At 65.4% G+C, this 44,336-nt stretch carries 45 protein-coding genes; 31 read left to right on the top strand and 14 right to left on the bottom strand.

All coding sequences use genetic code 11. The features are described 5' to 3' along the window. Nucleotides 1-160: 160 nt before the first annotated feature. Entirely contained in the window at nt 161-382 is a 222-nt protein-coding gene (locus GM910_RS20545; protein ID WP_159590691.1) for a hypothetical protein, read from the bottom strand. Between the two features lie 179 nt (nt 383-561). Here GM910_RS20545 and GM910_RS20540 point away from each other — a divergent pair, with 179 nt between their 5' ends. Further along, complete coding sequence (locus tag GM910_RS20540) at nt 562-2,337, top strand: acyl-CoA dehydrogenase family protein (RefSeq protein WP_159590689.1); 1,776 nt, start codon at nt 562-564, stop codon at nt 2,335-2,337. 2 nt (nt 2,338-2,339) lie between these two features. Next, a complete protein-coding gene (locus GM910_RS20535) occupies nt 2,340-3,098 on the top strand; it encodes a crotonase/enoyl-CoA hydratase family protein (protein WP_159590687.1) in 759 nt (252 codons plus the stop codon). 27 nt (nt 3,099-3,125) lie between these two features. Here the strand turns inward: GM910_RS20535 and pdxH are convergent, their stop codons facing one another. Further along, nucleotides 3,126-3,773, bottom strand: coding sequence for a pyridoxamine 5'-phosphate oxidase (pdxH, locus tag GM910_RS20530; protein WP_281354914.1), 648 nt, complete (start codon nt 3,771-3,773; stop codon nt 3,126-3,128). Nucleotides 3,774-3,820: 47 nt separating this feature from the next. Between pdxH and GM910_RS20525 the strand changes: the two genes are divergently transcribed. The 4 genes from GM910_RS20525 (at nt 3,821) to GM910_RS20510 (ending at nt 6,834) form a co-directional block, all read left to right on the top strand. Beyond that, the gene (locus tag GM910_RS20525) at nt 3,821-4,222 is read left to right on the top strand and encodes an RT0821/Lpp0805 family surface protein (RefSeq protein ID WP_159590683.1); all 402 of its coding nucleotides are present in this window, start codon (nt 3,821-3,823) and stop codon (nt 4,220-4,222) included. 118 nt (nt 4,223-4,340) lie between these two features. Beyond that, on the top strand, nt 4,341-5,276 hold the full coding sequence (locus GM910_RS20520) for a DnaJ C-terminal domain-containing protein (RefSeq protein ID WP_159590681.1): 936 nt from the start codon (nt 4,341-4,343) through the stop codon (nt 5,274-5,276). A 113-nt stretch (nt 5,277-5,389) separates the two neighbouring features. Further along, nucleotides 5,390-6,208 carry an enoyl-ACP reductase FabI gene (gene fabI, locus GM910_RS20515; protein ID WP_159590679.1) on the top strand — a complete coding sequence of 273 codons (819 nt, stop codon included), beginning with the start codon at nt 5,390-5,392 and terminating at the stop codon, nt 6,206-6,208. Between the two features lie 38 nt (nt 6,209-6,246). After that, a complete protein-coding gene (locus GM910_RS20510) occupies nt 6,247-6,834 on the top strand; it encodes a histidine phosphatase family protein (protein WP_159590677.1) in 588 nt (195 codons plus the stop codon). Nucleotide 6,835: 1 nt separating this feature from the next. Here the strand turns inward: GM910_RS20510 and GM910_RS20505 are convergent, their stop codons facing one another. Beyond that, nucleotides 6,836-7,084 carry a DUF1344 domain-containing protein gene (locus GM910_RS20505; protein WP_159590675.1) on the bottom strand — a complete coding sequence of 83 codons (249 nt, stop codon included), beginning with the start codon at nt 7,082-7,084 and terminating at the stop codon, nt 6,836-6,838. A gap of 168 nt (nt 7,085-7,252) precedes the next feature. On the opposite strand from GM910_RS20505, the gene aroC reads away from it, so the two are divergent. Both aroC and ribB read left to right on the top strand, forming a co-directional pair. Next, the gene (gene aroC / locus GM910_RS20500) at nt 7,253-8,353 is read left to right on the top strand and encodes a chorismate synthase (protein ID WP_159590673.1); all 1,101 of its coding nucleotides are present in this window, start codon (nt 7,253-7,255) and stop codon (nt 8,351-8,353) included. Nucleotides 8,354-8,384: 31 nt separating this feature from the next. Further along, a complete protein-coding gene (gene ribB, locus GM910_RS20495) occupies nt 8,385-9,482 on the top strand; it encodes a 3,4-dihydroxy-2-butanone-4-phosphate synthase (protein WP_159590671.1) in 1,098 nt (365 codons plus the stop codon). 48 nt (nt 9,483-9,530) lie between these two features. Here the strand turns inward: ribB and GM910_RS20490 are convergent, their stop codons facing one another. Continuing rightward, the gene (locus GM910_RS20490; RefSeq protein WP_159590669.1) at nt 9,531-10,742 is read right to left on the bottom strand and encodes an MFS transporter; all 1,212 of its coding nucleotides are present in this window, start codon (nt 10,740-10,742) and stop codon (nt 9,531-9,533) included. A 120-nt stretch (nt 10,743-10,862) separates the two neighbouring features. Here GM910_RS20490 and GM910_RS20485 point away from each other — a divergent pair, with 120 nt between their 5' ends. The 7 genes from GM910_RS20485 (at nt 10,863) to chrA (ending at nt 18,111) form a co-directional block, all read left to right on the top strand. Continuing rightward, nucleotides 10,863-11,462, top strand: coding sequence for a TetR/AcrR family transcriptional regulator (locus GM910_RS20485; protein ID WP_159590668.1), 600 nt, complete (start codon nt 10,863-10,865; stop codon nt 11,460-11,462). A gap of 86 nt (nt 11,463-11,548) precedes the next feature. Then, nucleotides 11,549-12,475 carry a histone deacetylase family protein gene (locus GM910_RS20480; RefSeq protein WP_159590667.1) on the top strand — a complete coding sequence of 309 codons (927 nt, stop codon included), beginning with the start codon at nt 11,549-11,551 and terminating at the stop codon, nt 12,473-12,475. A 3-nt stretch (nt 12,476-12,478) separates the two neighbouring features. Further along, nucleotides 12,479-12,745 (top strand): exodeoxyribonuclease VII small subunit, encoded by a 267-nt coding sequence (locus GM910_RS20475; RefSeq protein ID WP_159590666.1) that lies wholly within the window; start codon nt 12,479-12,481, stop codon nt 12,743-12,745. Between the two features lie 78 nt (nt 12,746-12,823). After that, nucleotides 12,824-14,737 carry a 1-deoxy-D-xylulose-5-phosphate synthase gene (gene dxs / locus GM910_RS20470; RefSeq protein WP_159590665.1) on the top strand — a complete coding sequence of 638 codons (1,914 nt, stop codon included), beginning with the start codon at nt 12,824-12,826 and terminating at the stop codon, nt 14,735-14,737. Between the two features lie 56 nt (nt 14,738-14,793). Continuing rightward, nucleotides 14,794-15,546, top strand: a complete 753-nt coding sequence (locus GM910_RS20465; protein ID WP_159590664.1) for a TlyA family RNA methyltransferase — start codon at nt 14,794-14,796, stop codon at nt 15,544-15,546. Continuing rightward, complete coding sequence (locus GM910_RS20460) at nt 15,546-16,787, top strand: class I SAM-dependent RNA methyltransferase (protein WP_159590663.1); 1,242 nt, start codon at nt 15,546-15,548, stop codon at nt 16,785-16,787. The genes GM910_RS20465 and GM910_RS20460 overlap by 1 nt, the downstream gene beginning before the upstream one ends. A gap of 106 nt (nt 16,788-16,893) precedes the next feature. After that, nucleotides 16,894-18,111: a chromate efflux transporter gene (gene chrA / locus GM910_RS20455; protein ID WP_159590662.1), complete on the top strand. Its 1,218-nt coding sequence runs from the start codon at nt 16,894-16,896 to the stop codon at nt 18,109-18,111. Nucleotides 18,112-18,139: 28 nt separating this feature from the next. Here the strand turns inward: chrA and GM910_RS20450 are convergent, their stop codons facing one another. Both GM910_RS20450 and tldD read right to left on the bottom strand, forming a co-directional pair. Continuing rightward, nucleotides 18,140-18,841, bottom strand: coding sequence for an NAD-dependent deacylase (locus tag GM910_RS20450; RefSeq protein ID WP_159590695.1), 702 nt, complete (start codon nt 18,839-18,841; stop codon nt 18,140-18,142). After that, on the bottom strand, nt 18,841-20,256 hold the full coding sequence (tldD, locus tag GM910_RS20445; RefSeq protein ID WP_159590661.1) for a metalloprotease TldD: 1,416 nt from the start codon (nt 20,254-20,256) through the stop codon (nt 18,841-18,843). The genes GM910_RS20450 and tldD overlap by 1 nt, the downstream gene beginning before the upstream one ends. Nucleotides 20,257-20,371: 115 nt before the next feature. Here tldD and GM910_RS20440 point away from each other — a divergent pair, with 115 nt between their 5' ends. After that, nucleotides 20,372-20,518 carry a hypothetical protein gene (locus GM910_RS20440; protein WP_159590660.1) on the top strand — a complete coding sequence of 49 codons (147 nt, stop codon included), beginning with the start codon at nt 20,372-20,374 and terminating at the stop codon, nt 20,516-20,518. Between the two features lie 11 nt (nt 20,519-20,529). On the opposite strand, the gene GM910_RS20435 is transcribed toward GM910_RS20440, so the two are convergent. Further along, the gene (locus tag GM910_RS20435) at nt 20,530-21,045 is read right to left on the bottom strand and encodes an invasion associated locus B family protein (RefSeq protein WP_159590659.1); all 516 of its coding nucleotides are present in this window, start codon (nt 21,043-21,045) and stop codon (nt 20,530-20,532) included. Nucleotides 21,046-21,378: 333 nt separating this feature from the next. On the opposite strand from GM910_RS20435, the gene coxB reads away from it, so the two are divergent. The 11 genes from coxB (at nt 21,379) to rnhA (ending at nt 30,331) form a co-directional block, all read left to right on the top strand. Then, nucleotides 21,379-22,254, top strand: coding sequence for a cytochrome c oxidase subunit II (coxB, locus tag GM910_RS20430; protein WP_159590658.1), 876 nt, complete (start codon nt 21,379-21,381; stop codon nt 22,252-22,254). Nucleotides 22,255-22,292: 38 nt separating this feature from the next. Beyond that, a complete protein-coding gene (ctaD, locus tag GM910_RS20425) occupies nt 22,293-23,945 on the top strand; it encodes a cytochrome c oxidase subunit I (protein WP_159590657.1) in 1,653 nt (550 codons plus the stop codon). 66 nt (nt 23,946-24,011) lie between these two features. Further along, nucleotides 24,012-24,944 carry a heme o synthase gene (locus GM910_RS20420; RefSeq protein ID WP_159590693.1) on the top strand — a complete coding sequence of 311 codons (933 nt, stop codon included), beginning with the start codon at nt 24,012-24,014 and terminating at the stop codon, nt 24,942-24,944. A 4-nt stretch (nt 24,945-24,948) separates the two neighbouring features. Then, nucleotides 24,949-25,107, top strand: coding sequence for a hypothetical protein (locus GM910_RS27010; RefSeq protein ID WP_201285559.1), 159 nt, complete (start codon nt 24,949-24,951; stop codon nt 25,105-25,107). An 8-nt stretch (nt 25,108-25,115) separates the two neighbouring features. After that, nucleotides 25,116-25,721: a cytochrome c oxidase assembly protein gene (locus GM910_RS20415; protein WP_159590655.1), complete on the top strand. Its 606-nt coding sequence runs from the start codon at nt 25,116-25,118 to the stop codon at nt 25,719-25,721. Between the two features lies 1 nt (nt 25,722). Next, the gene (locus tag GM910_RS20410) at nt 25,723-26,604 is read left to right on the top strand and encodes a cytochrome c oxidase subunit 3 (protein ID WP_159590653.1); all 882 of its coding nucleotides are present in this window, start codon (nt 25,723-25,725) and stop codon (nt 26,602-26,604) included. A gap of 82 nt (nt 26,605-26,686) precedes the next feature. Then, nucleotides 26,687-27,073: a DUF983 domain-containing protein gene (locus GM910_RS20405; protein WP_159590651.1), complete on the top strand. Its 387-nt coding sequence runs from the start codon at nt 26,687-26,689 to the stop codon at nt 27,071-27,073. Beyond that, on the top strand, nt 27,070-27,819 hold the full coding sequence (locus tag GM910_RS20400) for an SURF1 family protein (RefSeq protein ID WP_159590649.1): 750 nt from the start codon (nt 27,070-27,072) through the stop codon (nt 27,817-27,819). The genes GM910_RS20405 and GM910_RS20400 overlap by 4 nt, the downstream gene beginning before the upstream one ends. 64 nt (nt 27,820-27,883) lie before the next feature. Further along, the gene (gene ispH, locus GM910_RS20395) at nt 27,884-28,888 is read left to right on the top strand and encodes a 4-hydroxy-3-methylbut-2-enyl diphosphate reductase (protein ID WP_201285558.1); all 1,005 of its coding nucleotides are present in this window, start codon (nt 27,884-27,886) and stop codon (nt 28,886-28,888) included. Nucleotide 28,889: 1 nt separating this feature from the next. Further along, nucleotides 28,890-29,858: a homoserine kinase gene (locus tag GM910_RS20390; protein WP_159590645.1), complete on the top strand. Its 969-nt coding sequence runs from the start codon at nt 28,890-28,892 to the stop codon at nt 29,856-29,858. Beyond that, nucleotides 29,855-30,331, top strand: a complete 477-nt coding sequence (gene rnhA, locus GM910_RS20385) for a ribonuclease HI (protein WP_159590643.1) — start codon at nt 29,855-29,857, stop codon at nt 30,329-30,331. Before GM910_RS20390 ends, rnhA begins: the two co-directional genes overlap by 4 nt. A 3-nt stretch (nt 30,332-30,334) precedes the next feature. Here rnhA and GM910_RS20380 read toward each other — a convergent pair whose 3' ends face one another. Then, nucleotides 30,335-30,820, bottom strand: a complete 486-nt coding sequence (locus tag GM910_RS20380; protein ID WP_159590641.1) for a peroxiredoxin — start codon at nt 30,818-30,820, stop codon at nt 30,335-30,337. A gap of 120 nt (nt 30,821-30,940) precedes the next feature. Next, nucleotides 30,941-31,732, bottom strand: a complete 792-nt coding sequence (locus GM910_RS20375; RefSeq protein WP_159590639.1) for a protein-disulfide reductase DsbD domain-containing protein — start codon at nt 31,730-31,732, stop codon at nt 30,941-30,943. A 126-nt stretch (nt 31,733-31,858) separates the two neighbouring features. Here GM910_RS20375 and GM910_RS20370 point away from each other — a divergent pair, with 126 nt between their 5' ends. Beyond that, the gene (locus tag GM910_RS20370) at nt 31,859-32,467 is read left to right on the top strand and encodes a YqgE/AlgH family protein (protein ID WP_159590637.1); all 609 of its coding nucleotides are present in this window, start codon (nt 31,859-31,861) and stop codon (nt 32,465-32,467) included. Nucleotides 32,468-33,909: 1,442 nt separating this feature from the next. Continuing rightward, nucleotides 33,910-34,527 carry a hypothetical protein gene (locus GM910_RS20365; RefSeq protein ID WP_159590635.1) on the top strand — a complete coding sequence of 206 codons (618 nt, stop codon included), beginning with the start codon at nt 33,910-33,912 and terminating at the stop codon, nt 34,525-34,527. Nucleotides 34,528-34,761: 234 nt separating this feature from the next. Here the strand turns inward: GM910_RS20365 and GM910_RS20360 are convergent, their stop codons facing one another. The 4 genes from GM910_RS20360 to thrC form a co-directional block, all read right to left on the bottom strand. After that, nucleotides 34,762-37,590, bottom strand: a complete 2,829-nt coding sequence (locus GM910_RS20360) for an EAL domain-containing protein (RefSeq protein WP_281354913.1) — start codon at nt 37,588-37,590, stop codon at nt 34,762-34,764. 66 nt (nt 37,591-37,656) lie between these two features. Further along, nucleotides 37,657-38,253, bottom strand: a complete 597-nt coding sequence (locus GM910_RS20355; protein WP_159590631.1) for a GNAT family N-acetyltransferase — start codon at nt 38,251-38,253, stop codon at nt 37,657-37,659. 13 nt (nt 38,254-38,266) lie between these two features. Then, the gene (locus GM910_RS20350) at nt 38,267-39,559 is read right to left on the bottom strand and encodes a M16 family metallopeptidase (RefSeq protein ID WP_159590629.1); all 1,293 of its coding nucleotides are present in this window, start codon (nt 39,557-39,559) and stop codon (nt 38,267-38,269) included. Between the two features lie 14 nt (nt 39,560-39,573). After that, nucleotides 39,574-40,971, bottom strand: coding sequence for a threonine synthase (thrC, locus tag GM910_RS20345; protein ID WP_159590627.1), 1,398 nt, complete (start codon nt 40,969-40,971; stop codon nt 39,574-39,576). A 123-nt stretch (nt 40,972-41,094) separates the two neighbouring features. On the opposite strand from thrC, the gene GM910_RS20340 reads away from it, so the two are divergent. After that, the gene (locus tag GM910_RS20340; protein ID WP_159590625.1) at nt 41,095-41,658 is read left to right on the top strand and encodes a hypothetical protein; all 564 of its coding nucleotides are present in this window, start codon (nt 41,095-41,097) and stop codon (nt 41,656-41,658) included. 241 nt (nt 41,659-41,899) lie between these two features. Here the strand turns inward: GM910_RS20340 and GM910_RS20335 are convergent, their stop codons facing one another. Further along, the gene (locus GM910_RS20335; protein WP_159590623.1) at nt 41,900-42,589 is read right to left on the bottom strand and encodes an HAD family hydrolase; all 690 of its coding nucleotides are present in this window, start codon (nt 42,587-42,589) and stop codon (nt 41,900-41,902) included. A gap of 362 nt (nt 42,590-42,951) precedes the next feature. Here GM910_RS20335 and GM910_RS20330 point away from each other — a divergent pair, with 362 nt between their 5' ends. Continuing rightward, the gene (locus GM910_RS20330) at nt 42,952-44,085 is read left to right on the top strand and encodes a site-specific DNA-methyltransferase (RefSeq protein ID WP_159590621.1); all 1,134 of its coding nucleotides are present in this window, start codon (nt 42,952-42,954) and stop codon (nt 44,083-44,085) included. Nucleotides 44,086-44,336: the final 251 nt, after the last annotated feature.

Genomic DNA, 44,336 nt, shown 5'->3' with positions numbered 1-44,336 from the left:
TCCACCTCCGTCAAAATGGAGGTTGAATCAGAACAAAATGTCGCCGTCACATCACAATCGATTCATCGATCACAGGACATGCTCTAGCCGTTCCGCCACATTGCGGGAAGGGAGATTGGAAACCGATGTGGTCGCGGGCGCCGACGCCTTCGAGCCGTGCTCAATCGTCCTCGAAGGGATCCGGTGCCGGTTGCTGCGGCTGCGTGCCTTCTGCCTGGCGCTTTTGGTGGTGGGCCAGAGAGCACTGGATGGAGCAGAGGATACCGCGGTCGCACCAGTAGGCGGGACCGTATTCGATGCGCCCGTGGTGGTAGGCGAAGTCGGGCGTGCCCATGGCCTTGCCGCACTCGATGCATTGGTACTTTTCCGGCCGCGCGAGCATGGGCGCCTCCTCGGGAATAGCGGTTGGATGTGTCCTACCGCCTGCTTGTCGGCAGCTCAAGGCGGTTGTATTTGACGTTTACGTAAAAAGAAATTATCGATCATGTGGGGCAGGGCTGGTCGTGCGGGATGGGCGCGGCTAGGCTCCTTCCCAAGCGCCGGGTATCGAGGAGGCAAGCCATGTATCGCGCACCCGTGGAGGAGATCAGCCACACGCTCACCCATGTCGCCGGGCTGAAGAAGATGCTGGACGAGGGGCTCGCCGGCGACCTTTCGCCCGATCTCGTCGAGGCCATACTGACCGAGGCCGGCCGCTTCGCCGGCGAGGAGATCGCGCCGCTGGCCCGCATCGGGGATGAGAAGGGTGCGCAGCTGAAGGATGGTGAAGTGACCACGCCGCCCGCCTGGCCGGAGCTCTACCGCAAATGGTGCGAGGGCGGGTGGAACGCGTTGGCCGCGCCCGAGCACTGGGGCGGGCAGGGCCTGCCAATGATGCTTGCCGTGGCCGCGCTCGAGATGTGGAATTCCGGCTCCATGGCCTTCGCCATCGGCCCGACGCTCACCATGGGCGCCATCGAGGCGCTGGAAAAGCACGCCGGCGAGGACCTGAAGAAAACCTATCTGGAAAAGCTTGTCACCGGCGAATGGATGGGCACCATGAACCTGACGGAGCCGCAGGCTGGGTCCGACCTCGGCGCGCTCAAGGCGCGCGCCGAACGCGCTGCCGACGGCATCTACCGCATCTTCGGCCAAAAGATCTTCATCACCTATGGCGAGCAGGACTTCACCGACAACATCGTGCACCTCGTGCTGGCACGCCTGCCGGATGCTCCGGCCGGCACCAAGGGTATCTCGCTCTTCCTGGTGCCGAAGTTCCTGGTCAACGGTGACGGCTCGCTCGGCCCGCGCAACGACGTCTTCTGCGCCTCGATCGAGCACAAGATGGGCATCCACGGCTCGCCCACCTGCACCATGATCTACGGCGACGGAAAGTTCGGCGCCACGCCCGGCGCGGTCGGCTGGCTGGTCGGCGAGGAGAACCGCGGGCTCGCCTGCATGTTCACCATGATGAACAACGCCCGCCTCGCAGTCGGCATGCAGGGCGTAGCGGTGGCCGAGGCCGCCTATCAGAAGGCGCTCGCCTACGCGCGCGAGCGCCGCCAGGGCCGGGCCGAGGGCGCCAGGGGCGGCGAGATGAGCCCGATCGTCGAGCACCCGGACGTCAAGCGCACGCTTTTGACTATGAAGGCCATGACGCAGGCTGCGCGCGCCATCGCCTATTCCTGCGCCCATGCGATGGACATGGCCCGCTTCACCGGCGGAGAGGAGGTCGCCCATTGGCAGCATCGGGCGAACCTGCTCACGCCGCTCGCCAAGGCTTTCCCGACCGACGTCGGCGTCGAGGTCGCCTCGCTCGGCCTACAGGTGCACGGCGGCATGGGCTATATCGAGGAGACCGGCGCGGCCGCGCTTTTGCGCGATGCGCGAATCGCCCCGATCTACGAGGGCACCAACGGCATCCAGGCCATCGATCTCGTCATGCGCAAGCTGCCGCAGGCTGACGGCGCGCATGTGCGCGGCTTCATCGCCGAGCTCCGGCAGGACGCCGAGACCGTGCGTGGCGCCAACATGCCGGAACTGGGCGAGACCGGGGAGCGCCTAAGCGCGGCGCTGGACGATCTGGAGGAAGCGACGGAGCATCTTCTGCGCCTTCAGGGTGAGAGGCAGGCGGAGGCCGCCCTGTGCGGCGCCACGCCCTATCTGCGTCTTTTCGCCCTAGCCGCCGGTGCTGCCATGGTGGCGCGCGGCGCGGTTTCGGCGGGAAATGCCGCGCAGGCCTGCCTCGGCCGCTATCTCGCGGAAAACCATTTGGCCGAGACGGCGGCATTGAAACGCACGGTGATCGAGGGCGCGGAAAGCCTGATCGCGGCTGCCAGTGCGTTGGCGGAGGGCTGAGCATGACCGACCACATCCTCGTCGAGTGCCGCGATGCGGTGCAGATCATCCGCCTCAACCGGCCGGAGAAGAAGAACGCTATCACCCGCGCCATGTATGCCGCCATGGCCACCGCTCTCGCCGAGGGCGACTGCGACGAGGCGGTGCGTTGCCACGCGATCTTCGGTGCACCGGAGGCCTTCTCCGCGGGCAACGACCTTGCCGACTTCCTCGCCGTCGCTACCGGCGGGGAGGGCGGCGAAGAGGTGTTCGATTTCCTGCTGGCGCTCGCCGGCTGCAGGAAGCCGGTCGTGTCGGGCGTCGACGGCATTGCTGTCGGTATCGGCACCACCATCAACCTGCATTGCGACCTGACCTTCGCCACGCCGGAGACCGTCTTCCGGACACCGTTCGTCGACCTCGGCCTTGTGCCGGAGGCGGGCTCCAGTCTGCTTGCGCCGCGCGTCCTCGGCCCCCAGCGCGCCTTCGCGCTCTTGGCGCTGGGTGAGGCGCTGGACGCCGAGGCGGCGCTCGCGGCGGGCCTTATCCACCGCATCGTCGACGCTTCCTCGCTGGAGAAAACGGCCCTTTCCGCCGCCCGTGCCCTTGCGGCAAAACCGCCGGAGGCGCTGCAGATCACGCGTGATCTTTTGCGCGGACCGCGTGATGAGGTTTTTGCGCGTATACGGGAGGAGGGCGAACACTTTCGCGCGCGGCTGAAATCGGACGAAGCCCGCGCCGCCTTCACGGCCTTCATGAACCGGAAGCGGGACGGCGCCTGAGCGTCCGCCTTACAAGCAAGGGTCCGCTTAGGGATAAAGCCGCGTCTTCTCCCAGCCGCCCTCCACGCGCCTGAAGATCACCCGGTCGTGCAGCCGGAAGGGGCGGTCGTGCCAGAATTCGATGCTGTCGGGCACAATCCGCAGGCCCGACCAGTAGTCCGGCCGAGGAATCGCGCCAACGGCGAACTTGGCCGTATATTCCGCCACCGCCTTTTCCAGTGCAAAGCGGCTCTCCAGCGGCCGCGACTGTTTCGAAGCCCAGGCGCCGATGCGGCTGCCGCGTGGGCGCGAGGCGAAATAGGCGTCCGCCTCCTCCTCGCTCACCTGTTCCACAGGCCCGCGCACACGCACCTGCCGGCGCAGGCTCTTCCAATGGAAGCACATGGCGGCCCTCATCGAGGAGAGGATTTCCTGCCCCTTGGTGCTTTCGAAGTTCGTGTAGAAGACGAAGCCGCGCTCGTCGAAGCCCTTGAGCAGCACCATGCGCACATTGGGCATGCCGTCCGCGTCGACGGTCGCCAGCGCCGTGGCGTTGGGATCGTTCGGTTCCGAACCCTCGGCATCGGTCAGCCATTCACCGAACAGGCGGTAGGGGTCGCCGCTTTCGGTGAAATCGCTCTCGTTTAAGCCAATCGTAACCATCGTCCTGCTCACTGATGCTGTTTTGCGGAGCATGCCGATTGCGGGGGCCGATGCAAGGGGCAGATAACGGAGCCCGTTTGGTGCTGCGCCTTCTCAGAAAGGCGGCACTTCTTTTTGTTTTTGCGGCGCTGGCGCACGGCTGCGCGGCCAGCGCGCAAGACGCCGTCGGCCAACGGTCGGACGGGACCATCACCACCGCTTCCGTGCCGGCTGTCACCGCGGCTGGCGAGGAGACGGATGCCGAGATCGTCCTCGCCGTCCTGGCGCGCGAGGTTTTGGACGCTGTCGGCCACGAATGGGAGAACCCGGTAAGCGGCGCGCGCGGCAGGATTACCGCCGTGACAAGGCAGGAGGCGGACGGGCAAGACTGCCTTGCCTTCACCACGACGCGCCAAAGCTTCGATGGCATCCACCTCTACCGGGGGCTTGCCTGTGAGGACGCGACGGGTTTTTTGCACACACGCGCCTTTGCAATGCTGTAGCCCTACCGCTGGATACTGGAATTCTGCCCCGCCAATGCGCATATAACGGGCGCGACCGAAAACCTATGCGAAACACCCGGTTGACGGCTTTCCCGCCGTTCTTTGGGCAAGGCTGACGATGAAGAACCCCTACGAGGTGCTGGGCGTGCAGAAGGGCGCACCGGCGAAGGACATAAAGGCGGCCTATCGCCGCCTGGCCAAGAAATACCATCCCGACCAGCGGCCGGACGATCCGCGGGCGAAGGAGCGTTTTGCCGAAGTCGGCCAGGCCTACGAAATCCTCGGCAACGAAAAGACACGGCAAGCCTTCGACAACGGCGAGATCGACGCCAGCGGCAAGCCACGCTTTCACGGCTTCGAGGGCGGCGCCCACGGCGACCCCTTTGCGGGCTTCCGGCGTGCCGGTGCCGGGCCGGGCCGTACCCACTTCGAGTTCCGCACGAGTGGCATGGACGGCGAGCCTTTCAGCGGCGCCGACATCTTCAGCGAAATCTTCGGCCAGGCTTTTTCGCATGGCGGCCCGCAGGGCGCGCGCCGCACCACGCGTCCGGAAGGACTGGGCGACCTGAATGTCACGCTCCTAGTCACCATTGAGGAAGTGGCGACCGCGGCCAAGGTGACGGCTGCTTTCCCAGACGACCGGCGCATTGCCGTGAAGCTGCCGCGCTATGTCGAGGACGGCCAGACGATCCGCCTCAAGGGCCAGGGGGCGGAGACACCCTTCGGCGAACGCGGCGATGCGCTGGTGAAGCTGAAGCTGCGTCCGCACAAGCGCTACCGCGTGGAGGGACGTGACCTGCATGCCGACCTCCCTGTGAGCCTGCGCGACGCCGTGCTCGGCGCCAAGGTGGCGGTAGAGACGCCGACCGGCAAGGTGGCCGTCGCCGTGCCGGCCTGGTCGAGTTCCGACCGCACGCTCAGGCTCAAGGGGCGCGGCCTGCCTTTGAAGAGCGGCGGCAACGGCGATCTTTATGCCCATGTGCGCATCATGCTACCGGAAGGGGGTGATGCGGCGCTGGAGGAACTGTTTCGAAAGAACGTGGAGAGCGAGTAGGGCTGTGAGGCAGTAGGGCTCCCCCTTTTCCCCTACATCTCTTTCTGCCAACTTGATGCTTTGCTATCGCTGTGCGATAGGGCGTTCGCCGTAACAAGTTCGGAGAATCGTCTATGGCTGGTGGTAACGGCCTGATGGCCGGCAAGCGCGGGCTTGTGCTCGGTGTGGCCAACAATCGCTCGATCGCCTGGGGCATCGCCAAAGCCTGCGCAACCGAAGGGGCCGAACTGGCGCTGACCTATCAGGGCGACGCGCTGAAGAAGCGGGTCGAGCCGCTGGCCGCCGAACTGGGCGCCATCGTCGTCGGTCACTGCGATGTCACCGACCTCGACACCGTCGACGCGGTGTTCGCCGAGGTCGAGAAGCGCTGGGGCAAGCTGGACTTCCTCGTCCACGCCGTTGCCTTCTCCGACAAGGACGAACTGACCGGGCGCTATGTCGAGACCACGCGCGACAACTTCCTGCGCACCATGGACATCTCGGTCTATTCGCTGACCGCGGTCGCCAAGCGCGCCGAGCCGTTGATGGCGGATGGCGGCTCCATCCTGACCATGACCTACTACGGCGCCGAGAAGGTGATGCCGCACTACAACGTCATGGGCGTCGCCAAAGCGGCGCTCGAGGCCAGCGTGCGCTATCTCGCCGTCGATCTCGGCGGGTCCAACATCCGCGTCAACGCTGTCTCCGCCGGCCCCATCAAGACGCTCGCCGCCTCCGGTATCGGCGATTTCCGCTATATCCTGCGCTGGAACGAGTACAACTCGCCGCTGAAGCGGGTGGTGACGATCGAGGAAGTAGGTGACACCGCGCTCTACCTCCTCTCGCATCTGGCGCGCGGCGTGACGGGCGAGGTGCTGCACGTCGATTCGGGCTATCACGTCGTCGGCATGAAGGCCGTCGATGCGCCGGATATCTCCGTGGTGAACGATTAGCAGCCGACGGGGCAGGGCGCCCCTTCCATGAGGTTTCCGTGCTTCCGCTTCTCTACATCATCCGGCACGGCCAGACCGACTGGAACGTCGAGGAGCGGTTTCAGGGGCAGGCAGACACCGACATCAACGCCAAGGGCCGCGCCGAGGCGGACCGCAACGGCCGCCGCTTGGCGGGTCTCATAGACGATCCCGCCGCTTTCGACTTCATCGCAAGCCCGCTACGCCGCACCTGCGAGACCATGGAGCGGGTACGCATCGAGATGGGCCTTCCCCCATACGGCTACAGCACCGACCCGCGCCTCAAGGAGGTGCATTTCGGAGACTGGCAGGGCCTCACATATGAGGAGTTGGAAGCACGTGAGCCGGGCTGCACCAGGGCGCGGGCGCAGCACAAATGGCATTTCCTGCCGCCGGGGGCGGAGGCGGAAAGTTACGAGCTGCTGGCGTGGCGCGTGCGGGGTTGGCTGGATGCTCTGGAAAGGCCGACCATATGCGTCACCCATGGCGGCGTCATGCGCGCCGTATTTCATTGGGTGGGTGGGGTGTCGGCCGAAGAGGCGGCGGAAATAAACATCCCGCAAGACCTGATCCTGCGGGTGGACGATGGCGAGCTGGAATGGCTGTAGGTTATTCCGGCAGCAGCATGTCCATGATCTGCTTTTCGCCGTTGTCGTCGACGCGGTAAGCGATCACGACGTCCATGCCGTCGGAGATAGCGGACATATCGATCTCGGGGGGCAGCTTGTAGGTGTCGCCGCCCTCGAGCGTAATCGTCATCTGCTCCTCGTCGACCGCGGTGATCGTACCCTCCGCGTCGGCGGCAGTGGCCGGCGTGGCGAGAAGGGCAAGAGACAAGACAGCGGCAGGGATTCGCATGGGGCAGACCTCAGGGTGTCGCGTTCTAAGAACTGTAATACAAGCGCGTGACGATTGTCCGAATAGAAATGGCAAAATGTGTCAAAAGTGTCCCCCTGCGCTGTTTGACCGCGTCTGCAAAGGCAAATAGAAGCGGTTCCGGCGCCGGCGCGCAAGGAAACGTTTACAATGTCGCATAACACCTTCGGTCATCTGTTTCGCGTCACCACCTGGGGAGAAAGCCACGGGGCGGCGATCGGCTGCGTCGTCGACGGTTGCCCGCCCGGCATTCGCTTTACCCGCGCCGAGATCCAGGCCGATCTCGACCGGCGCCGGCCGGGCCAGTCGCGCTTCGTCACGCAGCGCCGCGAGCCCGATCAGGTGAAGATCCTGTCGGGCGTGCTGCCCGAAGACGACGGCGAAACGCTGGTCACCACCGGCACGCCGGTCTCCATGCTGATCGAGAACGTCGACCAGCGCTCCAAGGATTACAGCGAGATCGCCCAGCGCTACCGCCCCGGCCATGCCGACTACACCTACGAGATGAAGTACGGCCTGCGCGATCACCGCGGCGGCGGGCGCTCTTCCGCGCGCGAAACCGCGGTGCGCGTGGCCGCCGGCGCGCTCGCCCGTAGGGTGGTTCCCGGCCTCAAGGTGCGCGGCGCGCTGGTTTCGATGGGCGAGAAGGCAATCGACCGCGCCAACTGGGATTGGGATTTCATCGGCCACCCAGACAATCCCTTCTTCACGCCCGACCCGGAATCCGTCGCCGTCTTCGCCGACTATCTCGACGGCATCCGCAAGAAAGGCTCCTCCGTCGGCGCGGTGATCGAGGTGGTGGCCGAGGGCGTGCCGGCGGGCCTCGGCGCGCCCATCTATGCCAAGCTCGACCAGGACATCTGCGCCAACCTCATGTCGATCAACGCCGTGAAGGGCGTGGAGATCGGCAACGGCTTCGAGGCCGCCCGCATCACCGGCGAGGAGAACGCCGACGAGATGCGTGCCGGCGCTGACGGCAAGCCCGTGTTCCTGTCGAACAACGCCGGCGGCGTGCTGGGCGGCATCTCCACCGGCGAGCCGGTGGTCGCCCGTTTCGCGGTGAAGCCCACCTCATCCATCCTCACCCCGCGAAAATCGGTCGACAAGACGGGCGCGGAGGTCGACGTAACGACCAAAGGCCGCCACGACCCCTGCGTGGGCATCCGCGCCGTGCCCATCGGCGAGGCCATGCTTGCCTGCACCATTGCCGATCACTACTTGCGTCACCGAGGACAAACGGGGAAAGGGTAGGGCCCTATTCCCCTAACCGCAGCGAGAAAACATGCCTTATGACCAGCGGAAAGTCGTCGACGCCCTGCGCGCTTTCGAGCGCGGCGAGATCGTCATCGTCATGGACGATGACGGGCGCGAGAACGAGGGGGACCTGATCGTCGCCGCGGTCCATGCCACGCCGGAGAAGATGGCCTTCATCGTGCGCCATACTTCCGGCATCGTCTGCGCGCCCATGCCGCGCGAGGAGGCGCGGCGGCTGAACCTCGCGCCCATGGTAGCCGAGAACGACGCCCCCCATCAGACGGCCTTTACCGTCAGCGTCGATTTCAAGCACGGCACCACCACCGGCATCTCGGCCGAAGATCGCACGCTGACGGTGCGCAACCTCGCCAATCCCAATGTCGGCAGCAGCGACTTCGTGCGGCCCGGCCATATCTTCCCGCTGATCGCCCGCGAGGGCGGCGTGCTCATGCGCTCCGGCCATACGGAGGCGGCGGTCGATCTCTGCAAGCTTGCCGGTCTGCCGCTAATCGGCGTCATCTGCGAACTCGTCAACGACGACGGCACGGTCATGCGCGGGCCGCAGGTGACGGCGTTTGCGGAAGAGCACGGCCTCAGCCAAGTCTCCGTCGCCGATCTCATCGCCTACCGCCAGCGCCAGGAAACGCTGGTCGAGCGCATCGCCTGCTTCAAGATCGAGACCCCTGGCGGCACGGCCACCGTCCATACCTATACGCTGCCCTGGGAGGCCATGCAGCATCTGGCCATCGTCTTCGGCGACATCCGCGATGGCACGGAGGTGCCGGTGCGTTTGCACACTGAGGATGTCGTCGCCGACGTGTTCGGCACGGAATACCGGCTGCAGGACATCATGAAATCCATGGGCACCATGGGGCGTGGCGTGCTGGTTTATCTGCGCGAGGGTTCTGTCGGCGTCGCCCATCATCATCACCGCCCCCGGGCTGGAGATGCCGAAGCGCACGAGGAAGCGGTGAAGCGCGAAAGCGAGTGGCGCGAGGTCGGCCTCGGGGCACAGATCCTGAAGGATCTCGGCATCACCTCCATCAAGCTGCTCGCCTCGCGTGAACGCCATTATGTCGGCCTCGAAGGCTTCGGCATCGAGATCGCCTCGACGGAGATACTGTAAAGGCCACCCGCCTTGCGGATGGCCTTAAAGGCGACGGACGGGTGGCCGCTACGCCACCGCCGCTTCGGGCATGATGGTGGCTGAAGGCCTCTGCAGGATGCGCTGACCGGAAAGCGCGGTGGCCACAGCCACGCCGCCCGCCGCGACCGACACCCAGAACCCGCTCTGCGCACCGAAGGCATCGATCACATAGCCCGAGACGAAAGAGCCGACGGCCATGCCGATGAAGATACCGGTCATGGCCCAGGTGATGCCCTCGGTAAGCTGGGAAGAGGGCACCAGCCGCTCGATCAGTCCGAACGCGGTTATGAAGGTGGGCGAGATCGACGCGCCGGCGAGGAACAGCATGAGCGCCAGGAGCGGAATGCCGTTCACCCACAGAAGGGGCAGGGTCGTCAGCATGGCGATCGCGTTGGCGACGAGGAACTGCCGGCCGAGCGAGGCCTTGAGCTTCAGCGTGCCGAAGACGAGGCCGACGACCAGCGAACCGCCCGCATAGCCGGCCAGCACGAAGCTCGCCGCGCCCTTCTGGCCGAGTTCCTCTGAGAAAGCGATCACCGTCACCTCGGCCGTGCCGAAGATCGTGCCGACCGCGATCAGCGTGAAGGTGATGATCTGCACCGCCGGGACACCGAGCGCCGACCGGCTTGCCTTCTCCTCGACCGGACGGACCGGCGGTTCGGTGGATTTCTGCGCGACGAACAGCGCCGTGCCCACGGCCAGGAACAGCGTGGCCGCCAGCGGTCCTGCCTCCGGGAAGAGGCTGACGCTGAGCCCGATCGCCAGCACCGAGCCCGCCATATAGACCACCTCGTCGAGCACCGACTCGAAGGCGAAGGCGGTGTGAAGCTTCGGCGTGCCATGATAGAGCCCCGTCCACCGCGCCCGCACCATGGCCGGCATGCTGGGCATGACGCCGGCGATGAAGGCGAAGGCGAACAACGTCCAGTAGGGCAACCGGAGATGGGTGGCGAGAATCAATCCCGCAAAGGCCGCGACGGATACGGCTGTTGCAGGCGTCAGGACGCGGCTCTGGCCGTGGCGGTCGACGAGCCGGGAAATCTGCGGCGCGACAAAGGCATTGGTGAGGGCGAATGTGGCGGAGACCGCACCGGCCAACCAGTACTCGCCATGGCTCTGGGAAAGCATGGTGACGATGCCCATGGTGGCCATGGCGACAGGCAGGCGCGCCAGAAATCCGGCGGCGGCAAAGCCCTTGGCCCCCGGCGCCTGGAAGACTTCACGATACGGGTTCGGCATGACGCGATCCTTCGATTGATGAGAGCGCGCCGCTAACATACGCGGCGTATGTCAATGAGGTAATTGCATACGCGGCGTATGTCAACTAAATATATACGTGTCGTATGTGAAAGGAAGAGAATGGCGCACAAACCTCGCAGCGAAATGATAGCGGAGACCCGGCGCAAGCTGGTCACGGCCGCCCGTCATGCCTTCGGCACAATGGGATATGCCGATGCTTCCATGGACGATTTCACCGCCGAGGCCGGTTTGACGCGTGGTGCGCTCTATCACCATTTCGGGGACAAGAAGGGGCTTCTGCAGGCCGTTATCGCCGAGATCGATGCAGAGATGAACGCGCGCCTTTGCGCCATCTCCGCAAAGGCGCGCAATCCGTGGCAGGGCTTTGTCGACGAGTGCATCGCCTATATCGAGATGGCGCTCGAGCCGGAGATACAGCGCATTGTGCTGCGCGACGGGCCGGCGGTGCTGGGCGATCCCGCCAACTGGCCCAACCAGAGCGCCTGCATCCTCTCGATGACCGCGAGCCTGGAGCGTTTCGTGCAGGAGGGGACGATCGTCGCCACGGATGCCGAGGCCTTAGCGCGTCTCCTCAACGGCGCGATGCTGAGCGCTTCCCTGTGGATCGCCAATTCGCCGGAGCCGCAGGCCTCCTCGCGCAAGGCCGTGCACGCCTTCGAGGCATTTCTGGCAGGCCTTCGGGTCAAGGACCGCGAATAGGGGCCTTGCGGCGCCTTGACGCCCAAACCCTGTTGAAGGGCACCGCGCGGCGTGGCCAAAGCCGGCGTCAACGCCTATATCGGGGCATGACCACGCGGCTATACACACATCCCGTCTGCCTGGAGCATCTGACCCCGCTCGGCCATCCCGAGCGGCCGGACAGGCTGCGCGCTATCGAAAAGGTGTTGGCGCACGAAGTCTTCGCCCCGCTTGATCGGGTGGAGGCGCCGATGGCGAACGAGACGGCAATCCTCCTCGCGCACCTTGAAAGCTATGCCCGCCGGGTAAAGGAGGCGATTCCCGCCGAAGGCTTGGCGCGCATCGACGCCGACACCTCCGTCAGCCCCAGGAGCTGGGAGGCCGCGATGAGGGCCATAGGCGCGGCCACAGCCGCGGTGGACGACGTGTTCGCCGGGCGCGCTGACAATGCATTCGCCGCCATCCGTCCGCCCGGCCATCATGCCGAAAAAGACCAGGCGATGGGCTTCTGCCTGTTCAACAACGCGGCGATCGCCGCTCGCCACGCGCAGGACGCGCATGGAGCCGAGCGCGTGGCCATCGTCGATTGGGACGTGCACCACGGCAACGGCACCCAGGACATTTTCTGGGACGACCCGTCGGTGCTCTACTGCTCCACCCATCAGATGCCGCTTTATCCCGGCACGGGTGCGGCCGAAGAGACCGGCGCCGGCAACATCGTCAACGTGCCGCTCTCAGCGGGTACCGACGGCGAGGCCTTCCGCGAGGCGTTCAAGGGTACGATCCTGCCGCGGCTCGACGAATTCCGTCCCGACCTGATCATCATTTCGGCCGGTTTCGATGCGCATTATCGCGACCCGCTGGCCGAGCTCAATTTCACCGAGGACGATTTCAGCTGGGCCACGGCGAGAGTGATGGAACGGGCTGGGCGCTGGTCGGACAACCGCCTTGTCAGCCTGCTGGAGGGCGGTTACGACCTCGAAGGGCTGGCTCTCTCGGTGGCCGCCCATGTCGGGCGCTTGATGAAGGGGTAGAGAATGAACATCGACGCCAACAATGCCGCAGCCAACGACGACATCAAGGCGATGACCTTCGAGCAGGCGCTGGAAGCGCTGGAGAAGATCGTCAACGACCTGGAGCAGGGCGACGTGCCCCTTGAGCAGTCGATCCGCATCTACGAGCGCGGCGAGGCGCTGAAGGCCCATTGCAACCGGCTCCTGAAGGCGGCCGAGGACAAGGTGGAGAAGATCCGCCTCTCCCGCGAGGGCGCGCCTGCCGGCACCGAGCCGCTCGACCCGCAGTAGAAGGAGCGCGGCCTTGCCGCGTTTACTTTGCGTCCGCGAACGCTTATGTCCCTGCAACCGGCAACGAGCGAGCAAAGCGTGAAATCGCCTCCCGAAACACCCCTCCTTGATCGTGTCCGCATTCCGGCGGACCTGAAAGGGCTCGACGAGAAGGACCTGCCGCAGCTCGCCGACGAGCTGCGCGCGGAACTGGTCGACGCCGTCTCGCAGACGGGCGGACATCTGGGCGCCGGGCTCGGCGTGGTCGAGCTGACAGTAGCGCTGCACTATGTCTTCGACACGCCGGACGACCGGGTCATATGGGACGTCGGCCACCAGGCCTATCCGCACAAGATCCTGACCGGCCGTCGCGACCGTATCCGCACCCTGCGCCAGGAGGGCGGGCTGTCGGGCTTCACCAAGCGCGCGGAGAGCGCCTACGACCCGTTCGGGGCAGCCCACTCCTCCACCTCCATCTCCGCCGGTCTCGGCATGGCCGTGGCGCGCGATCTTTCGGGCGGGCGGCGCAACGTGATCGCCGTCATCGGCGACGGCGCCATGTCCGCCGGCATGGCCTATGAGGCGATGAACAACGCCGGCGCGCTCGACGCGCGGCTTATCGTCATCCTCAACGACAACGACATGTCGATCGCCCCGCCCACCGGCGCCATGAGCGCCTATCTGGCGCGCCTTGCTTCCGGCCGCGCCTATCAGGGCATCCGCGACTTCGGCAAGAAGCTCACCCCCTATCTCGGCAAGAGCGTCGACCGCGCCATCACCCGCGCTGTCGAGCACGCGCGCGGCTATGTCACCGGCGGCACGTTGTTCGAGGAAATGGGCTTCCTCCACATCGGCCCCATCGACGGGCACAATCTGGAGCATCTCGTGCCCGTCCTAAAGAACGTGCGCGACCACGGCCACGGCCCGGTGCTCATCCATGTCGTCACCCAGAAGGGCAAAGGCTACGCCCCGGCGGAGGCGGCGGACGACAAGTATCACGGCGTCGCCAAGTTCGATGTCATCACCGGTGCACAAGCAAAGTCGCCGGCAAATGCGCCGAGTTACACGAAAGTCTTCGCGCAAAGCCTTACCCAGGAAGCGCGTGAGGACGAGCGCATTGTCGCCGTCACCGCCGCTATGCCGTCCGGCACCGGGCTCGACCTCTTCGGCAAGGAGTTCCCCGAGCGCACCTTCGACGTCGGCATCGCCGAGCAGCACGGCGTGACCTTCGCCGCCGGGCTTGCCACGGAAGGCTATCGCCCCTTCGCCGCCATCTACTCCACCTTCCTGCAGCGCGCCTACGACCAGGTGGTGCACGACGTTGCGATCCAGAACCTGCCGGTGCGCTTTGCCATCGACCGCGCCGGCTTCGTGGGTGCGGACGGCGCCACCCATTGCGGCGCCTTCGACATCGCCTATCTGGCGACGTTGCCGAATTTCACCGTCATGGCCGCTGCCGACGAGGCGGAGCTGAAGCATATGGTGCGCACGGCGGTTGTCCACGATGGCGGCCCCATCGCCTTCCGCTATCCGCGCGGCAACGGCGTCGGAGTCGAACTTCCGGAGCGTGGACAGGCGCTGGAGATCGGCAAGGGCCGCGTCATCCGCGAGGGCACCAAGGTGGCGCTTCTGTCGCTGGGCGGGCGCCTGGCGGAATGCCTCAAAGCGGCCGACGAACTGGAAGCCGCCGGCCTGTCGACAACGGTCGCCGACGCGCGCTTCGCCAAGCCGCTCGACGCCGACCTCGTAACGCAATTGGCGCGCGGGCACGAGGTGCTTCTCACCATCGAGGAGGGCTCCATCGGCGGCTTCGGCGCCCATGTGCTCCACTTCCTCGCCCACCGGGGCCTCCTGGAAAGCGGCCTGAAGGTGCGCCCGCTGGTGATGCCCGACGTCTTCATGGACCAGGCGAAGCCGGAGAAGATGTACGCCGACGCCGGCCTCGACGCCGCCGGCATTGTGCGCGCGGTATTCGCCGCACTTGGACAGGAGGAGCAGGTGGCGCGGGCTTGACCGGAGCCCATCGCGCCGCACTTGCCATCCCTGCCGTTATCCTTCACCGAACACCCATGACCACACCGACGACCCGTCTCCGCCTCGACCAGCTTCTGGTCGAGCGCGGCCTGTTTGAAAGCCGCGCCCGCGCCCGCGACGCCATTTTGCGCGGAACGGTGCGCGTGGAGGGCGCCGCGGCGGTGAAGCCGGGGCAGGCGGTGCTGGCTGATGCGGAAATCGCCGTGGACGATCCGGCGCAGCGCTACGTCTCGCGCGCCGCGCTCAAGCTCATCCATGGGCTCGACGCTTTCGGCCTCGACCCACAAGGCGCTCACGCGCTCGACATCGGCGCCTCCACCGGTGGCTTCACACAGGTGCTTCTGGAGCGCGGTGCGGCCCACGTGACGGCTATCGATGTGGGCGCCGATCAGATGGACGAGCGGCTGAAGGCTGATCCGCGCGTGACGTGCCTTGAAGGCGTGAACGCGCGCCATCTCACGCTCGAGGCGATCGGCGGGCGGCGGCCGGATTTCCTGGTCTCCGACGTCAGCTTCATCTCGCTGAAGCTGGCGCTGCCGCCGGCGCTTGAACTAGCCGCACCCGGCGCGCAGGGCCTTTTCCTCGTCAAGCCGCAATTCGAGGCGGGACGCGAGGCGATCGGCAGGGGAGGCCTGCTGCGCGCGCCGGAAAAGGCGGAGGAGGTCGCAAACGAGATGAGGGGCTGGCTGGAAACGAACGACGGCTGGCGTGCCGTCGGTCTCGTCCCGTCGCCCATCGAGGGCGGTGACGGTAACCGCGAGTTCCTGCTGGCCGGGCGGAAGGTGTGATGAACGAGACGCTGCGCATCGAAACGCTGGGTGCCCAGGGTGACGGTGTGGCCAACACGGCGGCCGGCCCCATCTACGTTCCTTTCGCGCTACCGGGCGAGACGGTGAAGGTCCGGGTATCGGGGCGGCGGGGCACACTTGTCGAGATCGACCAGGCCTCCGAGCGGCGTGCGGAGCCTGCCTGCCGGCATTTCGGCGCCTGCGGCGGCTGCGCCGTGCAGCATCTCGATAGGGAAGCCTATGCCGAGTGGAAGCGCGGGAAGGTCGTCAACGCTCTGCAAAGCCGTGGCCTCGGCGCCGATGTGGCGCCGCTCGTTGCCTGTCCGCCCGCCTCGCGCCGCCGCCTGGCTTTCACCGCGCGGGCAATGGGGCAGCGCATGCTGCTGGGCTTCAACGCTGTCCAGTCGCACCGCGTCGTCGATGTCGAGGAATGCCCGGTCGCCGATCCCCAGATCGTCGCTGCCCTTCCGGATCTGCGCCGGCTTGCCAGGTTGCTGGCGGCCACGCCAAAGCCCTTTCGCCTCATGGTCACGGCCACGCGCACCGGACTGGACATCGCGGCGGAGGGCGCCGGCAAGCTGAACGAAAAGCGCCGGCAGCAGGCGGTGGCGTTTGCGCTGGACAACGGGTATGCACGGCTTTCGCTCGACGGCGAGGTGCTGGTGGAGCGCCAAAAGCCGACGGTGCTTCACGGCGAGGTGCCGGTAAGTTTGCCGCCTGGCGGATTCCTGCAGGCGGTCGCTGTGGCGGAGGAGGTGATGGCCGGCCTCGTGGCGGCGCATCTGATGGGCGCGAAGCACGTGACCGACCTCTTCGCCGGCAGCGGCACCTTTGCGCTGCGGCTTGCCGGCGGCATGCGCGTCCATGCCGTGGAGGGCGATGCGGCCGCCCTGGCGGCGCTGGAGACAGCGGCAAGAAATACGCCCAGCCTGAAGCCGGTGACGACCGAGAAGCGCGACCTCTACCATCGCCCGCTGACGGCGAAGGAACTCGGTGCCTTCGACGGCCTCGTCTTCGACCCGCCGCGCGCCGGCGCCGAAGACCAGTGCAGACAGATCGTCCGTTCCGCGGTCCGCCGCGTCGCCGCCGTCTCCTGCAACCCCGGCACGCTCGCCCGCGATCTGGCGATCCTCGTTGAAGGCGGCTACCGCCTCGCCCGGGTGATTCCCGTCGACCAGTTCCTGTGGTCGCCGCATGTCGAGGTGGTGGCGCTTCTGGAAAGGCCAGGGAAACGCGGCTGAGCCGGAACCTCCTGCTCCACGCCTATACGTCGACCACCACCTTCGAATATACGGAACGCGAAAGCCCGCTCCGTGCGGGCTGCATCCACTTGCGAGACAATGAACGATGGACGACGCAAGGACGACGCGGCGCGAGAACCGGGGCGCCGAGGGCTCGGCCGGTGAAGTCCTTTCGGCCTTCCTCAAGCTCGGCCTGACGTCCTTCGGCGGGCCGATCGCCCATCTCGGTTATTTCCGCGACGAACTGGTGCTGCGGCGCCGGTGGATCGACGAGAAGGGCTATGCCGATCTCGTCGCGCTCTGCCAGTTTCTGCCGGGCCCGGCGTCGAGCCAGGTCGGCTTGGCGCTGGGGCTGTTGCGCGGCGGGCCGCTTGGCGCGCTGGCTGCCTGGGCCGCCTTCACGCTGCCTTCGGCGATCCTTCTGGTCCTCTTCGCCCTCGGTGCTGCCGCCTTCGGCGGGCCCATCGGCGGCGGCATCGTCTCCGGACTGAAGATCGTCGCCGTCGCCATCGTCGCCCAGGCCGTCTGGGGCATGGCGCGAAACCTTTGCCCCGATCGCAAGCGTGCCAGCATCGCGCTCGGTGCAGTGCTGGTGGTCGTTATCGTCGCCGGCTCCCTCGGCCAGATCGCCGCCATTGCTCTCGGTGGAGTGGCCGGCCTGCTTTTATGCCGGGCGGCCGGCGAGGAGGTCTCCGGGCATGTGAGTTTTCCGGTTTCGCGCGCCTTCGGGGCCGTTTCGCTCGCCCTCTTCTTCGCCCTGCTGTTCGGACTGCCCGTCCTGGCGGCCTTTTCTCAAGGGTCCGCGGTCTTCGACGCGTTCTACCGCGCCGGCGCCCTCGTCTTCGGTGGCGGCCACGTGGTGCTGCCGCTGCTGGAGGCGGAGGTGGTCCGCGGAGGCTGGGTATCGCCTGACGCGTTTCTGGCCGGTTACGGCGCCGCGCAGGCGGTGCCTGGCCCGCTCTTCACCTTTGCCGCCTATCTCGGCACGGTCCTGCAGCCGGCACCCAACGGGCTTGCTGGCGCCGCTATTGCCCTGATCGCCATTTTCCTGCCCGGCTTCCTGCTCCTGCTCGGTGTCATCCCGTTTTGGGACGCGTTCCGCAAGCGCCGCACCGCACAGGCGATGATGCGCGGCACCAACGCCGCCGTCGTCGGCATTCTCGGCGCGGCCCTTTACGACCCGGTCTTCACCAGCGCCGTCGTCGGGCCGCACGAGTTCGCGCTGGCGCTTATCTGCTTCGTGCTTCTGATGGCGTGGAAGGCCCCGCCCTGGGTCGTCGTATTGGTCGCGGCGATGGGCGGCGTGGTGATCGGTGTGACGTAGCCTTCGCGCTAGACGGCAAAAGGCGGTTCTATTTGCCTTTCAATAGCTGTTCGACATAGTCCGGCACCACCTGGCTGGCCGGCCCATGGATCGCCTCGTCGAAATCGCCGAACGTCTCCGAAGGCTCCAGATTGAGCTCCACCGTTCGCGCGCCGGCGCGGCCCGCCTCCTGCACGAATTGCGCCGCCGGATAGACGCTGCCACTGGTGCCGATGGCGAGGAACAGATCGCAGTCGCCCAGCGCCTCGTAGATGCGCTCCATGTGATAAGGCATCTCCCCGAACCACACGACATCCGGCCGCAGACCGCCGGCTTCATCGCAAGCGGGGCAGAGCACTTCTGTTGAAAGGTCCCCGTGCCACTCGTGCCGGGACCCGCAGCGGGCACAGAGCGCCTTGGTGAGTTCTCCGTGCATGTGGATCAGGTTCTTCGAGCCTGCCCGCTCATGCAGGTCGTCGATGTTCTGCGTGACAAGGGTCAATCGGCCCGGATGCTCGGCTTCCAGCCGCGCCAGCGCGCAATGCGCCGGATTGGGGGCAACCCTGGCCAATCCGCTGCGGCGCTGGTTGTAGAAGTCGTGCACCAGCGCCGGATCGGCGGCAAAACCTTCCGGCGTGGCCACTTGCCGGTAGTCGTATCGAGACCAGATACTGCCCGTATCGCGGAAGGTGTCGACGCCCGATTCGGCCGAGACGCCGGCGCCGGTGAGGATGACGATGGAGGCCGGCATCACGCCTGTGTGCCGCCCACCGTCATCTTGTCCATCCTAAGATGCGGCTGGCCGACGCCCACGGGCACGCCCTGGCCGTTCTTGCCGCACATGCCGATGCCGGTGTCGAGCTTCATGTCGTTGCCGACCATCGAGACGCGATGCATGGCGTCCGGCCCGTTGCCGATCAACATGGCGCCCTTGATAGGCCGGGTCACCTTGCCGTCCTCGATCAGGTAGGCCTCGGTGCAGCCGAAGACGAATTTGCCGGAGGTGATATCCACCTGTCCGCCGCCGAAAGAGACGGCGTAGACGCCTTTCTTCACCGAAGCGATGATCTCCTCGGGCGTCTTGTCGCCAGCCGTCATGTAGGTGTTGGTCATGCGCGGCATGGGCTCATGCGCATAGGATTCGCGCCGGCCGTTGCCGGTCGGGCGCATGCCCATCAGGCGGGCGTTCTGCCGGTCCTGCATGTAGCCAACCAGCTTGCCGCCCTCGATCAGCACATTGTGGCCGGATGGCGTGCCCTCGTCGTCGATGGTGAGCGAGCCGCGCCGCTCGGCCATGGTGCCGTCGTCGACGACGGTGACGCCCTTGGCGGCGACTTGGCTCCCCATCAGGCCGGCGAATGCCGAGGTCTTCTTGCGGTTGAAGTCACCCTCAAGCCCGTGGCCCACCGCCTCGTGCAGCATCACACCCGGCCAGCCATTGGCAAGCACGATATCGAAAGTGCCGGCGGGCGCGGGGACCGCCTCCAGGTTGACCAGCGCCTGGCGCAGCGCCTCCTCTGCGGCGAAACGCCAGGAATCCTCGGCCAGGAATTCGCCGAAACTCTTGCGCCCACCCATGCCGTAGGAGCCCGTCTCCTGCCGGTCGCCGTCGCCGACCACGACGGAAACGTTCATGCGCACCAGCGGGCGGATGTCGCGCGCGATTTGCCCGTCCGCGCGCAGGATCTCCACATGCTGCCAGGACGCTGCGAGCGAGGCCGTCACCTGGCGCACGCGCGGGTCCCTCGCGCGCAGCCAGCCGTCGATCTCCTGCAAGAGCTTCGCCTTCTCCTCGAACCCAGGCGCGGCGATGGGGTTGTCCTCGCCGTAAAGGCGCTGGTTGGTGCCGGATGGCGGCGCGGCAAGCGTGCCGGAATAGCCATGCTTGACGGTGGAGACGGCATCCGCCGCCCGCTTCAGTGCCGCCTCGGAAAGCTCGCTCGAATGGGCATAGCCCGTTGCCTCGCCGGCAACGGCGCGCAGGCCGAAGCCCTGGTCGGTGTTGAAGCTGGCAGTCTTCAACCGGCCATTGTCGAAGACCAGCGCCTCGCCTTCGCGGTATTCGAGGAACAACTCGCCGTCATCGGCGCCGGCGATCGTTTCCGAGACGATGTTTTTCAGCTTTTCCTCGGAGCAGTCGAACAGTTGCGTCAGGGCTTTTGTCATAGGGGGTTCCTTGCAGGCGGTTTGTTCCAATCTAAGGTGCCTGCTACCGTCGATCCAGTGTGGCAGGCGCCAAATTGGCTGCGCATGCATTGGGACGGCGACACGGAGAACCCGTATGCGGCCTGAAACCTGGATACCGATCGGCATTGCCATCGGCACCACGTTTGGCATCGCGGTCGATACCAAGAGCCTGCCCGTCGGCATGGCGATCGGCGCCGGAATCAGCGTCGTGCTCTACGCCTATGCGCGCGAGCGTGGGTAAAGGATCTACGTTTACGGGAGAGCGTCGAAGCCTTCGCCAAAGCCCTCAAGGTCGACCGGGATGCCTATACCCTCCTCGGGAGTCTGGAAGACGATGAAGGTGGCCGATTCGCCGTTCCTCAACTTTCCGAGAAGCGTATCCTCGAGGATCACCTCGGCATAGCAGCCGTCCTGGAAGCAGCGCACGAAATAGGCGCGGCCGATATCCTCGCCGTCGACGTAGAGGCCGAGCCCGTTGGGCAGCAGCACACCGAGCGGCGCCAGAACGCGCATGATCTCCGCCTTGTTGTCGGCGGTGCGCAGCACCGCTACGGACAAGCCCACCTCCGGCCTGTCCTCAGCCACCACGTTTTGCATCATGATGCACTGCTCACTGGCGGCACCGGCCGGCGTGTCGCAGAGGATCGACCAGGCGCCGTGGGTCGAGCGCACGGATCCCTCCTGCTGTTGCTGCTGCTGCGCGGCGGCGGGCAGGATGACGGCCAATGTTGTGGCGAGCACCGCCACCACACGTACGACCAACGGCATGATGAACCTCTTTTCCCCGACGAATCACGGCCACCTATCCTGACGATGCATGCCCGAAAAGGAAATAGCCATTCCAGGCGGCCTTTACCCAAAGCGCCGCCCACACTTGTTGTCGAATCGGTCAGAATTGCGGACAAGTCGGCACCGGCGGGGCGGCAGCGCAAAAATGCCGCATGCGACGTTCTACGCCTTTCTTGCGGTTCGCATGAGAGTATGATTTGAACGCGCCTGTATTGAACAGGTCTCGATGCGGCTTCTCGCCGGGCTGCAGGCTTTTGGCGTATCCGGCGCACCGCCGGCAGAAAGCGCATTGATCGGGAGATGACGAGGGTTATGAAGAAGTTTGTTGCGAGCCTTTGGGTCTTCGCGCTGTCGCTGGTCGCCACCGGTGCCCACGCCGCGCAACCCGAACCCTGGCAGGTACGGTTCCAGCCCGCCGCGACGGGCATCATGGAGCAGATTCGCTGGTTCGAGGCCTACACGCTGTGGTTCATCGTGCCGATCACCCTTCTGGTGATGGTGCTTCTGGCCTGGTGCATCGTCCGTTACCGCGCCAGTGCCAATCCGGTGCCCTCGCGCACCAGCCACAACACCCTCATCGAGGTCTTGTGGACCGTCGGCCCCGTGATCGTGCTTCTGCTTCTGGCCGTGCCCTCCTTCCAGCTTCTTACGGCCCAGTACACGCCGGAGGAAGAACCGGCCGTGACCATCAAGGCCACCGGCGTTCAGTGGTACTGGGACTACGAGTACCAGGACAGCGAGAACCCGCTCTCCTTCACCTCGCTGATGCTTCAGGACGGCGATCGTGCCGGCGCCGGCAAGGAGGACAGGACACAGTATCCGCGCCTACTTACCGTCGACAACGAAGTCGTGGTGCCGGCCGGTCAGACCGTGCGCATGCTGGTCACGTCCAGCGACGTGATCCACGCCTTCGCCATGCCGGCCTTCGGCATCAAGGCCGACGCGGTGCCCGGCCGCATCAACGAGACCTGGTTCAAGGCGGAGCGCGAAGGCCTCTACTACGGACAGTGCTCTGAGCTGTGCGGCAAGGACCATGCCTTCATGCCGATCGCCATCCGCGTCGTCTCGCAGGACCAGTACCAGAACTGGTACGCGGCCGCGCAGGAAGATCTGGGTGGCGCCTACAGGGCACTGACGGCGGCGATCGAGGATGGCAAGGGCGAAGACAAGGTCGCTGCCGCGGAATAAGCCGGGCGACGCTAAGGACAATTGGAGCGGTAGGAAACATGGCAGGCGCTGCGACTGAGACCCACCACGATGATCACAAGCCGAAGGGCTGGGTGCGCTGGGTGTATTCCACGAACCACAAGGACATCGGCACCCTTTATCTGATCTTCGCGATCTTCGCCGGCGTCATCGGTGGTTTCTTGTCGGTGATGATGCGCTGGGAGCTCGCCGAGCCGGGCATCCAGATATTCCACGGCCTGGCGTCCATGGTCTACGGCTATGAGGGTGCGGCGGCCATCGATGCCGGCAAGGAGATGTACAACGTCTTCACCACCGCCCACGGCCTTATCATGATCTTCTTCATGGTGATGCCGGCGCTCATCGGCGGCTTTGCCAACTGGATGGTGCCGATCATGATCGGCGCGCCGGACATGGCCTTCCCGCGCATGAACAACATCTCCTTCTGGCTCCTGCCGCCGGCCTTCATCCTGATGTTGCTCACCATGTTCGTGCCCGGCGCGGCCGGCAGCTATGGCGCCGGCACGGGCTGGACGATCTATCCGCCGCTGTCGACCGTCGGCCAGCCCGGCCCCGCGGTCGATCTCGGCATCCTGTCGCTGCATATCGCCGGTGCCTCGTCGATCCTCGGTGCGATCAACTTCATCACCACCATCTTCAACATGCGCGCACCCGGCATGACGCTGCACAAGATGCCGCTCTTCGCCTGGTCCGTGCTGATCACGGCCTTTCTGCTGCTCTTGTCGCTGCCCGTTCTGGCCGGCGGCATCACCATGCTCCTGACGGACCGCAATTTCGGCACGACCTTCTTCGCGCCGGACGGCGGCGGCGATCCCGTGCTCTTCCAGCATCTGTTCTGGTTCTTCGGGCACCCGGAGGTCTACATCCTCATCCTGCCCGGCTTCGGCATCGTCAGCCACATCGTGTCGACCTTTTCGCGCAAGCCGATCTTCGGCTATCTCGGCATGGCCTATGCAATGGTGGCGATCGGCGCCGTCGGCTTCGTCGTGTGGGCGCACCACATGTACACCACCGGCCTGTCGCTCGATGCGCAGCGCTACTTCGTCTTCGCGACGATGGTGATCGCGGTACCGACGGGCGTGAAGATCTTCTCCTGGATCGCCACCATGTGGGGCGGCTCCATCTCCTTCCGCGTGCCGATGCTGTGGGCGGTCGCCTTCATCTTCCTGTTCACGCTGGGCGGCGTGACGGGCGTGCAGCTCGCCAATGCCGGCCTCGACCGGGCCATGCACGACACCTATTACGTGGTGGCCCACTTCCACTACGTCCTGTCGATGGGCGCCGTCTTCGCCATCTTCGCGGCCTGGTACTACTGGTTCCCGAAAATGACGGGCTACATGTACAATTCCTTCGTCGCCCGGCTGCACTTCTGGATCACCTTCATCGGCGTGAACCTGATCTTCTTCCCGCAGCATTTCCTCGGGCTCGCCGGCATGCCGCGCCGCTACATCGACTACCCGGATGCCTTCGCCGGCTGGAACATGGTCTCCTCCTACGGCTCCTATCTGGCGGCGATCGGCGTGCTCGTCTTCCTCTACGGCGTGATCGAGGCATTCGCGAAGAAGCGCATCGCCGGCGCCAACCCATGGGGCGAGGGCGCAACGACACTGGAGTGGCAGCTTCCCTCGCCGCCGCCCTTCCACCAGTGGGAAGAGCTGCCGAGGATCAGGTAAACTGGAAAAACGGCGTGGCCCGGAACGGATGTCCGGGCGCGCCGGCTTTGAGTGAAACGTAGAAACATGGCGCTGGTCGAACGAAAGCATGTGGATGGAGACGTCGGCCGCCTCTCCGAGGCGACGGCGGGCGATTTCATCGCGCTTCTGAAGCCGCGCGTCATGTCGCTCGTCGTCTTCACCGCCTTTGTCGGCATGGTCTTGGCGCCGGCCACGCCCAACCCGCTTCTGGCTGTCATCGCCATCCTGGCGATCGCCGTCGGCGCGGGTGCGGCGGGCGCGTTGAATATGTGGTATGACGCCGATATCGACGCCAAGATGGCGCGCACGGCGGGCAGGCCTTTGCCGAGAGGGCGCGTGGCGCCGGGCGAGGCGCTGGGCTTCGGCCTCTTTCTGTCGGCGTTCTCGGTGATGACGCTGGGCCTGATGGCCAACTGGCTGGCCGCCAGCCTTCTGGCCTTCACCATCTTCTTCTACGTCGTCATCTACACCATGTGGCTGAAGCGCTCGACACCGCAGAACATCGTTATCGGCGGGGCCGCCGGTGCGCTGCCGCCGGTCATCGGCTGGGCGGCGATCACCGGCTCGGTGACGCTGGAAAGCCTCGTGCTCTTCCTTATCATCTTCCTTTGGACGCCGCCGCATTTCTGGGCGCTGGCGCTGTTCAAGACCGGCGACTACGCCCGTGCCGGCATCCCCATGATGCCGAATGTGGCCGGCGAGGAACACACCAAGCGGCAGATCTTCGCCTACGCCGTTCTGGTGGCCGCCAGCGGCGTTCTGCCGAGCGTTCTCGGCTTCGCCGGCATGGCCTACGGCGCCGTGGCGGCAGTGCTCGGCGGCGGCTTCGTCTGGTACTCCTGGCATGTGTTGAGGATGGATGAAGGCGACCGGGCGATGGGCCCGGCCAAGGCGTTGTTCGCCTATTCACTCGTCTATCTCTTCGCCATCTTCGCCGCTCTGCTCGTCGACGGCATGATCTCGCGCATTGGAGCTTGATGCGATGCCGGACGACGATCGTATCAGGCCGACGGAGAAAGAGTTGAAGGCGCGGCGCAACCGCTCCATCGCGATCGCTCTGGCGCTCGCCGCCTTTGTCATCATCGTCTATCTGGGCAGCCTCATGAAGCTGGGGCCGTCCTTGTTCGACCGGGCCATGTGAGGAGCGCGATGAGCACGACGAGTTCCGACAGCGCTCGCGACCGCCGCAACCGCGGCGTGGCAGTGCTCTGCGTCGGCGTATTCGCCGGCATGGTGGGGCTGTCCTATGCGGCCGTGCCGCTCTACCAGCTCTTTTGCCAGGTCACCGGCTACGGCGGCACGACGCAGCGGGTGGAGCAGTATTCCGACACCATCCTGGACCGCGAGATCACCGTCCGCTTCGACGCCAACACGAACGCCGCGCTGCCGTGGGAATTCAAGCCCAAACAGCGTCAGGTGACGATGAAGATCGGCGAGACGGTGGAGATCGCCTACGTGGCGCGCAACCTGTCCTCCAGGCCCACCACCGGTACCGCAACCTTCAACGTCGCGCCGGGCCTTGCAGGCGCCTATTTCAACAAGGTCGAGTGCTTCTGCTTCACCGAACAGGAGCTGCAGCCCGGCCAGTCATACGAGATGCCGGTGCAGTTCTTCGTCGACCCGGAGATCGTGAACGTGCCGGAATTGAAAGACCTGAAGGCGATCACACTTTCCTACACATTCTACCCGCTGCCTCAGGGATCGGTCGAAGCGCCGCGCCCCGAGGAAGCAAAGAACCAGAAGATCGAGGGATAACATGGCTGGCGCCCACGCAAAGCACCACGACTACCACATCATCGATCCGAGCCCCTGGCCATTCATCGGCTCGGTCGGCGCGCTTGTGACGGCCATCGGCGCCATCGCCTGGATGAAGGCAGCGCAGGGCGCGACCTTCCCGCTCTTCGGCATGAACCTTGCGGCCGCCAATTTCTGGCTCTTCCTGGTCGGCATGCTGATCCTGCTCTACACCATGTTCGCCTGGTGGAGCGATACCATCAAGGAAGCCCAGGAGGGGCATCACACCAAGGTGGTCTCGCTGCATCTGCGCTACGGCATGATCATGTTCATCGCCTCCGAGCTGATGTTCTTCGTGGCGTGGTTCTGGGCGTTCTTCGACGCCAGCTTGTTCCCGGGCGAGGCGGCCCAGGTTAGCCGGGCCGAGTTCACCGGCGGCGTCTGGCCGCCGCAGGGCGTCGAGGTTCTCGATCCCTTCCACCTGCCGCTCTACAACACAATCATCCTGCTCCTGTCCGGCACCACCGTCACCTGGGCGCATCACGCGCTCCTGGAGAACGATCGCAAGGGGCTGGTCTCCGGCCTGGCGCTGACCGTGGCGCTCGGCCTTCTGTTCACCAGCGTTCAGGCCTACGAGTACCTGCACGCGCCTTTCGCCTTCCGCGATTCGATCTATGGCGCGACTTTCTTTATGGCGACGGGCTTCCACGGCTTCCACGTCATCGTGGGCACGATCTTCCTGGCCGTGTGCCTGTTGCGTGCCATGGCCGGTCACTTCACGCCGCGGCAGCATTTCGGCTTCGAGGCTGCCGCCTGGTACTGGCATTTCGTTGATGTCGTGTGGCTGTTCCTCTTCTCCTTCGTCTATGTGTGGGCATCGGCTGGCGCGACGATTGCACATTGACCGACGAAGACCGCAATTTGTGGTGGGGGCGGCCGCGACGAACGGCTGCCCCCTGTCTTTTTAGTGAAACGGGAAACGTGCGATGAGTGAAGACAAGGCCATCTGGCCGCCGGTCGATCCGGTCCGCGCCGGGCTCTCCGGCCGCTGCCCGCGCTGCGGCGAGGGCAGGCTCTTCTCCGGCTTCCTGAGCATCGGCAAGCGCTGCGCCAATTGCGGGCTCGACTACGGTTTTGCCGATTCGGGCGACGGCCCGGCTGTCTTCGTCATCCTCATCATCGGCTTCATCGTCGTCGGCCTTGCCCTGTGGCTGGAGGTGACGACCGGCGCGCCGCTCTGGTTGCATTTTCTGCTGTGGGTACCGCTCACATTGGCGCTTTCGCTGACGGCACTTCGGCTGATAAAGGGGCTTCTCATCGCCCTGCAATACCGGAACAAGGCCGCCGAGGGGCGGTTGGAAAAGGCGGAATGAGTGTAGCCGAGCACGACACCGGCCCCCGCGGAAGCTTCCTGCTTCTCGCCATCAGCATCCCCATGCTGGTGCTTCTCCTGGTGCTCGGCACGTGGCAGGTCAAGCGCCTGCAATGGAAAGAAGGGCTCGTCCAGCGCATCGAGGAGCGGATTGCCGCCGCGCCAAGGCCGCTTGAGGAGGTTGCCCGCCTCAACGCCGAGGGCGGCGATGTCGACTACCGCCCGGTGGCGGTCACCGGTTCATTCCTGCACGGGGCGGAACGGCACTATCTCGCCACCTGGCATGGCCAGTCCGGCTTCTTTGTGCACACGCCGTTGCGGCTCGCCGACGGCCACTACATCTTCGTCAACCGCGGCTTCGTGCCGTATGACCGCAAGGACCCGGCCACCCGTTCCGAGGGGCAGGTGCCCGGGAGTGTGGAAGTCGGCGGCCTCGCGCGCACGGCACCGGCGGAGAAACCTTCCTTCATCGTGCCCGACAACGACACGACGAATAACATCTTCTACTGGAAGGACCTCGGCTCCATGGCCCGCTCGGCCGGGCTTGCCGGGGAGAAGGTCTACCCCTTCTACGTCGATGCCGACGACGCACCCAATCCCGGTGGCCTGCCGGTTGGCGGCGTCACCCGCATCGATCTGCCGAACAATCATTTGCAATATGCCGTCACTTGGTACGGCCTGGCCTTTGCGCTCGTCTGCGTCCTGGGCTACTGGTTCCTGCGCCGTCGCGGCGCGGGCGACACTTGACACTGGCCGCCGGCAGCAACCACTTTCCGGGCGGGACGACAGGAGTTTTTTTGAGGCGATGCCGATGAACGGGCACAAGCGGAAGCTGACCGTGCGGCTGTGCGGGCCGCGCGGCTTTTGCGCCGGCGTCGACCGGGCCATCCAGATCGTCGTTCTGGCGCTCAAGAAGTACGGTGCGCCTGTCTATGTGCGCCACGAGATCGTGCACAACCGCTACGTGGTGGAGGGCCTGCAGGAGCGCGGCGCCGTCTTCATCGAAGAGCTGAACGAGATCCCTGACACGCACCGCGACCGCCCCGTGGTCTTCTCGGCCCACGGCGTGCCGAAATCCGTGCCGGCCGACGCGGAAAGCCGCAATCTCTTTTATCTCGACGCCACCTGTCCGCTGGTCTCCAAGGTGCACAAGCAGGCCATGCGCCATCAGCGCCTGGGCCGCCACGTGCTCCTCATCGGTCATGCCGGGCATCCGGAGGTGATCGGCACCATGGGGCAGTTGCCGGAGGGAACCGTCTCGCTCATCGAGACGGTGGAGGACGCGGAGCGCTTCTCTCCGCCCGAGGGCATGGAACTCGGTTACGTGACCCAGACCACGCTTTCGGTGGAGGACACGGCCGACATCATCCGCGTGCTGGAGAAGCGTCTTCCTACCCTGCGGGCGCCGTCGGCCGAATCCATCTGCTACGCCACGACCAATCGCCAGGAGGCGGTGAAGGAAGCCGCCCCCGGCGCCGACCTCTTCCTCGTCGTCGGCGCCCCCAATTCGTCGAACTCGCGCCGCCTGGTCGAGGTCGCCGAAAGGGCAGGGGCCCGCCGCGCCCTTCTGGTGCAGCGCGCCTCGGAAATCCCGTGGGCCGAGATCGGCGAGATCGCCGTGCTCGGCCTGTCGGCCGGCGCTTCTGCACCGGAGATCATCGTCGACGAGATCATCGACGCCTTCGCCGAGCGCTACGAGGTGACCGTCGACCTCGCCGTCACGGCGGAGGAGCGCGAGAACTTCCCCGTCATGCGCCCCTTGCGCGATGTCGAACTGACGAAGTCGGACATGGCCTTCGTCAACGGCGTGAGCTGACATGGCCGTCTACACCGATGTCCCGGAGGAAGAGCTCGGCGCTTTCCTGGGCGAATATCCGGTGGGGGAGTTGCTTTCCTACAAGGGCATCGCCGAGGGTACCGAGAACTCGAACTACCTCCTGCATACCTCCGAGGGATCCTTCATCCTCACCCTTTACGAACGCCGGGTGGACAAAGCGGACCTGCCCTTCTTCCTGGGCTTGATGGAGCATCTGGCGCGAAAGGGCGTCACCTGTCCCTTGCCTGTCCATCGGCGCGACGGGCAGACGATCGGCGAACTTGCCGGCCGCCCCGCCGCTCTCATCACTTTCCTGGAAGGCATGTGGATGCGCCGGCCCACGGCGCAGCATTGCCGCGAGGTGGGCAAGGCGCTGGCCGGCCTGCACCAGGCGGCGGCCGATTTCCCGCTGAAACGCAAGAACGCGCTTTCGCCCGAGGGCTGGATGCACCTATGGGAGGGCGCGAAGGGGCGCGCCGACGAGGTGGAGCCGGGGCTTGTGCGCGAAGTGGAGACGGAGTTTTCCGAGATCGCCCGCCGCTGGCCGACAGACCTGCCTGCGGGCATCATCCATGCCGACCTCTTTCCCGACAACGTGTTCTTCCTTGGCGGCAAGGTTTCCGGCCTCATCGACTTCTACTTCGCCTGCAACGACCTCCTGGCCTACGACATTGCCACCTGTCTCAATGCCTGGTGTTTCGAAAAGGACATCTCCTATAACCTCACCAAGGGCGCGGCACTTCTCGCCGGCTATCAGAGCGTGCGGCCGCTGGAGCCTTCCGAGGTGGAGGCGCTGCCGCTTCTGGCGCGGGGTTCTGCCTTGCGTTTCATGCTGACGCGCCTGCACGACTGGCTGACCATCCCCGACGGCGCCATGGTCAGCAAGCGCGATCCCATGGAATATGTCCGCCGCCTGCGCTTCCACCGGCAGATCGCCGCGCCTACCGAATATGGGATCGACATCGCGTGAAGAAGATCGAGATTTTCACCGACGGCGCCTGCTCGGGCAATCCGGGCCCCGGCGGCTGGGGGGCGGTGCTGCGCTACAACGGCGTCGAGAAAGAGCTTTCGGGGGGCGAGGCGGAGACCACCAACAACCGCATGGAGCTCAAGGCCGCGACGGAGGCGCTGAATGCCCTCACGGAACCCTGCGAGGTGGACCTCTACACCGACAGCAACTATGTGCGCGACGGCATCTCCGGCTGGATAAAGGGCTGGAAGCGGAACGGCTGGAAGACGGCGGCCAAGAAGCCGGTGAAGAACGCCGAGCTGTGGCAGGCGCTCGACGAGGCGACCCACCGCCACAAGGTGCGCTGGCACTGGGTCAAGGGCCATGCCGGGCATCCCGAGAACGAACGCGCCGATGCGCTCGCCCGCGCCGGCATGGCGCCGTTCAAGAAAAAACGCCGCGCCAGGCCGGGTGCGCGGGCCACGCCCTCTTAACGCCTAAAGCTGCTCGAGAATGCGCGCCGCGCCGCTGGTGACCGCCTGGCCGGGCGCTTCCTCTATGTTGATCTCGTTGACGATGCCATCCTCTACCAGCATGGAAAAGCGCCGGCTGCGCGTGCCGAGACCGGCTTTCGACAGATCCGTTTCGAGGCCCAGCGCGCTGGTGAACTGGCCGTTTCCATCGGCCAGGAAGACGAGCTTGTCCTCGGCGCCGGTAAACCGCGCCCAGGCGCCCATGACATGGTGGTCGTTGACCGCGAGAACGGCGATGGCATCCACGCCGCGGGCGCGGATGGCATCGTAGTTTTCCGCGAAGCCCGGCACGTGATCGTTGCTGCAGGTGGGCGTGAAGGCGCCGGGTACGCCGACGAGAACCACCTTGCGGCCGGCGAAGAAATCGGCGGTGCCGACATTCTCCGCGCCCTCCGGGGAGGCTTTCTTGAGCATCACGTCGGGTAGCCGGTCGCCGATGGAAATCGTCATTTATAGTCTCCTGGATGATGTTGGATTGGATTTGCAGTTGAAAAGGATGGCGGTGCGCCTGAAATCTAAGGCGAAAGCGGCGGCGCGGCCAGTGGGGCCCAGTAGGGAATTGGTATCGTTCTATGGCATTACGACCGTGCCGCTGACGGCTTTTCCGCCGAGGACAAGCGTATAGTGGAGCTCCGCCGCCTCATCGGGGGCATCGAGGATTTCGGCAACGAAGGCGGCGGAGCCGTTCTCGCGCTCCTCGAGCGCCGGTGTTGCCAGCCGCACGCCTTCCGGCGCGGCGAGGAAGAGCACCGGCTCGCCCGCCTCCGGGGGCAGATCGGCATCAAGCAGCAGGCGGCTTCCCTGCCGTAGGACGCCGGTCAGCTCGAAGCCGGGGCCGGCATCGTCGGGCAGGGCGGCGAAGGCGGCCGTTACCACCATGCCGTCGGCCGCATTGTCCGGGTCGGCGCCGGCGTCGAAGGAGAAGGAAGCCTGGAAGGGAATGCAGATCGTCTCGCAGATGCCGAGGAACATGCTGCCCTCGATAATGCCGGCACCCCCCGGCGTGGCGGGCCCGAAGACAACCGGCAGCGCGACGCTTTGCGGGTAGCCCGCCCATGTGGCGTAGGGATCGGTGATGCGCTTGGGCGGCGGGAAGAGGATTTCCGCGCGCCTGATGTCGGAGGAGGCCGAAAGCTCTATCTGCGGCGGCACGCCCGCTTCGCCGGGATCGCGCCAATAGGTCTTCCAGCCGGGTTCCAGCTTGATTTCCAGAGCCCCGCGCAGGCGGCCTTGCTCGTCCGCCAGGCCCGATGTGACGACACGGACGGTGCCGCCGTCGCTCTCGAACCATTGGCTGGAGCTTGCTGCCGCGGACGTGGCAAGGGTGAGGGCGAACACCGGAATTGCGAGCGCGTAAGACATCGGCGGACATTGCCGGCGACGCCGCCTCCGCGCAATGCGTTCCCGGTAACGCCGATCATCATTTTCGCGTGAGGCAGGCACGGTTGGCGTCTTTCAAGCTTGGTCAAAACGCGGTAGGCTTATGCCATGGAATGGGAGATAGGCGCCAATACGGCAGGCCCCGCGGGCACGCTGCAGAACCACTTCCTGATCGCCATGCCGGGCATGCGCGACGAGAGGTTCGCGCGCTCCGTCATCTATCTGTGCGCGCACAGCGAGGACGGGGCCATGGGCCTCATCATCAACCGCACCCAGCAGCTCGGCTTCACGGACGTGCTGGTCGAGCTCGGCATCCTCGACCGTGCCCAGTCGATCCGCCTTCCCGCCCGCGCCCGCGAGATGCCGGTGCGCAGCGGCGGTCCCGTCGACCGCAGCCGCGGCTTCGTGCTGCACACGGGCGACTATATGGTGGATTCCTCGATGCCCGTCTCCGAGCAGGTGTGCCTGACGGCGACCATGGACATCCTGCGCGCCATCTCCGCCGGCAAGGGCCCGCGCCATGCGCTGATGGCGCTCGGCTATTCGGGCTGGGGCGCCGGCCAGCTCGAGATGGAGATCGCCGAAAACGGCTGGCTCGCCTGCCCGGCCTCGCCGGACCTCCTGTTCGAGGGCGACATCGATTCGCTCTACGACCGCATATTGGCCTCCATCGGCGTCGATCTGGCGCATCTGAGCCAGACGGCGGGACACGCCTGAGGGGGAGGCCGCGCGGCCCCGCCGACTGGACGGTCGCGCCCTTTCGTGCGGAAGCTGATCGTTCTCGTCCATCCTTCTCTCCTTCAGGCTGCGAACGAAGGACGCGCGCCATCGCCGCCACGCCCGCCTTCGCGTCTGGCCGTTGAATGGGTGGGAAGCGGGGCGCGTTGTCCGAGCCACTCTATTTATTTTTTTAGGCGCGTCCAACGCGCCCCGCCGGAGTCTGTCCCGACGGTCGGCCGGTCACCCGGCCCCCCGCCCTTCCCGGCTGCACCCGATTGGGGGGCTTTGCCGGGCCGGACGGGAAGCCTGGCGGCTTCTCCGCAATGCCGGCGACGCTGTCTGTAGCGCCTCCGGCACCGCCGGCCTGTCGCGGGCCCTCAGGCCTCCGGGTACCGAGCCCGGAGGGGGAGGTCTCCGCCGCCCTCCCCGTGTCCCCGGTCCGGACCGGGTTCCCGCGAGAGCGATGGGGAGGATTTTAAGGGCAGGCTGGGCAGGGGGGAGTATTTTCCCGCGAAAAAGTTGGAGAAATTATTCGGAAGCGAAGGAAAACAATGGGTTGGTGGGGAAGAAAGAATTTTTGCCGCCACATTTTATCCCCGCGCAGGCGAGGCATTGCCGACCTGAGGTGAAGGGCGCCCGCCGCCTTTCCGACGCGCGTCATCCCACCCGCGCGCGTCATCCCGGAAGTCGGAGCGAAGCGGAGACTGTCCGGGACCCATTCCGTGACCAGTCCACCTTCCGGAATGGGTCCCGGACAAGCCTTTCGGCTTTCCGGGATGACGCGCGCGGGTAGGGATGACGCGCGCGGGGTGGGGTGGGGATGACGCCCCGAGAGGGCCGCCGCGACCCGCCCACCGAAGCCCGAAGGGCGAAGGTGGAGCGGGGGTGGGTTGGCGGATTCCGACCGCCGGCTTGTCCGGTAGCCGCACCTTTGGGCCGGAAGGTGGACAAGTCACGGAATGGGTCCCGGACAAGCCTTCAGCCTTCGCCCTGCGGGCTTCGGCTGACAAGTCGGCCTTCCGGGATGACGCGCGAGGCGGCGAAATCTCTACTCCGTGGACCAAAATGAGCACGAGGAGGATCATCGGGCCGCAAACACGGTGGGCGCGGTATTGAAATTTTTTGTGACAGGAGCCATTCGGGAAGATGACGATCTTATGACACATTTATGACAGTTCATATGACAGTTCACAAACACAAGATTGTGAGACGGCCCGTTGGCACCTGTGAACGTCCATCTCCGGGGATCCCGTATAGCGACCTTCCATTCGCAGACACCTGTGAACGTCCATCTCCGAGAAACCCGCATAGCCGCCTTTCACTCGCGGTGGCGATTTTTGGTGAGATGGAAGCAGATATTCGCGCTTTCTTGCCTTTTTTCTATGCTCCTTTTCTGTGCAAGTGTTTCACAAGATCTAATCCTGTATTCTGGAACGAGATTGGATCTTTCCAACAAGGTATGGTTGCTTGACGTAGACTCGGAGCAGAGCGCCTTCACGTGGCTTTCAGTGGTGGCCACATTTTCTGTGGCATGGATACTTTTTGCGGCTGGAGGCGATGCAGCGATGCGCGGCAGCCGATTCAAGTGGCACTGGTACTTCCTCGCCGCTCTTTTTCTGCTGCTATCGTTCGATGAATTCGCAACCGTTCACGAGAAGATTTCCGCTGTTTTGACGTCGAAGTTCCACAATACCGGCCTCCTGTATTTCGCTTGGGCGGCGCCGGCTGGCGTCATCAGCCTGTTGGGACTTACTGCCTTCATTCCGTTGATCCGGTCGTTTGCGCCGCGGCTTGCCATCCTCATGGTGCTTTCCGCCGTGCTTTTCCTCGGCGGCGCTGTCGGCTTCGAAATGGTCGGCGGCAGTATCGCGGAGGCCGAAGGCACAGAGTCATTTCGCTATCGAATGCTGACGAACATCGAGGAGGGGCTCGAAATGGCCGGGGTGCTGACCTTCGCTTATGTCCTGCTCTCGTATATGGAAGGCGTGGCGGCAACATCCGCCCCTGATTATGCGTCTATGCGACGGGAAAGCTCTCTTTTAACGCGAGGCCGGTAATTTCTTTTCGGCAGAGGCCGCCACGAATTGTTGGCGCGGTCCGATCCATGACCGTGCTATGGCTCCGGGCGTTCGTCGCTCAAAAAGCCAAATCGTTGGCTTTTTGTCCGCTGCGCGGACCGCTCCTCGCTCCTTAGATCACGATGCCTTTTCGTTGAATCGGCATCATGATCTATCTCTTTGTTTGAGCATGATCTTTTCCGAAAACCGGTATCCACTTTTCGGGATCATGCTCTAGCTCGCCACCGGCCCCGGATACTGCTCCATCAGCAGCCTGAGGCTCGTCTCGGCATCGGCCGGCGGCCCGAAGTGGAAGCTTTGGGCGTATTCGCAGCCGACCTGGCGCAGCGCTTTCAGGTCGCGCTTTTCCGAGACGCCCTCGGCGACGACCGAGAGGCCGAGTTCGTGTGCCATGGTGATCATGGACTTCAAAAGCACGTCGCCCTTCGAGCTCGGGTCGTCGACGAAGCTCTTGTCGATCTTGATCGTGTCGAAGGGGAAGCGCGTGAGATAGGCGAGGGAAGAGTAACCGGTGCCGAAGTCGTCGAGCGACAGGCCGATGCCGAGTTTCTTCAGTTTGCCGAGCACGTGGGCGGACTGCTCGGGATTGTCCATGACGAGCGATTCCGTCAGCTCCAGGCGGAAGCAGCGCGGCTTGATGTTGGAACGGGCGATGACGGAGCGCACGTCGCCGACGAGATCGCGGCGGATGAGCTGGCGGCTCGACAGGTTGACGGACATGAACAGCGGCAGGTCGCCGAGCTGCTTCTGCCAGGCGTAGAGGTCTTCGGCCGCCTGGCTCATGGCGAACAGGCCGAGCGGCACGATGAGCTCGGAGCTTTCGGCGATGGGGATGAAATCGGCCGGCGGGATGGCGCCGCGGCGCGGGTGCTCCCAGCGCAAGAGGGCTTCGAAGCCGGCGATGCTGCTGTCCTCCAGCCGCACGATGGGCTGGTAGACGAGGCTCAATTCCTTGCGCTCGACGGCGCGGCGCAGGTCCGATTCCATCTGCAGCCGATCCGTGCCGATGGAGCGGAAGGCGGGGCGGAAGGGTTCGATGCGGTCGCCGCCGAAGCGCTTGGCCTGGTACATGGCAAGTTCGGCGTCCTTCAGCATCTCTTCGGCCGCGTTCTGCGCCGAGGTCCATGAGACGAGGCCGATGGAGGGCGTCAAGACGATCTCGCGCCGGGCGAAGGTGACGGGAGCGCGGATCGCCTGGCGCACCGCGTCGGCGACCGAGGCGATGCGCGCCGGCTCCTGCTCGGACAGGAGCATCATGGCGAACTGGTCTCCGGCCACCCTGGAGAGCGCGTCGCCGGGCTTCAGGAGCCGGTGCAGCCGCCGTGCGATGGTAAGAAGGATCGTGTCGCCGGCGGAGATGCCGAGCTCGTCGTTGACCTGCTTGAAGCGGTCGATGTCGATGACGAAGACGGTCGGGCGGATGTTGTGCTCGCTGCCGGCCATGGCGATGGTCGCGTCCAGCCGGTTGATGAACAGCTCGCGGTTGGGCAGCCCCGTCAGGTTGTCGTGCACGGCGTCGTGCAGGAGCCGCTCTTCCGCCTTCTTCTGCTCCGTCACGTCGACCATGGTGCCGACGCAGCGGATGACCTCGCGGTCGGAGCCGATGACGGGGCGCGCGCGCAGGGTGAACCAGTGATAATGCCCGTCGGCGCCGCGCAGGCGGAAGCTCTGGGCGATGCGGCCGCGCCGGTTTTCCAAGACTACGTCCATCGTCGTGCGGAAGGTGTCGCGGTCGTCGGCGTGGAGAAGCGGCAGCCAGCTGCGCGCCGGGCCGTTGAGGCTCGCCTCCGGCAGGCCGAGCTGGCGGCTGATGTCGGGCTTCGTCACCACGCGGTCGCGCAAGACGTCCCAGTCCCAGACGACGTCGCCGGAGCCGGTGACGGCGAGCGCCTGGCGCTCCATGTCGGAGAACAGGCCCTGGAACAGGGCGCCGCCGGCAAAGGCATGCTGCATCACGGTGAAGCCGATCAGGAGCACGATCAGGATGAGCCCGCCGCCGATCGCCGGCTGCGCGATGTCGTTGTCGAGCCGGCCCGTCACCGCCATCCACGCGCCGACGAGCCACACCAGCACCATCAGCCAGCTCGGCACCAGCATGATGGCGCGATCGTAGCCCTGGAGCCCGAGATAGACGATGAGGCCGAGCCCCACGACGGCGGTGGCGGCGAAGGAAATGCGGGCGATGCCGGCGGCCATGGCCGGGTCGATCCAGGCGACGCCGGCGATAATGACGAGGCCGAGGATCCAGGCCAGCATGCCGTAGCTGAAACGCTCGTGCCAGCGGTTCAAGTTGAGATAGGCGAACAGGAAGACGACGAGGGTGGCGGCGAGCGCGATCTCGCTACCGGCGCGCCACAGCTGCTCGCTGCCGGGCGAGATATCGATGAGGCGTGTCAGAAAGCCGAAATCGATCGAGATATAGGCCAGGATCGCCCACGCCAGCGCCGCCGTGGCCGGAAACATGGACGTGCCCTTGACGACGAACAGGATGGTCAGGAACAGCGCCAAAAGGCCGGCGATGCCGATGACGATGCCGCGGAAGAGGGTGTAGGAGTTGACCGTCTCCTTATAGGCGGCGGGGTCCCACAGATAGACCTGCGGCAGGTTGCGGGAGGAGAGCTCCGCGACGAAGGTGACGACGGTGCCGGGGTTGAGCGTCACCAGGAACTCGTCCGCATCGCTGCTGTCCTGCCGGTCGAGCGCGAAGCCCTCGCTGGGCGTGATGGCGGAGATGCGCTGCGAACCGAGGTCGGGCCAGATGAGGCCCGAATCGACGAGGCGGAAATGCGGCGCCACGATCAGCCGGTCGAGCTGCTCGTCCGTGGTGTTGGCGAGCGCGAAGACGGCCCAGTCGCCGGTCGAGCGCTCGTCCTGCGCCTCCACCTCGATGCGCCGCACGATGCCGTCGGCGCCCGGCGCGGTTGAGATCTGGAAGTTCTCGCCCTGGTCGCGGTAGATCTCGACGGCGCGCGACAGGTCGAGCGCCACGTCGTCGCGCGAGATCTTGATCGGCTCGACCGCCGAAGCCGGAAGGGCGGCCAAGGCAAGGAACAGTGCCGTAAGAAGGGCAACAGCATGCTTTGCGGCTGGTAAGGAACGCAACAAGTATCAGCCTCGCCTCGATTTGCCCCGATGCTCGCCCGCGATGAGGGCGTAGAGAAAATGGTCCTGCCATATACCGTTGATCCGCAGGTAGGACCTGAGAAGCCCTTCGCGCTGAAATCCGGCTTTTTCAAGTAACCGCATGGAACGCGTGTTTTTGGGAATACAGGCGGCCTCCAGGCGGTGCAAGCTCAGTGTCTCGAATGCGAAGGGAATTACCAGATTAAGCGCCTCCAGCATCATGCCGTGGCCGGCGAAGCGCTCGCCCATCCAGTAGCCCACATGCGCCGACTGGGCGACGCCGCGGCGGATGTTGGTAAGCGAGATGCCGCCCGCCAGGCGGCCGCCGGCGCGCTCGAAGAGGAAGAAGGAGATGCCCGTGCCCTGGTCGTATTCGTCGTGATAGCGCCTCAGCCGCTGGCGGAAGGCGCGGCGCGACAGTTCGTCCGACGCCCATTGCGGCTCCCAGGGCTCCAGAAAGGCGCGGCTTTCCTCGCGCAGCGCCGTCCACTCGGCGTAATCCTGCGAGACGGGTACGCGCAGACGCACGTTCTCGCCCTCGAGCGCCGGAAGGTCGCGGCGGAAGAAGGGCGACTGGAACATGTCCGTCGGGCGCTTAGACGGCCAGCTTCCGCAGCATCGGACGCGGCGCGGTGAGCGTATCCTGGATGGACTCGAACGGTGCCAGGGCGCCGACCGGGCCGATGGCGGTGACCGTCGGCTTGGAAGAGAAGAGGCGCCCCGAAAGGTCGGCCAGGCGCTCGACGGTGAGGCCGGCGAGACGGTCCATCAGCTCCTCCATGCTGATCGGCCGGCCGTAGAGCAGAAGCTGCCGCGCGATCTGCGAGGCGCGGCTTGCCGGACTTTCGCGCGACATCATCAGGCCGGCGCGGTACTGCGCCCGCGCCCGGTCGAGCTCGGCCTGGTCGATGCGCTCGCCCGCCTTCTGCAGTTCGCTCAAGATCACCGGGATGAGTTCCTCGATGTCGCTGCGCCCGGTCGCCGCGTGCACGCCGAAGACGCCGGTGTCGGAGAAGCCCCAGTGGAAGGCGTAGACGGAGTAGCACAGCCCGCGCCGCTCCCGCACCTCCTGGAAGAGGCGCGAGGACATGCCGCCGCCGAGGATCATGGAAAGCACCTGCGAGGCGTAAAAGTCGCGCACGTGATAGGCGCGGCCCTCGAAGCCGAGGATGATCTGCGCGTCCATCAATTCGCGATGCTCGCGGTAGTCGCCGCCGACATAGTGGGCGTATTGCGGCGCCACGGCCTCGGACTTCTCGCGATAGGCGCCCAGCCGCTCCTCCACCTGGCGCACGAAGTCGTCGTGCTTCACGCCGCCGGCGGCCACCACCACCATGCGTTCCGCACCGTACTGGCGCTCCAGAAAGCCGTGCAGTTGGGGTGAGGTGAAGGACTCCACCGTCTCCGGCGTGCCGAGGATGGAGCGGCCGACCGCCTGGTGGCGGAAGGCGGTTTCGGTGAAGCGGTCGAAGACGGCGTCGTCCGGCGTGTCGTGGGCGGCGCCGATCTCCTGCAGGATCACGTGCTGTTCGCGCTCCAGCTCCTCCGGGTCGAACTTGGAGTCCGTCAGGATGTCGGCCAGGATGTCGATGGCCAGCGGCAGGTCGTCGTTGAGCACGCGGGCGTAGAAGGCGGTGGTCTCGACGCTGGTGGCGGCGTTGATCTCGCCGCCGACATCCTCGATATCCGTGGCGATCTTGAGGGCGCTGCGCTTGCCGGTGCCCTTGAAGGCCATGTGCTCAAGCAGGTGGGCGATGCCGTGTTCGTGTTCGTTTTCGTTACGCGAGCCGGATTTGACCCATATGCCCAGCGCAACCGATTCAAGATGCGGAAGGGTCTCGGTCGCCACCGTCAAGCCGTTCGACAGACGGCTTACCTCTACATTCATATGGTACTCACTCCCTAACCTTCCGCCCTTGTTCGGCGGCTTATATGATCTTCCACCATTTTCAGGTCCGATGGAAGGACCGTGTAGATCTCTTCTTTCTCCATAAGCCCTTTCAGCCATGCGGGCAAAGAGGGAGTGACGCCGCACGCCTCGTTGACGGCCGCGGGGAACTTGGCCGGATGGGCGGTGGAAAGGACCACCATCGTCTCGCCGGTGAGGGCATGGGTCCGCGCCACCTTGAGCGCCGTAGCCGTATGCGGATCGGCGAGATAGCCGCTCTGGGCAAGCGTGGCGCGGAGGGTCTGCGCCGTCTCGTCCACGCTTGCGCGGCCGGCGGCGAATTCGGCGCGGATGCGCGACAATGTGCCGGCGTTGATCAGAAAGCTGCCGGACTGCCGGAGGCTTTCCATGTAGCCCCGCACCTCTGCCGCGTTCCTGCCCGAGGCCTCGAACAGAAGCCGCTCGAAATTGGACGATATCTGGATGTCCATCGACGGCGATGTCGTCGGGACGACGGAGCGCGTGGCGTAATCGCCGCCCGCCAATGCGCGCGCCAGTATGTCGTTCTCGTTGGTGGCGATGACGAGCCGGCCGATAGGAAGGCCCATGAGCTTGGCCGCGTAACCCGCCAGGATATCTCCGAAATTCCCCGTCGGCACCGTGAAGGAGACCGGCCGCTCCGGCGCGCCCAGCGATACGGCGGCGGTGAAGTAGTAGACGATCTGGGCCATGATGCGGGCCCAGTTGATGGAATTGACGCCCGACAGCGACACACGGTCGCGGAAGGCGTGGTCGTTGAACATGGCTTTGACGAGGGCCTGGCAGTCGTCGAAATTGCCCTTGATGGCGATCGCCTCGACATTGGCCGCCCCCGAGGTGGTCATCTGCCGCTGCTGCACGGGCGAGACCCGGCCGTGCGGGAACAGGATGAAGACGTCGGCGCGCTGCGCCCCGGCGAAGGCTTCGATTGCCGCCCCGCCGGTGTCGCCCGAGGTGGCGCCGGCGATGGTGACGCGCTCGCCGCGTTCCGCCAGCACATGGTCCATCAGCCGCGCCAGAAGCTGCATCGCCACGTCCTTGAAGGCGAGGGTCGGGCCGTGGAAGAGTTCCAGCACGAATTCCGCCGGCCCCGTCTGCACCAGCGGGCAGACCGCCTTGTGGCGGAAGGTGGCGTAGCTCTCCTCAATGATGCGCTTCAGCGCCGCGTCGGCGATTTCGCCGTTGACGAAGGGCTTTATCAGGATGAAGGCGGTTTCGGCGTAGGGCAGGCCGCGCAGCGCGCGGATATCTTCGTAAGAAAGACGCGGCCACTCGCGCGGCAGGTAGAGGCCGCCGTCGCGGGCGAGGCCCTGAAGCAGCGCGTCCGAGAAGCCCAGCACCGGCGCTTCGCCGCGCGTACTCACGTAATCCATCTGTATTGCTCCGGGTCTACAAGCCGCCACAAAGGTTGGGGAGAAATGCGCCAAACTGCTGGTCGAAATTCTCTCGCGCGGTTGGTATAGAACAGCGACCTTGTCATAGGAAAGTGTGAGTTCATGGGACGACCATTGTTCATAAGACATAGCGCTGCGGCTTTCATCCTCCTCGGTTCGGTTTTTCTGGCAGGCTGCCAGCAAGGGGCGACGCCGAATGCCGGCGGCCCCGACGCAGGGGGCAGCGCGCAGAACGAGCCGATCCGCGAAAGCGAGTTGAGGGCGTATTGTCCGCCGGTCACCCTGCGCGAGGGCACGGCTTCTTTCAGGACCTACGAGCGGGGGGGCGAAGGCAACCCCGACAGCATCATCTACCAGGCCTCGATCGCCGACGTCACCCGCGCCTGCAAGCGCGGCGAGGGCTCGGTGACCATGACGGTGGCCGTTGCCGGCAAGGTGGTGCCTGGGCCGAAGGGGCGGACCGGCACCATCACCATGCCCATCCGCGTCGCCGCCGTGCGCGGGGATGAGGTGCTCTATTCTCAGCTTTTCAGGCACTCCGTCTCGATCGCGGATACATCGGGCGCCACGCAGTTCCTTTTCACCGATCCCAATGTCGTCATTCCCGGCCAGGTGGACCGCGGGGTGCAGCTCATCGTGGGGTATGACGAGGGGCCGTATGAATAGCAGTTAGGCGGGACTGGAGGCGCCCCTTCGCGCCCCCCTCTGTCCTGCCGGACATCTCCCCCGCAAGGGGGGAGATTGGCCGTCATGACGGGTTTCGCCAATCGGCAATGTCTCAGAGAAAGCGCCGGAGCAGGCGGCCGGCGCAATCTCCCCCCTCGTGGGGGAGATGTCCGGCCCCTTCGACAAGCTCAGGACAGAGGGGGGCGCGAGGGGGCGCCGGCCTCTCTAATCCCGCGCAACCTCAAACGTCCGCCGACCACTCCGATAGCGCGGCGATCACGCCGTTCAGGTCGGCCATGCGGTTGATGGTGGTCTCGGCACCCGCTTCCATCAGCATGTCGGCATGGTTGGGATGGCTGTGCGAGGCGCCGGTGAAGCCGATGACGCGCATGCCGGCCGCCCGCGCGCCGGCGATGCCGTGTACGGAATCCTCGATGACGAAGGTGCGGGAGGGATCGGCCTCCATCTTCTCGGCAGCAAAGAGGAAGACGTCCGGCGCCGGCTTCGGCCGCTTGCTCGGCGTCTCCAGCGAGGAGAAGATGACGCCGTGGAAGAGGGGGCTGAGCCCGGTCTTCTTGAGCATCGCGGCGATGCGCTCGCCGGTGGAGTTGGAGCAGATGCACTTCTTCACGGTGATCGCGGCCACCGCCTGGGCGACGCCGTTGATCGCCTTCACCTCCCTGCGCAGGCGCTCGTCCGTCCGCGCTTCCGCATGGTCGATGAGCGAAGCCTGGAACAGCATCTCCGCCTCCTTTTCGATCGACATCAGGATGTCGCGGAAGGTGAGGCCGGAATAGCGCTGGGCGATTTCCTCGGCGGAGATCTCGTACCCCGCCTCGCGCAGCATCTCCGCCTCGACGCGCGCGGCGACGATCTCCGAATCGACCAGCACTCCGTCGCAATCGAAGATGATGAGGTCCGGGGCGGGCATGGCGTGTATCCGTTGTGGCTGGAAGTTTTTGGGCGAGACGGCAGGCAGATAGACCTTCCGTGCGATGCCTGCAACCGCCGGGGGTGAAAGTTGAAAGCCTCCGGTGAGGATGTGATCGTCATCCCGGAAAGCCGAAGGCTTGTCCGGGATCCATTCTCGCCGCGCTGAAGCTCCGGCGAAGCGGGCCGGAAGGTGGATGAGTCACGGAGTGGGTCCCGGACAGCCTCCGCTTCGCTCCGGCTTCCGGGATGACGCCGGTGGGGATGCCGCGCATCCAAAGTGCGGTCACAGCCTTTACGAAAATTTTTACTCTCTTCGGTAACCATAACGGCAGGTTAACAGTCAGCGTTGAGGTGTTGCGTATGTCCGCGGTGCGTCGTCTCGAGGAACTTTCCTCGGCTCCCGTGAAGGCCGAATGGCTGGATACGATCCTGAAAGGCGATTGCGTCGCCGCGCTTGAGAGGCTGCCTGAGAAGTCGGCCGACGTGGTCTTCGCCGACCCGCCCTATAACCTGCAGCTCGAAGGGGCGCTGCACCGGCCCGACCAGTCGCTGGTCGACGCGGTCGACGACGCCTGGGACCATTTCGACAGTTTTGCCGCCTACGACGCCTTCACCCGCGCCTGGCTTCTGGCGGCGCGGCGTGTGCTGAAGCCGAACGGCACCATCTGGGTGATCGGCTCCTACCACAACATCTTCCGCGTCGGCGCCATCATGCAGGACCTGGGGTTCTGGTTCCTCAACGACATCGTCTGGCGCAAGACGAACCCGATGCCGAATTTCCGCGGCCGCCGCTTCCAGAACGCGCACGAGACCATGATCTGGGCCTCGCGCGACCGCGACGCCAAGAGCTACACCTTCAACTACGAATCCATGAAAGCGGCCAACGACGACGTGCAGATGCGCTCGGACTGGCTGTTCCCCATCTGCACGGGCAAGGAGCGGCTGAAGAACGCCGAGGGCGCCAAGATGCACCCGACCCAGAAGCCGGAAGCGCTGCTCGCCCGCGTTCTGCTTGCCTCCTCGAAGCCCGGCGACGTGGTGCTCGACCCCTTCTTCGGCTCCGGCACCACGGGCGCTGTGGCCAAGCGCCTCGGCCGCCGCTTCATCGGCATCGAGCGCGACCCGGACTACATCGAGGCGGCCCGGCAGCGCATCGCCGCGATCGAGCCGCTGGACGACGAAAACCTCACCCTCATGACGGGCAAGCGCGCCGAGCCGCGCGTCGCCTTCGTCAGCCTGATCGAAACGGGGCTGGTGAAGCCCGGCACCCAGCTCTTCGACCACAAGAAGCGCTGGGCGGCGAATGTGCGCGCCGACGGCACCCTGGCCATCGGCCACGAGGCCGGCTCCATCCACCGCCTCGGCGCCCGCGTGCAGGGGCTGGACGCCTGCAACGGCTGGACCTTCTGGCATTTCGAGGAGGCAGGGGCGCTGAGGCCCATCGACGAACTGCGCCAGGTGGCGCGGCAGAGCCTGCAGGCGGTGGGGGCGTGAGGCCGGAGTTGGCCGGGGACTAACGGTTTCGGAGAGGCAGCGCCTCTTCGCGCCCCCTCTGTCCTGCCGGACATCTCCCCCACACGGGGGGAGATTGGCCGTCACGACTGCTTTCGCCAATTGCCAACGTTGCAGAAGAAGCGCCGGAGCAAGCGGCCGGCCAATCTCCCCCCTCGTGGGCAGGGGAATCGCATATCAGTATTTTCTTTATTGCCAAGAAGGTTTGGATGGATTCTTGAGAGGCTTTCCGA

The organism is Chelativorans xinjiangensis, assembly GCF_009812055.1.
GTDB lineage: Bacteria > Pseudomonadota > Alphaproteobacteria > Rhizobiales > Rhizobiaceae > Chelativorans > Chelativorans xinjiangense.
This window is presented reverse-complemented; position numbering and strand designations above follow the sequence as displayed.

Bases quoted from the DNA above. Each gene is read 5' to 3' on its own strand.
- GM910_RS20545 (WP_159590691.1), bottom strand. From the start codon at position 382: ATGCTCGCGCGGCCGGAAAAGTACCAATGCATCGAGTGCGGCAAGGCC.
- GM910_RS20540 (WP_159590689.1), top strand. From the start codon at position 562: ATGTATCGCGCACCCGTGGAGGAGATCAGCCACACGCTCACCCATGTC.
- GM910_RS20535 (WP_159590687.1), top strand. From the start codon at position 2,340: ATGACCGACCACATCCTCGTCGAGTGCCGCGATGCGGTGCAGATCATC.
- pdxH (WP_281354914.1), bottom strand. From the start codon at position 3,773: ATGCTCCGCAAAACAGCATCAGTGAGCAGGACGATGGTTACGATTGGC.
- GM910_RS20520 (WP_159590681.1), top strand. From the start codon at position 4,341: ATGAAGAACCCCTACGAGGTGCTGGGCGTGCAGAAGGGCGCACCGGCG.
- fabI (WP_159590679.1), top strand. From the start codon at position 5,390: ATGGCTGGTGGTAACGGCCTGATGGCCGGCAAGCGCGGGCTTGTGCTC.
- GM910_RS20505 (WP_159590675.1), bottom strand. From the start codon at position 7,084: ATGCGAATCCCTGCCGCTGTCTTGTCTCTTGCCCTTCTCGCCACGCCG.
- aroC (WP_159590673.1), top strand. From the start codon at position 7,253: ATGTCGCATAACACCTTCGGTCATCTGTTTCGCGTCACCACCTGGGGA.
- ribB (WP_159590671.1), top strand. From the start codon at position 8,385: ATGCCTTATGACCAGCGGAAAGTCGTCGACGCCCTGCGCGCTTTCGAG.
- GM910_RS20490 (WP_159590669.1), bottom strand. From the start codon at position 10,742: ATGCCGAACCCGTATCGTGAAGTCTTCCAGGCGCCGGGGGCCAAGGGC.
- GM910_RS20485 (WP_159590668.1), top strand. From the start codon at position 10,863: ATGGCGCACAAACCTCGCAGCGAAATGATAGCGGAGACCCGGCGCAAG.
- GM910_RS20480 (WP_159590667.1), top strand. From the start codon at position 11,549: ATGACCACGCGGCTATACACACATCCCGTCTGCCTGGAGCATCTGACC.
- GM910_RS20475 (WP_159590666.1), top strand. From the start codon at position 12,479: ATGAACATCGACGCCAACAATGCCGCAGCCAACGACGACATCAAGGCG.
- GM910_RS20465 (WP_159590664.1), top strand. From the start codon at position 14,794: ATGACCACACCGACGACCCGTCTCCGCCTCGACCAGCTTCTGGTCGAG.
- GM910_RS20460 (WP_159590663.1), top strand. From the start codon at position 15,546: ATGAACGAGACGCTGCGCATCGAAACGCTGGGTGCCCAGGGTGACGGT.
- chrA (WP_159590662.1), top strand. From the start codon at position 16,894: ATGGACGACGCAAGGACGACGCGGCGCGAGAACCGGGGCGCCGAGGGC.
- GM910_RS20450 (WP_159590695.1), bottom strand. From the start codon at position 18,841: ATGCCGGCCTCCATCGTCATCCTCACCGGCGCCGGCGTCTCGGCCGAA.
- tldD (WP_159590661.1), bottom strand. From the start codon at position 20,256: ATGACAAAAGCCCTGACGCAACTGTTCGACTGCTCCGAGGAAAAGCTG.
- GM910_RS20440 (WP_159590660.1), top strand. From the start codon at position 20,372: ATGCGGCCTGAAACCTGGATACCGATCGGCATTGCCATCGGCACCACG.
- GM910_RS20435 (WP_159590659.1), bottom strand. From the start codon at position 21,045: ATGCCGTTGGTCGTACGTGTGGTGGCGGTGCTCGCCACAACATTGGCC.
- coxB (WP_159590658.1), top strand. From the start codon at position 21,379: ATGAAGAAGTTTGTTGCGAGCCTTTGGGTCTTCGCGCTGTCGCTGGTC.
- ctaD (WP_159590657.1), top strand. From the start codon at position 22,293: ATGGCAGGCGCTGCGACTGAGACCCACCACGATGATCACAAGCCGAAG.
- GM910_RS20420 (WP_159590693.1), top strand. From the start codon at position 24,012: ATGGCGCTGGTCGAACGAAAGCATGTGGATGGAGACGTCGGCCGCCTC.
- GM910_RS27010 (WP_201285559.1), top strand. From the start codon at position 24,949: ATGCCGGACGACGATCGTATCAGGCCGACGGAGAAAGAGTTGAAGGCG.
- GM910_RS20415 (WP_159590655.1), top strand. From the start codon at position 25,116: ATGAGCACGACGAGTTCCGACAGCGCTCGCGACCGCCGCAACCGCGGC.
- GM910_RS20410 (WP_159590653.1), top strand. From the start codon at position 25,723: ATGGCTGGCGCCCACGCAAAGCACCACGACTACCACATCATCGATCCG.
- GM910_RS20405 (WP_159590651.1), top strand. From the start codon at position 26,687: ATGAGTGAAGACAAGGCCATCTGGCCGCCGGTCGATCCGGTCCGCGCC.
- GM910_RS20400 (WP_159590649.1), top strand. From the start codon at position 27,070: ATGAGTGTAGCCGAGCACGACACCGGCCCCCGCGGAAGCTTCCTGCTT.
- ispH (WP_201285558.1), top strand. From the start codon at position 27,884: ATGAACGGGCACAAGCGGAAGCTGACCGTGCGGCTGTGCGGGCCGCGC.
- GM910_RS20390 (WP_159590645.1), top strand. From the start codon at position 28,890: ATGGCCGTCTACACCGATGTCCCGGAGGAAGAGCTCGGCGCTTTCCTG.
- GM910_RS20380 (WP_159590641.1), bottom strand. From the start codon at position 30,820: ATGACGATTTCCATCGGCGACCGGCTACCCGACGTGATGCTCAAGAAA.
- GM910_RS20375 (WP_159590639.1), bottom strand. From the start codon at position 31,732: ATGTCTTACGCGCTCGCAATTCCGGTGTTCGCCCTCACCCTTGCCACG.
- GM910_RS20370 (WP_159590637.1), top strand. From the start codon at position 31,859: ATGGAATGGGAGATAGGCGCCAATACGGCAGGCCCCGCGGGCACGCTG.
- GM910_RS20355 (WP_159590631.1), bottom strand. From the start codon at position 38,253: ATGTTCCAGTCGCCCTTCTTCCGCCGCGACCTTCCGGCGCTCGAGGGC.
- GM910_RS20350 (WP_159590629.1), bottom strand. From the start codon at position 39,559: ATGAATGTAGAGGTAAGCCGTCTGTCGAACGGCTTGACGGTGGCGACC.
- thrC (WP_159590627.1), bottom strand. From the start codon at position 40,971: ATGGATTACGTGAGTACGCGCGGCGAAGCGCCGGTGCTGGGCTTCTCG.
- GM910_RS20340 (WP_159590625.1), top strand. From the start codon at position 41,095: ATGGGACGACCATTGTTCATAAGACATAGCGCTGCGGCTTTCATCCTC.
- GM910_RS20335 (WP_159590623.1), bottom strand. From the start codon at position 42,589: ATGCCCGCCCCGGACCTCATCATCTTCGATTGCGACGGAGTGCTGGTC.
- GM910_RS20330 (WP_159590621.1), top strand. From the start codon at position 42,952: ATGTCCGCGGTGCGTCGTCTCGAGGAACTTTCCTCGGCTCCCGTGAAG.